41 protein-coding genes and 2 tRNA genes are annotated in these 49,995 nt (G+C 39.1%); 29 read left to right on the forward strand and 14 right to left on the reverse strand.

Features of this window, described 5'->3' with window-relative positions:
* Positions 1–79 precede the first annotated feature (79 nt).
* Both UYI_RS0124065 and UYI_RS0124070 read right to left on the reverse strand, forming a co-directional pair.
* The gene (locus UYI_RS0124065) at positions 80–1,912 is read right to left on the reverse strand and encodes a peptidoglycan D,D-transpeptidase FtsI family protein (RefSeq protein ID WP_026086141.1); all 1,833 of its coding nucleotides are present in this window, start codon (positions 1,910–1,912) and stop codon (positions 80–82) included.
* A 254-nt stretch (positions 1,913–2,166) separates the two neighbouring features.
* Positions 2,167–2,760 carry a hypothetical protein gene (locus UYI_RS0124070; protein WP_026086142.1) on the reverse strand — a complete coding sequence of 198 codons (594 nt, stop codon included), beginning with the start codon at positions 2,758–2,760 and terminating at the stop codon, positions 2,167–2,169.
* A gap of 551 nt (positions 2,761–3,311) precedes the next feature.
* Here UYI_RS0124070 and UYI_RS0124075 point away from each other — a divergent pair.
* The 3 genes from UYI_RS0124075 to UYI_RS37150 all read left to right on the forward strand — a co-directional run bounded on the left by UYI_RS0124075 (position 3,312) and on the right by UYI_RS37150 (position 5,140).
* Positions 3,312–4,544: an RNA-guided endonuclease InsQ/TnpB family protein gene (locus tag UYI_RS0124075; protein WP_016869239.1), complete on the forward strand. Its 1,233-nt coding sequence runs from the start codon at positions 3,312–3,314 to the stop codon at positions 4,542–4,544.
* A 145-nt stretch (positions 4,545–4,689) separates the two neighbouring features.
* Positions 4,690–4,896 carry a hypothetical protein gene (locus UYI_RS0124080; RefSeq protein ID WP_016869240.1) on the forward strand — a complete coding sequence of 69 codons (207 nt, stop codon included), beginning with the start codon at positions 4,690–4,692 and terminating at the stop codon, positions 4,894–4,896.
* 103 nt (positions 4,897–4,999) lie between these two features.
* Positions 5,000–5,140, forward strand: a complete 141-nt coding sequence (locus UYI_RS37150; RefSeq protein ID WP_157226385.1) for a hypothetical protein — start codon at positions 5,000–5,002, stop codon at positions 5,138–5,140.
* Positions 5,141–5,158: 18 nt separating this feature from the next.
* Here the strand turns inward: UYI_RS37150 and UYI_RS0124085 are convergent, their stop codons facing one another.
* A complete protein-coding gene (locus tag UYI_RS0124085; protein WP_016869241.1) occupies positions 5,159–5,503 on the reverse strand; it encodes a hypothetical protein in 345 nt (114 codons plus the stop codon).
* A gap of 557 nt (positions 5,504–6,060) precedes the next feature.
* Positions 6,061–7,377 (reverse strand): serine hydrolase, encoded by a 1,317-nt coding sequence (locus UYI_RS0124090; protein ID WP_016869242.1) that lies wholly within the window; start codon positions 7,375–7,377, stop codon positions 6,061–6,063.
* Positions 7,378–8,017: 640 nt separating this feature from the next.
* On the opposite strand from UYI_RS0124090, the gene UYI_RS0124095 reads away from it, so the two are divergent.
* The 24 genes from UYI_RS0124095 (at position 8,018) to UYI_RS0124210 (ending at position 36,936) form a co-directional block, all read left to right on the forward strand.
* Positions 8,018–8,101, forward strand: a tRNA-Leu gene (locus UYI_RS0124095).
* Between the two features lie 707 nt (positions 8,102–8,808).
* A complete protein-coding gene (locus UYI_RS39255) occupies positions 8,809–9,012 on the forward strand; it encodes a hypothetical protein (RefSeq protein WP_016869243.1) in 204 nt (67 codons plus the stop codon).
* Between the two features lie 520 nt (positions 9,013–9,532).
* The gene (locus UYI_RS0124105) at positions 9,533–10,348 is read left to right on the forward strand and encodes a WecB/TagA/CpsF family glycosyltransferase (protein ID WP_016869244.1); all 816 of its coding nucleotides are present in this window, start codon (positions 9,533–9,535) and stop codon (positions 10,346–10,348) included.
* 567 nt (positions 10,349–10,915) lie between these two features.
* On the forward strand, positions 10,916–11,695 hold the full coding sequence (locus UYI_RS0124110; RefSeq protein WP_016869245.1) for an ABC transporter permease: 780 nt from the start codon (positions 10,916–10,918) through the stop codon (positions 11,693–11,695).
* 2 nt (positions 11,696–11,697) lie between these two features.
* Entirely contained in the window at positions 11,698–13,011 is a 1,314-nt protein-coding gene (locus UYI_RS0124115; RefSeq protein WP_016869246.1) for an ABC transporter ATP-binding protein, read from the forward strand.
* A 79-nt stretch (positions 13,012–13,090) separates the two neighbouring features.
* On the forward strand, positions 13,091–14,530 hold the full coding sequence (locus tag UYI_RS0124120; RefSeq protein WP_016869247.1) for a Coenzyme F420 hydrogenase/dehydrogenase, beta subunit C-terminal domain: 1,440 nt from the start codon (positions 13,091–13,093) through the stop codon (positions 14,528–14,530).
* A 46-nt stretch (positions 14,531–14,576) separates the two neighbouring features.
* Positions 14,577–15,803, forward strand: coding sequence for a polysaccharide pyruvyl transferase family protein (locus UYI_RS0124125; RefSeq protein ID WP_016869248.1), 1,227 nt, complete (start codon positions 14,577–14,579; stop codon positions 15,801–15,803).
* 137 nt (positions 15,804–15,940) lie between these two features.
* Positions 15,941–16,939 carry a glycosyltransferase family 2 protein gene (locus UYI_RS0124130; protein ID WP_016869249.1) on the forward strand — a complete coding sequence of 333 codons (999 nt, stop codon included), beginning with the start codon at positions 15,941–15,943 and terminating at the stop codon, positions 16,937–16,939.
* On the forward strand, positions 16,930–17,937 hold the full coding sequence (locus UYI_RS0124135) for a glycosyltransferase family 2 protein (RefSeq protein ID WP_016869250.1): 1,008 nt from the start codon (positions 16,930–16,932) through the stop codon (positions 17,935–17,937). Before UYI_RS0124130 ends, UYI_RS0124135 begins: the two co-directional genes overlap by 10 nt.
* A gap of 26 nt (positions 17,938–17,963) precedes the next feature.
* On the forward strand, positions 17,964–19,226 hold the full coding sequence (locus UYI_RS0124140) for a glycosyltransferase (protein WP_016869251.1): 1,263 nt from the start codon (positions 17,964–17,966) through the stop codon (positions 19,224–19,226).
* A 65-nt stretch (positions 19,227–19,291) separates the two neighbouring features.
* Entirely contained in the window at positions 19,292–21,325 is a 2,034-nt protein-coding gene (locus UYI_RS0124145) for an HAD family hydrolase (RefSeq protein ID WP_016869252.1), read from the forward strand.
* 69 nt (positions 21,326–21,394) lie between these two features.
* Entirely contained in the window at positions 21,395–21,784 is a 390-nt protein-coding gene (locus tag UYI_RS0124150; RefSeq protein ID WP_016869253.1) for a hypothetical protein, read from the forward strand.
* Positions 21,781–22,908: a UDP-galactopyranose mutase gene (glf, locus tag UYI_RS0124155; RefSeq protein ID WP_016869254.1), complete on the forward strand. Its 1,128-nt coding sequence runs from the start codon at positions 21,781–21,783 to the stop codon at positions 22,906–22,908. Before UYI_RS0124150 ends, glf begins: the two co-directional genes overlap by 4 nt.
* 82 nt (positions 22,909–22,990) lie before the next feature.
* Positions 22,991–24,013 carry a hypothetical protein gene (locus UYI_RS0124160; protein WP_016869255.1) on the forward strand — a complete coding sequence of 341 codons (1,023 nt, stop codon included), beginning with the start codon at positions 22,991–22,993 and terminating at the stop codon, positions 24,011–24,013.
* Between the two features lie 38 nt (positions 24,014–24,051).
* Positions 24,052–25,167, forward strand: coding sequence for a glycosyltransferase family 2 protein (locus UYI_RS0124165; RefSeq protein WP_016869256.1), 1,116 nt, complete (start codon positions 24,052–24,054; stop codon positions 25,165–25,167).
* Between the two features lie 93 nt (positions 25,168–25,260).
* Positions 25,261–26,397 carry a glycosyltransferase family 2 protein gene (locus UYI_RS0124170; RefSeq protein ID WP_016869257.1) on the forward strand — a complete coding sequence of 379 codons (1,137 nt, stop codon included), beginning with the start codon at positions 25,261–25,263 and terminating at the stop codon, positions 26,395–26,397.
* A gap of 161 nt (positions 26,398–26,558) precedes the next feature.
* Entirely contained in the window at positions 26,559–27,830 is a 1,272-nt protein-coding gene (locus UYI_RS0124175) for a glycosyltransferase (protein ID WP_016869258.1), read from the forward strand.
* Positions 27,831–27,858: 28 nt separating this feature from the next.
* On the forward strand, positions 27,859–29,031 hold the full coding sequence (locus UYI_RS0124180) for a glycosyltransferase (RefSeq protein ID WP_016869259.1): 1,173 nt from the start codon (positions 27,859–27,861) through the stop codon (positions 29,029–29,031).
* Positions 29,032–29,092: 61 nt separating this feature from the next.
* Positions 29,093–30,241 carry a glycosyltransferase family 4 protein gene (locus tag UYI_RS0124185; RefSeq protein WP_016869260.1) on the forward strand — a complete coding sequence of 383 codons (1,149 nt, stop codon included), beginning with the start codon at positions 29,093–29,095 and terminating at the stop codon, positions 30,239–30,241.
* A 137-nt stretch (positions 30,242–30,378) separates the two neighbouring features.
* Positions 30,379–31,644 carry a glycosyltransferase family 4 protein gene (locus UYI_RS0124190; protein ID WP_016869261.1) on the forward strand — a complete coding sequence of 422 codons (1,266 nt, stop codon included), beginning with the start codon at positions 30,379–30,381 and terminating at the stop codon, positions 31,642–31,644.
* A 306-nt stretch (positions 31,645–31,950) separates the two neighbouring features.
* A complete protein-coding gene (locus UYI_RS0124195) occupies positions 31,951–33,039 on the forward strand; it encodes an acyltransferase family protein (protein WP_016869262.1) in 1,089 nt (362 codons plus the stop codon).
* 3 nt (positions 33,040–33,042) lie between these two features.
* Positions 33,043–34,233: a glycosyltransferase family 4 protein gene (locus UYI_RS0124200; RefSeq protein ID WP_016869263.1), complete on the forward strand. Its 1,191-nt coding sequence runs from the start codon at positions 33,043–33,045 to the stop codon at positions 34,231–34,233.
* Between the two features lie 28 nt (positions 34,234–34,261).
* Entirely contained in the window at positions 34,262–35,611 is a 1,350-nt protein-coding gene (locus UYI_RS0124205; protein WP_016869264.1) for a hypothetical protein, read from the forward strand.
* A 56-nt stretch (positions 35,612–35,667) separates the two neighbouring features.
* Positions 35,668–36,936 (forward strand): glycosyltransferase family 61 protein, encoded by a 1,269-nt coding sequence (locus UYI_RS0124210; protein WP_016869265.1) that lies wholly within the window; start codon positions 35,668–35,670, stop codon positions 36,934–36,936.
* Positions 36,937–37,128: 192 nt separating this feature from the next.
* Here the strand turns inward: UYI_RS0124210 and UYI_RS0124215 are convergent, their stop codons facing one another.
* The 9 genes from UYI_RS0124215 to UYI_RS40265 form a co-directional block, all read right to left on the reverse strand.
* Positions 37,129–38,259 (reverse strand): nucleotidyltransferase domain-containing protein, encoded by a 1,131-nt coding sequence (locus tag UYI_RS0124215; protein ID WP_016869266.1) that lies wholly within the window; start codon positions 38,257–38,259, stop codon positions 37,129–37,131.
* A gap of 46 nt (positions 38,260–38,305) precedes the next feature.
* Positions 38,306–40,168 carry an ABC transporter ATP-binding protein gene (locus tag UYI_RS0124220; RefSeq protein WP_016869267.1) on the reverse strand — a complete coding sequence of 621 codons (1,863 nt, stop codon included), beginning with the start codon at positions 40,166–40,168 and terminating at the stop codon, positions 38,306–38,308.
* Entirely contained in the window at positions 40,165–41,103 is a 939-nt protein-coding gene (locus UYI_RS0124225) for a hypothetical protein (protein WP_016869268.1), read from the reverse strand. The genes UYI_RS0124220 and UYI_RS0124225 overlap by 4 nt, the downstream gene beginning before the upstream one ends.
* Before the next feature lie 357 nt (positions 41,104–41,460).
* A complete protein-coding gene (locus UYI_RS0124230; protein WP_235148013.1) occupies positions 41,461–41,658 on the reverse strand; it encodes a lasso peptide in 198 nt (65 codons plus the stop codon).
* Positions 41,659–42,004: 346 nt separating this feature from the next.
* Complete coding sequence (locus tag UYI_RS37155) at positions 42,005–42,202, reverse strand: lasso peptide (protein ID WP_026086145.1); 198 nt, start codon at positions 42,200–42,202, stop codon at positions 42,005–42,007.
* A gap of 126 nt (positions 42,203–42,328) precedes the next feature.
* Positions 42,329–44,356, reverse strand: coding sequence for a lasso peptide isopeptide bond-forming cyclase (locus tag UYI_RS0124240; protein WP_016869271.1), 2,028 nt, complete (start codon positions 44,354–44,356; stop codon positions 42,329–42,331).
* Positions 44,353–44,793, reverse strand: a complete 441-nt coding sequence (locus UYI_RS0124245) for a lasso peptide biosynthesis B2 protein (RefSeq protein ID WP_016869272.1) — start codon at positions 44,791–44,793, stop codon at positions 44,353–44,355. Before UYI_RS0124245 ends, UYI_RS0124240 begins: the two co-directional genes overlap by 4 nt.
* Positions 44,777–45,088 carry a PqqD family peptide modification chaperone gene (locus UYI_RS0124250; protein WP_016869273.1) on the reverse strand — a complete coding sequence of 104 codons (312 nt, stop codon included), beginning with the start codon at positions 45,086–45,088 and terminating at the stop codon, positions 44,777–44,779. Before UYI_RS0124250 ends, UYI_RS0124245 begins: the two co-directional genes overlap by 17 nt.
* Before the next feature lie 551 nt (positions 45,089–45,639).
* Positions 45,640–45,966, reverse strand: coding sequence for a hypothetical protein (locus UYI_RS40265; protein WP_016869274.1), 327 nt, complete (start codon positions 45,964–45,966; stop codon positions 45,640–45,642).
* 401 nt (positions 45,967–46,367) lie between these two features.
* Here UYI_RS40265 and UYI_RS0124265 point away from each other — a divergent pair.
* Positions 46,368–46,439: transfer RNA gene (locus UYI_RS0124265), tRNA-Gln, on the forward strand.
* Between the two features lie 549 nt (positions 46,440–46,988).
* Positions 46,989–49,211, forward strand: a complete 2,223-nt coding sequence (locus tag UYI_RS0124275; protein WP_016869276.1) for a GumC family protein — start codon at positions 46,989–46,991, stop codon at positions 49,209–49,211.
* 215 nt (positions 49,212–49,426) lie between these two features.
* Here the strand turns inward: UYI_RS0124275 and UYI_RS0124280 are convergent, their stop codons facing one another.
* Positions 49,427–49,906, reverse strand: a complete 480-nt coding sequence (locus tag UYI_RS0124280) for a hypothetical protein (protein WP_016869277.1) — start codon at positions 49,904–49,906, stop codon at positions 49,427–49,429.
* Positions 49,907–49,995 lie beyond the last annotated feature (89 nt).

Raw genomic sequence — 49,995 nt, forward strand, 5'->3', positions numbered from 1 at the left:
GAGTGTGAGGGGTGTGAGGGGTGTGAGGAGTAGTAACCAACTAACCACTAACCACTAACTACTAACCATCAACCACAAACTATTGCCTAATTGCCTGGCTTGGTGGGAGTTGTTCTATGGTAATTAATGCTTCCATGACTGATTTGACAATTGGTGCGGCGACAGTACTACCATATGCATTTGCACCTTTTGGTTCATCTACTAAGGCTAGTACTACATACCTCGGTGCATCTACTGGCAATATGCCTACAAAGCTAGTGATTCTCGCACCACTAATATAACCACCAGAACTACTAGCTTTTTGGGCTGTACCAGTTTTACCAGCAATGCGATAACCTGGAATTTGTGATGCTTTGCCACTGCCGTCAGCAACAACAGTTTCCATCATTTCTACTACTTGTTGGGCAGTGACAGGTGAAAAAATTTGCCGTGGTGCGGGTCTGGTTGGTGTATAGTGCATCTGATTTTTGCTATCAACCAGACCCTTAATTACATGGGGTGTGACTAATTTACCACCATTGGCTAAAGCTCCGTGCATTTGTACCAGTTGCAACGGTGTTAAGGAAAAGCCTTGACCAAAGGAAGTTGTTGCTGGTTCAATCGGTAAGTTAATAAATTTTTCTTGACTTTTGAGTTGACTGGCTACAACGAAGGGTAAGTCTGTAGACACAGCTTGTCCTAGTCCTAGTTTTTCTAACCAACCGTAGTAGATAGAAGGCTGCAAACGTTGGATAATCTGCACCATGCCGATATTACTGGAATGTTGGAGAATCTGGGCAATATTAATACGTCCGTAACTTTTGTTCTCAGCATTTTTGATCGTGCGATCGCCTACTTGAATATAACCGGGGTCGTTAAAAGTATCATTGGCTGTAATGACACCATTTTCTAGAGCGATCGCTACATTGAGAGGTTTGAAGGTAGAACCAGGTTCATAGAGATCCGCTACAGTCCAGTTTTTAAACAGCGAAATATCTGCTTTGGAATACTCATTGGGATTGTAGGTAGGCAAAGAAGCTAATGCCAGTAAGGAACCATCCCAGGCATCCATAACAATCACTGCCCCACGCTTAGCACTATACTTGTCCATCTGTTGTTTGAGTGCAGCACGAGCAATTCGTTGCAAACGACTATCAATAGTCAATTGTAGTTGCAGGTCATCAGAATGGGGAAAACCATCCGGTGCATAATCTGGCATCAAAGAACCGTTACCAGTCCGACTCAACCGTACTGCTTGGACGGAACGTTCTAATAACTTTTCCTGACTATATTCCACACCAGCCTGACCCCGACGGTCAAGATTAACATACCCCACTACTTCTGCCACTAAATCTTGTTGTGGATAAAATCGAGAGTATTTTTGAATCAACTCTAAACCATTGAGGCGCAATGCGAAAATGCGATTGGCTATTTCTTCAGGCATTGCCGATGCCAGTAAAATACCACTTTTTTTATTGTCAAATTTATTCTTTAATTCAGTAACGTCCTTATCTACGATTGGGGATAGTAATTTTGCAATTTCTTGATTAGATTTGCTAAATAGTTTGGGATGGGCGTAAACAGTATACACGGGTCGGTCAATAGCCAGTACGGCTCGATTGCGATCTATTACTTGACGACGAGGTACAAAAGGTCGCAAATTTACCATTTGTTGGTTTCGTGCTTTTTCCTTTAGCTTTGGCCCTTGGACAATTTGGAGATTATACAAATTCACACCTAGCCCAAATCCAGCAGCAATTAATACTCCCCAAACCATCAAAAGGCGAGATTTAATGTTGGGTGTTTGCGGTTGGCTATCAAAGTTAAACGAGGGTAGAAACCTTTGTCTTTTTCTTTTTCTTTGACCCTCTCGCTTGAGTGATTCTGCCTTCTGAGACTTTCTCAATCTTCTTCTGCTTGGTGATTTTTGCATATTTTTTTGTTAGTAGTTAGTAGTTAGTAGTTAGTAGTTAATGGTTAGTGGTTAGTTGTTTACTACTCCTCACACTCCCGATTGCCCCTAATCCCCATCAGGGACCGGTGAGTTCCCCATTGCCCCCCAACCCCACAAAGTGGGGACCCCTAGCCCCCCACCTCCCCACCTCCACACTGCCCCTAATCCCCACCAGGGGCCGGTGAGTTCCCCACCTCCCCATTACTGACACCCACCAACAATAACTATTGACTTTAATATCCAATTGGTTCAGAGTCTTGCTGCTGTAGTTGAAAATTGGATTCAGAAGTTGTGGTAGATGATAATGAGTTAGAACCCTCTGGTGCTGGAGGCAAAAAAATTGCCGATGCAGGAGATGGTGATACCAATCCTGCTGTTGGTATTTGTGCTTCCTGAGCCATTTTGTTTTTTAATACTTCGATAGTTGTCGTTAACTGTCGCTCATCGCGCTGTAAGGTTTGCAGTTTGCGATACGACTGACTCCAAAGTTGCTGAGAATATACTGTCCAACCATAAATTACCAGTGTTGTTGCTACCAACACAAACGCTATAATTCCTGAATGACGATGTGCGGCATACAAGCGTAACAACCAAACCGGAGTTGTCCCTTGTTGGTTTAAATCTGGGACAGGTGTTGAAGTGGATACTGGTATTGTGGCAGACGAGCGCCTGTATCTTCTAGAGGAAACTGGAGGAGATAAGGTTTTGTCTGCGATCGTTCCCACTGAAATGGACTGCTTGATTGTGGAAGAATTTCTTGTTCTCAGAGAATTTCGCTGGAACCAACTACGCTTTGCAGAAGCATCTGATTTGCGAGTAACAGCCATAATTTTATTTTGGAAATAAATTTTTGGGGCTAGGGACTGGGGATTAGATAGGCAGGGGGAGGGAGACAAGGGGGACAAGGGGGAGAAAATAAACACCCATGCCCAATCCCCAATACCCATTACCCCCAATCCCCAGTAGCCAATATCGCATCTAAAGTATGGCAATGCAAAATAGCAAGAGCAAGAGATTGCCTAAAATTTCTTTTATTGGTAAGATTAGGTGTTTTATCAAAAAAAATGGAATAATTCTAGTGCAGTTATAAAGAAAGCTATGTTGTCTGTTTAACTAACTCGCCGTAAGTCCCCCACTGAACCTGGTACTCCAGGTCAGGGATAAAAGGTTTACAAAAAGGGGCGTTGCTAGGCTTCGCCCCTTTTTGTCGGTTTAGTGCTAAGTCAGTGGTGGGATACAAGGCGGGTGGCGACGATTGCATCTGCGACCAATGCCGTAAGGCAACAGAGGAGATGTATGAGGAGTCACCAAATATTTGCGAAATTAAATTACTGCGATATGTATATAATAGTAATGGTCGATATTTGGAGTAGTTGAGATGAGAAGACAAGCGGTAAAAGTCAGGTTGTACCCCACTGATGAGCAGATTCAAGTGTTAGCCCAACACTTTGGATGTGCGCGTTGGTGGTGGAATTATGGGTTGAATCAGTGTATTGAAACCTATAAAGCAACCGGAAAAGGCTTGTCTCAATCTGGGCTAAATTCTTTATTGCCAGGACTCAAAAAAGCAAAAGAAACTCAATGGTTGGGGGAATGTTATTCGCAGGTTTTGCAATCTGTAAGTCTCAACCTCAGCCGTGCATATCAAAACTTTTTTGAGGGGAGAGCAAAATATCCAAGATTCAAATCGAAACATGATCGCCAATCAATTCAATATCCCCAAAAAGTAAAGCAGGTGGATAATGCTTTGAAGTTTCCCGGTAAATTGGGAAGTGTAAAAGCAAAAATTCATCGATCGCTTGATGGGGTAATTAAAACTGTAACTGTTAGCAAATGTCCATCAGGCAAGTACTATGCTTCGGTTTTGATGGAATATGAAGGTGATTATCCGGCATCGAATGTTGGTGGCAAAGTTGTAGGAATTGATTTGGGTGTCAAGGACTTTGCGATTACCTATGACGGCGAAAAAGTTTCTAAATATCCCAATCCAAGACATTTACCCAAATATGAGAAGAAATTAGCCGTAAAACAACGCATTGCTACACGTAAGAAAAAAGGCAGCAATCGTCGCAAGAAGGCGATGAAGATTGTAGCTAGGGTATACGAACAGGTTAGCAATGTCCGCCAAGACTACCTACATAAACTATCTAGAAAGATAGTTGATAACAACCAGGTTGTAGTAGTCGAAAACCTAAACGTCAAGGGCATGGTTCGTAACCACAAACTGATCTATGCAATCTCTGATACTGGATGGGGAACCTTTGTAAATTTTCTGAGCTACAAATTAGAACGTAGTGGCGGAAAATTGATAGAAATAAACCGATGGTTTCCTAGTTCCAAGCTTTGTTCTAATTGTCATTACCAAATATCTGAGTTACCGCTAGATGTAAGAACTTGGACTTGTCCGAGTTGCAGGACTCATCATGATAGAGATGGTAATGCTGCAATCAATATTAGAGCAGAAGGTATCAGAATGCTGTCCTCCTCTGGGACGGGGGAGGCTAACGCCAATGGAGAGGATGTAAGACCAATTCGCGGACGCAAATCCAAGATGAGGCATTCTTCTGTGAAGTTGGAAGCCCACACTGTACCGTCAGGTCAGTGTGGGTAGTTCACAACAGACTAAACAGACTAAAAAGTAAAAAAATCATCTTTATAAAGATATAATCTAAAAATTATTAAAATTAAGCAACAAATGCGGTATCTTATTCAACAGGCCTAAAATAGTTTTTGCCGCATTTGGTGACAGAGGAGTTATGAAAATAAAAATCTTTGGTTTTGCTCTTTTACTTGGTCTAGCTGCTGCTGTTGGAGCCTGTGAAGGTGGTACTGAGACTCCCAACACTACCACTACTACTCCAGGTGAACCCGCTGATACTGGTGCAACCACTGCACCCGCCGCTACTACACCCGCCACCACTACAACTACACCTGCGACTCCTACTCCTACTACTACTCCCTAGATCCTAGTCTCACATTAGTTCATTAAGGGCGTTTGACTTCGCTCCTCACTACATCACTACACTGATAATTCATTCTCTACTGCCAAGGAAATGAATGATTTAGTTGAGTAATGCAAGCTACAGCTTAGCCTTACTCAAAATTTTTTATTTTAGTTTAAAACGAAGTGAGCATGAACAAACGATCGCCCACCATAGCCAAAAATATAGCCAAAAGATGGAAGCGATCGCTGTTTACAAAAATTGATAGCACTAAACCCCTTTATTATTTAACTGGAATCTGTTGATCTAAAGCAGGTTGAATTTCGCAAACGAGTTCATAATAAGAGGTTGTTGGAGCGTGAGCAAACAAGTGGCTCATCTTTTTTAAGATACTTTGATAAGCTTCGCTGTGGTTTGCCTCCATATCACCGATATTTTCCCAGAAAATGATTGCGATACCTTTGTCAGTTCCTGGTTGCTGCAACAGATATGCTTTTTGGAAGCCTTTAGTATACATTGAGACAGCTTGTTCATAAAGTTGCTTGGCTTCTTCAAACTTACCTGGTTTAAACTCTCCTGTCGCTACATAAACGTATTGATGTCTGAGAAAATCTTGAAAGTCTGTCATTTCTTTCTCCTTGGGAACTATAGTAAGTGGTCAATAGTCAATAGTGAAAATTTTAGACACTAGCTCTTTCAAGGTGAGTAAAAATTCTCGAAAATAAATTCCTCTATTACCTCTTACCTCTGTGTTCTCTGCCCCTGTGCGGTTAAATAAATTACTTTTAAACCGCACCAGGTACAGAGTTAGCAGAGAAAAAAGAGGTTTTATGAGTCACCTTGAAAGGGCTAATTCTAGACACTTAAATATTGACTTTGAATTCCTCTAAGGGTTTTCTCTGCTTGTTGCAGTTTATAGGTTTGGTGTACCTCGACTTTCCTTTTTTAATTTTTTATTTTGAATTGAACATTACCAAACTAACCTGCAAAAGGTAAAGACGCACAAATAATGTGCGCCTCTAAAATAGTTGTCAAGTCTATATAGCAATCCTATTTGAGTTGTAAACAATCACATCGCCCAGATCCCCAATTTTTGAAAAAGTTGGGGATCTTGTTTTTCACAAATAATTTAGGATTGCTATAGTAAACAACAAGTGATAACTGATCACTGATAACTGATCGCTGTTAAAGTTGCTGTGCTGGAGTACTAGATGCATTGATGCTGTTTTTTTCTATGTAGCTATAGACTAGTCGGGAAACTTGATTAATAAAAGACTTTGCTCTTTTATCACCAAAGGGTCTGCGAACCATGATTCCAGCTAGATAGCGCTTACCTGTTGATGTTTGAATAATACCTGCATCTCCAAGAATAATCCCAAGTGTACCTGTTTTGTGAGCTATTACCGCACCTTTACCAAGACCTGCTGGTAATAAACTTCTGTTTTCTACACGACGCATAATATCTAAAGCCTTGGAACGACTTGTGTCACTTAACAATTGATTATTAGTTAGCAAAGCGCTTAGTCTCACTAAGTCTTTTGCACTAGTTGTGTTGGTTCCCTTAAAGTCACCTAATAAGTTACGGATAACTGTATTTTGCAGTCCCCAACTCTGAAACCGCTGATTTAATTTCGCCTTGCCACCCAAACGATCAATAATCATATTGGTTGCAGTATTGTCACTAATGGTAATCATCTTAGTAGCGGTTTCTAAAACACTCAGTTTAGTTCCTGGGCGTTTGTACTGCAATGTTCCTGAACCTCCAGTCATTAAGTCACGTCGCATGACCAAGGTTTCATTCAGTTTGATTCTACCTGCGTCCACTTCCTCAAACAAAGCCACCAAAATAGGAAATTTAATGGTGCTAGCAGCAGGAAATATCTTTTCTCCATTCAAATCTAGATAGTTACCTGTATCTATATCTAGAAAGAACATCCCAGGTTGAAGATAGCTGTAGCGAGCCATTAATGCTTTAACTTGAGTATTTAACTGAGATATATCTTTGCCTAAACGAATTCCTCCTACAAAGGAAGAAGCATCACCAATCTGGATGGGAAATTGTTCTTCGTTAGACTTGTTGTTTGCACCTTGCTCAAATGAATTGTTAGCAGTTACACGTTCAATTGATGAAAAGTTTACAATCCAGTGAGAGGAAGAATCTCCTTTGATCAGTAATTTATCAGGAGAAACTGTATAACCTGGTGCTAATTCAATTACCATTCTGGTAGTTTTAGAGTCAACCTGTCCAATCCGAATTTCTTTGATGGCTGACCCAAATCTTTGGCGAACTGTATCACGATTGAGATTAGTTCCAGGTAAATCTAGTACAAGTCTTGTAGGATTTTTAATTAAAAAAGCTCTTGGTTGAACTCCTAAATCAGTAGTTAAATGTAGTTGATTGCGCGCCTGATCAAAACTCCAAGATTGCAATCGAGCTGCTTTGATTGGAGAAGATAGCAGCACAACACTGACGACGCTAAGTAACAGAAAGCGTAATCTCATCTTGTTATTCATATAATTTGCTTGCACAGATTTTCAGATTTATCTCAGTAGATCCGGAATAAATCTCAGTATTATCCGAAAAATTTCAAAGATTTAGTAGCCCTTTTACGAACTGAGTTAAGACGATTGAATAATGAAATAGTTCCTATATTTTTTAGAAAAAATTTAACACCTGCAAAGAATGTTGTCAGATAGCAAAATTTACTATCTTGGTAAATCTTAAGCTAGATTAATAGGCTCTATTTTGTAATTGTTGATTGCGATCGCACGTTTAATTTTGCATAAAAACTGACGATATGAAAGTTACGTGAAACTGCTTGTGTGTTTTATTAGCATGTAGACATCATATCAGTATTTTTATAATTTTAAAAAAAGCTTAAATTTAGATTTACCCAAAATTTTTAGCAAAAAAATTATCATACCAAACTTTTGATTACAAGCCAATCAATAACAGTCGTGAAAGCCAAAATCCTCGATTTTGGAAAAAGTAGAGGATTTAGGTTTGATTGCGACTATTTCAACAATTAACAACAAGCTGCTTACGTAAGTATTTGTGCTGTTACACCATCTCAACACAAAAAAATTGTTAAACTTGTTGCAAAATCAAAAAATGTAGTATAATGATAAAGTTGCAAATTAAGGGCGGGTGGCGAAACTGGTAGACGCACCACACTCAAAATGTGGCGAGCTTGCGCTCATAGGAGTTCGATTCTCCTCCTGCCCACTGCTGTAGTAGAACATTATAGAAGTTAGCGATCGCACTTAATTTTTGTTTAATATTTTTTCCATAGTCTTAGGCTCTCATACCTTGAAAAATATTACCGCTTTGTAGATGTTATAGCGGCTTTCTATTAAAGATAGCCTCTCGGCTTATCTTAAAGTGGAAACCTATTTTTGCAGCCATAGAGGTCAGCTAATTAATATACCATTCATAAATCTTATCTGAGTTTAGTTCATCATTCAGATAAATCTATGATTTTCTCTTGAATATCTAGCATTTTTCTCCGGGTCATAGCTGCAAAATTCTGAATACTGCTTATGGCAGATAAAAATTATGTCTTCCTGATATAAGAAAAACTTAAAGTATTTTTTTATACTTGCTTTTTAACACCCAGAAATTACTGTGTAATTCTTACTCAAAAAACGAATTGACATAAGTAAATCCCTATAAAGCAACTAAATTCAGGATATACATAACTGATTTGAACTTGTTTATTAGTAATATTTACTACTTTAGATTTCCCAGCAAAGCAGCGTATATTTTAGTCTAAAAATTTTGATGATAATTTAACTCTTCAGATAAAAATGAATTACAATATACTAGAGTAGCGCAATTGCTTAATCCAAGTTATAGGAATATCCTAAGCAAAACTTTTGTTTTGGAATTGAGTATATTTGGATTAGTTAGTTCACTTACAGGAAAATATATTTATGAGGCTAAAAAGATGGGAGTCTCCGCGCCGCCAAGGCAGAAATGATAAAGGTAAAGGCGGCTCAGCAAGAAAACGACAACTAAAGAAACAGCAGCAGATGCTAAGGCAGAGGCTGAAGACAGACAACGAAATCGATAAGAATAGGAATCAGGGAACGGGGGAAGAAAATCTTAGCTTCCCCCTTTTTTTTGGGCTTTTTTAGGATGATAAAAAATAAAACTATTAATTTCATGCTACCAAGTGACAGTTATTTCACTAGCACACTACTGGTAATCAAGTAGTTAAGATTTTGCTTGGCAAGAAAAATTACTTGTTTAAATAAATTGTCTATAACGAATATCCATAAGATAGCTAATGTATCCACCTAAAATATTTTTGTTATTGCATAAGTAATAGTTTTTACATAAAGAATATATTTTTGATTTATAAAATCTTTTTAAGATTGATAAAAAAACATTAAAGCAAATATAAAGAAAGTATGAAGTTTACTAAAAAACTACTGACATGGTACGAATGTGGAGTAAGGTAGGATACAGGTTGCTTGATTTAATTATTACCAGGGAAGCAGTAATTTACTGTAAAGACAAATTGCATCTCCATGTGTTAACTGCCTACCGTTTCCTAAGTGTCTAAAAGCAAAAGTTTAGTCTGAGCTTGAGTTTTGGCGCATTGGCAATGGTTTTGCGGTTCTGTGATTTTATCTGTGACACAAGGAGTGACTTATGGTAGGAAGAACTTTTCTACCTACTCAGAAAGTACTAGAGTTTCCAATTACCGCCTTACGTTTTGATGAACAAATACAGACGATACTGAGGTGGGCGATCGCGCGCGAGAGCAAGACTGTATGTGTAGCCAATGTGCATATGCTCATGGAAGCTCATTGGAATCCAGAGTTTGCTGGCATATTACAGAACGCAGACTTAGTCACTCCTGATGGAATGCCATTGGTTTGGATGATGAGGCTTCAAGGAGCGCGATACCAAAACCGTGTAGCGGGGATGGATATTTTATTAGCATCATGTCAGCTAGCTCAAACACTTGGCGTAAGTGTTTTTTTTGTGGGTTCTCAAACAGAAATTTTGTCTCGTATGAGAACAAGGCTAGAGACTGAATTCCCGAACTTGAAAGTTGCTGCAATGGAACCCTTACCATTTCGTCCTTTAACAACTAAAGAAGACGAAGCCCTTATAGAAAAGATCAACGCCAGTGGTGCTGGTATTGTCTTTGTCTCCTTAGGGTGTCCCAAACAAGAAAAGTGGATGGATCAACACCAAGGTAAAATCCAAGCAGTAATGATTGGGTTAGGTGGGGTATTTCCGGTATACGCAGGGATTCACAAAAGAGCGCCTCGTATGGTGCGGGATCTAGGTTTTGAATGGTTATATAGATGGATTCAAGAACCCCGCCGCCTTTGGAATCGCTATGTTACAACAATCCCACCCTTTTTATTGTTAGCTTTTAAGCAAATATTGATGTCAAGTTCATTTAGTACTCCATTTCATATTCGCGAACGTTACTTTGGATGGAGGGTTGAGTAAGTTAAAGTCTTCTAGTTCTAAACATTGCTCAAACAGATTTAGTTTTGATGGAGGTGATGCAACCAAAAAGCTGAACTAACTTTTGTTGAATTCTTCCCACAAAATTATTAGCCAAACAAAAACCATCCGGAGTGGCTAAGTCTATAACAGTATCTAGATACTGGTTTCTTAACTATTACTATGGCTATCACCACTCACATAGCAGGATTGTAAAAAAAACTAAGATGTCGTAATTGTCATAATTACTAATTGCTGGTAGCCTTTGATCACAAAAATCACAGCTTTAGTAACTAGGATAATTACTAAAAATTAATTAGTCTGCTAGTTTTAGTCTTGTAGAAGAGGTAGCTTAATCTACTGATCAATCAGTATGGCTAGAATAAATTTGAAAAAATTTTGTTCAGCAAGAAAATAAAGTAAACCTTAACACTAATTATGCAACACAGCCAGCATAACTTTAGACGAGATCAAGTCTCAAGCCAGACTCGAAAAGCAATTAGGAATTCGCCTAGAGAAGTGTATCGGCCCGAAAGTCGAATGAGACATCCGCTTCAGTTATTTAGGGCAATGGTATATGACTTGCTGGCATCACGAGAATTAGCTTGGAGGCTATTAGTTCGAGATATTAGCGCGAAATATCGTCAATCTTTTCTAGGAATTTTCTGGGCGATTATTCCTCCAGTCATCATGGCAGCTGGTTTTACCTTTGCTAAAGGTAGCGGCGTTGTCAATCTTGGTAATACAGAATTACCTTATCCTGCTTATGTCATGTTCAGCATGACCTTATGGCAAACTTTTGTCGAAGCATTAAATGGCCCAGTACAAGCAGTAACATCTGCCAAGCCAATGCTGGCAAGAATTAACTTTCCTCGGGAAGCCCTAATTATTGCCAAGTTGGGTGAAGTATTTTTCAACTTTGGCATCAAGCTGATTCTAATTTTTGGTTTATTTCTCTGGTTTAAAATACCAATTACCTGGAGCGTTATATTAGCGCCTGTTGCCTTAATCCATCTGGTGTTACTAGGAACATTTATTGGTTTGTTATTAGCACCGATGGGTGCTTTATATCAGGATTTTTCGATGGGACTGACTTTGATTTCTGGACTTTGGTTGTTTCTCACCCCAGTTGTCTATCCAGTTCCCAACAGTGGAGTATTTGGCACCATTGTAAAGCTAAATCCTGTTACACCTTTATTAGTAACAACACGAGAACTAGCAACAACAGGTGTGATATCTAACCCTCAAGGATTTTGGATTGTAAGTCTGATTGCAATATTAGGATTGCTGCTAGCTTGGATTATCTATCGTTTAGCAATGCCCTTTGTAGTTGAGAGGATTAGTTCGTAATCATGATCAGCATCAATGAACAAGATATGACAGCAAAGCCGCAAGATAGTGAGAGTGATATTGTCCTTTCAGTGAATGGAGTTTCTAAAAAGTTTTGTCGGGATTTGAAACGGTCTTTGTTCTATGGTGTTCAAGATATCACCTCTGAACTATTAGGACTACGAGAAAAGAGCGATAAATTACGCCCCAAAGAATTTTGGGCGCTGAACAATGTAAGTTTTCAATTGCGACGAGGAGAAGCACTAGGTTTAGTTGGAAAAAACGGTAGTGGAAAATCAACCTTACTGCGAATTATCGCAGGTTTAATTAAACCTGATGCTGGATTTGTAGAAGTTTACGGTCGCGTCGCACCATTAATTGCACTAGGAGCAGGATTTAATCCAATCTTGACAGGGCGGGAAAATATTTATGCCAATATGTCAATTTTGGGTTTGTCTAAAAAGGAAATTGATGAGCGATTTGATCAAGTTGTAGAGTTTGCAGAAATTGGAGATGCGATTGATGCACCAGTACAAAGTTACAGTTCTGGAATGGCTGCAAGGTTAGGATTTGCCAGCGCCATTCATACTAATCCAGATATTCTTCTGATTGATGAAGTTCTAGCTGTAGGAGACATAAGGTTTAGGGCTAAGTGCCATCGAAGACTGCAAGAACTGCGTCAGAAGGGAACTTCTTTTATATTAGTTAGCCACCAACCTCAATCAATCTTAAATGTGTGTAATCACGCTATTTATCTATTGCAAGGTCAGTTGATTGAGTCAGGTGATCCAGTTTCTATCATGAATCGATATGAAGAAGATTTATTTGCTCAAGGGAAACTTCAAAAAGGAGGAGCAATATTTTTAAAAGAAAAACCTAAACATGAAAGCTTAGGTGTCGATATTAATGCTATCTTTTTTAGAAATTCCCAAGGAAATATAATTGAAAATCCTATCACTGGCGAACCAGCTAGTTTATCCATAATATATAGAGCATCTCAAGATAGAGAAATTGATAAAGTCTACCTAAGTTTTGCTATCCAGGAAATAGGAAAAGAAGATGTTGTCTTAAGGTTGAGCAGTTTTGATGATGAGCAAACACTAGAAATATTGCCTGGAGAAAATGAATTACAAGTTCATATGCCTTATGTTGGTCTAAGACCAGGCTTATACACCATGCAAATTTATATTAAAAAAGATTCACTTTATACTTTAGATTATTATGAATCTTTTCAATTTTCCGTCAAGACAAAAACAACTATGACTAAATGTTTATTTTATCAGCCACGGGTATGGAAGTCTGTTGAAAAACAAAGCACAGTAAACATAAATAGTTAAACAATAACTTATAAAAAATCCTTGAGATAAACCCAAACTACTACATGTAGCTGAATAATCTTCAAAGTGGTGATCCATAATGGCAGTTCGTAGTGAAAATTCTGAGGTAGCAAAACTCTTCAAAACTGTTGTCGACAACGGCTACTGTATTGGCTGTGGCGCATGTGCTTCGATTAATGGTTCACCAATTCAGATGAGGTTAAATAAATATGGTCAGTTTCAGGCTACTGTAAATTTATCTGCTGAGCAATCAGCTTTAAACACTTCAGTACAAGCTATTTGCCCATTCTCTAATGAGAGCCTAAACGAAGACCAAATTAGTCAGGAATTATTCAGTAATAATTGTGAATACCATCAAAAGATTGGCTATCATCTAGCAACCTATGCAGGTTACGTTAGTGAAGATGATTTCCGCGATCGCGGTAGTTCTGGTGGTATGGGTACCTGGATTGCTAGCAACCTTTTGAAAGAAGGATTAGTTGATGGGGTTCTCCATGTTCACCAACGTCAACCTTCTGAGACAGACCCCAGATTATTCCAATATCAGTTATCTACAACATTAGAACAGGTACGTCATGGCTCTAAGTCTCGCTATTACCCAATTGAAATGTCCGAAATTATACAGATAATTCGTGACAGACCTGGACGTTATGTCTTAGTTGGTATTCCATGTTTTATCAAAGCAGTTCGTCTGCTGATGAAGGAAGATCCTCTACTAGGTGAACGGATTCGGTTCTGTATTGGACTGATCTGCGGACACCTTAAGAGTATACGGTTTGCAGAAATGTTTGCTTGGCAATGCGGTGTTGAACCCGGCAAACTTCTAGCAGTTGACTTTCGTAAGAAGCTACCTGATGCAGATGCTAACAAATATGGCGTAGAAGTAGTTGGACTGGAAAATGGCAAACTTGTTACACGCACTAGTCCAGTTCAAGACATGTACGGTTACGATTGGGGATTAGGGTTTTTCAAATACAAAGCTTGTGACTACTGCGATGACGTAGTTGCTGAAACTGCGGATGTAACTGTCGGTGATGCTTGGTTGCCTCAATATATTAAAGACAGCCAGGGTACGAATGTAATTGTTGTTCGTCACCCAATTATTCATAATATGCTTGAACGAGCGATCGCAGCAGGCAATTTGAAACTTGAGCTAATTGATGCAGAAGAAGTCGTCCGATCACAAAAATCAGGATTCGCACATCGACATGATGGACTAGCATACCGTCTTTACTTAGCAGATACTAAGGGTAAATGGCGTCCTAAAAAGCGAATACAGCCGAGTAAAAGAAATATAGAACGCAACTTTCAAAAGCGATATCTAATGCGGATGTTGCTGGCAAAAGAAAGCCATGACGCCTTCAAAAAAGCAGTTGAAGTTGGTCAGTTTTCAGTTTTCGTTGAAATCATGGAGCCTTTAGTTAGGCAATATCGAGCATTGTCTCAGCCTCCAACATGGAAGCAATTCATGTGGCAATTCAAAGGATTTGTAAAGCATTTATTGAATACATTTCTTTGAAAACATCTCTCAGTAATTTCTCCCTATATAGTGACATTAGGCTTATATGAAAGTAGTCATCACAGGAATATTTGGTTTACGAAATCGAGGGGTTGAAGCATTAGTAGTGCCTACCATCGAACAATTGCATCAGCGTCATCCTCACCTTCCCATTAGCGTTCTTACTAGAACACCAGACTATGATGAGATGCGGCTACAGCATTACGGTGCTAAATTAATTGACCGCACACTTTCCCATAGCACTCCTTTTCGGACTCGCCTTAAAAGACTAGGTGCCAAGCTACCTTTTTATCAGCCCAAAGAAACACCTGCTGTACAAGCACTCCGTGAAGCATCAGTTGTTATTGCTTCTGGTGGTGATATATTTAGTTCCGATTATGGCGGACTTTATCAACATTTAAAGCCATTAGAAATAGCGTTAGATGCAAAAGTACCTATAGTATTTCTAGCTCAATCAATAGGGCCTTTCAAAACAGATCAAGAAGCCCAAGCATGGTTAAAAGTTGCTCGTCACTCAAAACTGATTACAGTTAGGGAGAAAATTTCCTACAGTTATCTAACAGAAAAACTCGGTCTTTCAACAAACTTAGTTAAACATACTGCTGATCCAGCATTTTTGCTGCAACCATCTTCTCCAACGGCTGTAGCTAACATGTTCAGTTCCTACTGCATCAAAAAAGACCAACCAGTAATAGCACTCTCCATCAGTCAAGGGATCACTACATTTTCTGGTTGCGATGCTGATAAACATCTCAAAGCTTGGCATCAGGTCATTAAATTACTCATTGATGAGTTGAATGCACAAGTTCTCCTCATTCCTCATGTCCAAGAGAATTATGTCACAAATGATGATCGGATTGCTGCCACCAAGCTTCTCAGGAGTCTTGATTTTGACCCACGTGTTCGCTTAGCTGGTGCAGACCACTCTGCTTCAGAATTCAAAGGGCTAATAGGTGCCTGCGACATGGTTATTGCTGAGCGTATGCACGCTGCAATAGCAGGACTGTCTAGTGGTGTTTGCACTGTTGCAGTCGGGTATTCAATTAAGGCTGAAGGGATTATGACCAATTTATTAGGAACTGAATCTGCTCATAACGGTTTACTCATCCCAATCCATCAATTTCTCGATACTGATAAAGCTTGTGTAGCTATTCGTAATGCCTGGACAAGACGCCAAGAGGTGGCAAGTCAACTCAAAGAGGTGTTGCCAAAGATAAAGCAGGATTCAGCAAGTAACTTCGATATGATTGCAAAGCTATTAGATAATTTTTGAAAATTGCTGAACCAATGTATCAATTAGCAAATAATAAATGTCTTTTGCCTCGCCTACATCATAACTAGCTAGATTAGTCATCATAAAAATTATGGCAATTATTCAGATTAAGCACAAATATGGAGGACGGGAAACTTATGCAAATATCGGTCATTATTCCTGTATATAATGCGGCTAAGTATGTTCGACAAGCTGTAGAATCTGCCTTATCTCAACCCGAAGTAGGAGAGGTCATTTTAATAGATGATGCTTCTTCTGATAACTCTTTTAATATATGCCAAGAATTAGCTAATGAATCTCCTATAGTTAAATTATTTTGTCATAGTGATAAAAAAAATCATGGTGCAAGTGCAAGTAGAAATGTAGGAATACAAAAAGCTAATTGTGATTATATTGCATTTTTAGATGCTGATGATTTTTACTTACCAGGACGTTTTGAATTAGCAGGTGATCAATTAACCAAATATCCTGAAATAGATGGCGTATATGAAGCAGTTGGAACTTATTTTGAAGATGAAAATAGTAAGAATACATGGACTTCTATTGGTCGTGGCGACAATAAACTAACTACTATTAGTGAAATAATTAATCCCGAATTATTATTTGAAACTTTACTCCTCAATAAGGAAGTTGGTTGGTTCCATGCTAATGGATTACTGGTTCGCAAAACTATTTTTAATTTAACAGGTTATTTCGATGAGAATCTGGAATTTAGCGAAGATATTGTGATGTGGTTCAAAATGGCAGCTGTTGGTAAATTGCTCCCTGGAAGTTTAGACGTACCAGTTGCCATGAGAAGGGTACATGGACATAACCACGTGACAAGATTTCATGAGAAATTAGTCTACTACAGTAATTTGCCTCGGTGGGAAACATTATTCATATGGGGCTATAAGAACGGATTGGAATCAAGAAAGCTAGCTTTACTTTTTAGTCAATATGCTGACAGTCTCACAAATCAATCTTTAGGGGAAAAAACTGATTTAATACACAAAAAGTTTTATAATTTACATAAATTTGTTGTAATGATGTTGTTAATAATTAAATATCCAAAACTAATTAAATTAGCTCGGTATTTTTACAGTTTTACAGAAAGTAATTTAATTAAGAAATCGATGAAGCTATTATGGAATTGATAGAAAATAACCAATATCCAAATACGAATAATTTTTCGGGAGAACCCCTTGTAAGTGTGGTTATACCAACTTACAATCGCGCAAATTTAATTAGGCACACTTTAAATAGTGCTATCAGGCAATCCTACAAAAATTTAGAGATTATTATCATTGATGATGGCTCCGTAGACAACACCGAAGAAGTTGTAAAAGCTATTGGTGATTCTAGGATTAGATATATTCGTCTCCCAAACAATAGTGGAGGCTCGGTTGCCCGCAATACTGGTATTGAAAATGCTAGAGGAGAGTATATTGCATTTTTGGATTCAGATGACCTCTGGATACCTGAAAAAATAGAATTGCAACTGGCTTCAATTCAGAAACATCCTAATCCTCAAAAAGTAGTTTGTCATACTCAAATAGTTTTTAGTTTCACAAGAGTGTCTAGCTATGATCAACTTGCAATTAACACTGAAACTTTACATATAGTTCCAGAAAAAGGTAAGGGTGAAGTAGAAACTATAGCAGACTATCTATTTTGCCATCATGGGGAACTTCACACAAGCTCTTTGATGATGCACCGATCGCTTGCTTTAGCAGCTCGTTTTCGTCCAGGTTTAAAAAGACACCAAGACTGGGATTTCTGCTTCAGACTTGAAGCTCAAGGAGCAATTTTTACCTTCATCAAAAAACCTTTAGTAATTTGGAATGCCGATCCACGCAAAGATCGCATATCGAGAATGCCTGATTATCAAATATCAGTAAACTGGATTCGTGAGTATCAGTCCTCGATATCATCCAGAGCAAGTACAGGTTTTATGCTCACACAAGTACTCCCTTTTTTAATTGAAAGAGGAGAAAAGTTGTATGCACAGAAAATAATATTAAATGCGTTAATTTATAGATTAATATCCCTAAAGGATTTCAAAAAATTAACATTTTCTGCTTGGAGAATTTGGGGTATGCGAAAACGAGTAAGACTGATGCTAAAAAATATATTTTTTGTGCTAGCTAAATAAATTTCAATAGTAATTATTCTGGATATATGAAAGTAGCTATTATTAGCAAATCTGATAGAAAAGGGGGTGGGGCAAGCAGAGTTGCTGAGGATCTCGCTATTTGGTTAAATGATGCAGGGCATCCAACCGATCATTTTATTGCCTTTAATTTCAAAGAACCTCTTTCATTTCAATACAGTCTTTATGGAGAAGGTCTTAAATTTAGATTATGTAAAACTATTCATAGAAAAACGAATAAATATGGTTTTCGAGAGTTACTGCCCGTTGAGTACTGGTTTAATATCAACGCAATTCTCGATGATTACGATATAGTCCATTTTCATGATTTATATACTGCTATATCTCCAGTAACTTTAGCTCTAGCTTCTCGACGCAAACCGACATTTTTCACGGTACATGATTGTTCTGCTTTTACTGGCGGTTGTCTTTATCCAATGGGGTGTGAAAAGTTTGCTAGCTATTGTCACAAATGTCCCCAATTATCTCAAGATGGATGGAAAAATCAGCTACGCGATCGCACACGAGAAGTTCAAGCAATCAAAAGATGGGTTGCGGGAAAATTTAATATTCGCTATGTCTTTCCCAGCCACTGGATGCTTCAGGAGGCTCAAAAAGCTCTCAAATTTAAATCTTTACCTGTGGTTATTCCTAATGGTTTGGATTTAAGTTTTTTCCCGATGGTGAAAAAAGTAGACGCAAAAATTAGTTTAGGTATTCCAGAGAATCGCCGAGTAGTTGCAATTTCTGCCCATGTTCTTGACGATCCTCGTAAAGGTGTAAAGTATGCGATCGCAGCACTTCAAAGTATAGGTGATTTATCTCCATTTGTAATAGTTGTAGGACTTTGCAACGATGAGTTAAAGCACTCACTTAAGGGACTTGAATACAAAGAGATGGGTTATATTTCCGACCCTCATTTATTAGCAAAAGTCTACTCAGCAGCAGACGTTATGCTTTTTTGTACCCTTGCTGATAACCTACCACTTACTGTTCTAGAAGCAATGGCTGCATCTACTCCAGTCGTTGGTTTTTCTACAGGAGGTGTACCAGAGATTATCCAAAATGGACACAACGGTATTTTGGTTGAACCTACTAACCAACAAGCCCTAAATCAAGCCTTGCGCCAAGTATTATCAGCTTCTGATTTGGAAGCAATCGGTCAGCAAGCAAGAAGAGATATTGAAAATAAATTTTCAAGAACCGTTTTTCTAGAAAAGCATCTACAACTCTATCAGAATTCTGAGGATTTATTGTCATTGAGCAATAGTCCGTTGTATCAAAAAGCCTGAAATAAATCCACAAGTCAAGCCTTGTATTTTTTGTTGAATCCTTTAGCAGCATTGGTGAGACTCTGATGAAAAAGATTGTTTACTCCTTTGACGTGTTTGATACATCCATAACCAGAATTTGGGCAAAACCAACAGACCTATTCTGGGAATTAGGTGATCAACTCCGACAAGAAAATTTAATTCAAATTTCACCTGAATCTTGGTCTCACCTAAGAATGGAGGCTGAAAGAATTGTCAGAGAAACAGGGCCTGTTTATGAAGTCAAACTAGACGAAATATATGAACACATCGCTCGTTCCTTAAATTGGTCAACCGCTGAAGTTGAAAGAGCAAAACAAAAAGAAATAGAAATAGAGCTATTGAGTTTGCGTCCAGTACCCGCCATCCAAAAGCGCATTCAGTCGCTCTATCAAGCAAATGAACGAGTAATTTATATTTCCGATATGTATCTGCCGGAAGAAGTTATTCGGAATTTTTTGAAAGAAAACAAAGTGTGGACTCCAGGTAGTACTTTATACGTTTCAGCTGAAACAAGAATCAATAAAGGAAGTGGTGAGTTATTTAAATACTGTTTAGCACAAGAAGCAGTCAAGCCATCGCAGTTGAAACATGTCGGAGATAATCGACAAGCAGATGTAAAAGTTCCAAAAAAACTTGGTATTTCAGTTGAATATTTTACTCAAGCTCACCTTAATCGCTACGAACAACTAATCGCACAAGCAACTCAATTTCCCCTAAAGTTTAGATCCCTACTCGCTGGTGCGAGTAGGTTGACTCGTTTGCAGTCTCAAGAAACAAGTCCTCATAAAAAAGTTATTTGGGAGACGACAGCAAGTGCGATCGCTCCAACGTTGTTCGGTTTTGTGTACTGGTGCTTAGTCGAAGCGCAAAAAAGAGGGATCCAAAGATTATACTTTGTTGCCAGAGATGGGCAGATATTGCATAAGATCGCTCAAGTTATTTGCCGAAATTGGGGATTTGCAATTGACTGCCGTTATTTATATGGTTCGCGGCACGCATGGTACATGCCTGCAATTCAAGAAATTAGTGAAGCAGAACTTGATTGGATTTTGGTTTCTACTGGTTCATTTGATCGCTTTTTATCAATTCGCTCCTTGTGCGATCGCGTTAACATATCACCTGAGCAACTTAAAGATGTGTTGAGTCGTTACGGCTTTGCAGCCGAAAAATGGGATCTCAACCTCAAGCAGCACGAACGCAACTTGATGCGGAATATTTTTACTGAGAAGGAAGTTACCGATCTGATCGTTGCGACTGCTGCTAATTATCGCGAAAAAGCAATTGGTTATTTCCGTCAAGAAGGGATAGGCGATGGAGTTCCCTTTGGTTTTGTCGATATTGGTTGGAGTGGACGCACACAACGCTCTTTGAGTAAATTACTCAACATTGCTGGTATTTATCCTGAATCTGGCATCTATGGTTTTTACTTTGCGCTGCAAGAACGGGTTAAGCCATTTCAGGAAGACCAATCACTTGCTTATTTTTATGATGTAGACCAACCATCTGGCGATCGCTATTTTCTCTGTAAGTACAGATGCTTATTCGAGCTGTTCATGTCGGCAGATCATGGTAGCACTACTAGATATGAACAACGCGATAACAAGTATCTACCCGTCCTTCGTCAGCCGAAAAACGAAGAAGCAATTAATTGGGGGTTATCTGTTTTGCAGAGTGCTGCGGTTGAATTTGCAAAGCAACTAACGACTAATTTGGAGGCACAAGAATGTACAACTGATCTTTTTGATGAGGCTACTGAAATTTTGTCAAGAGAGCTTGTCTTACAACCTTCCTATCAGGAAGCAGAAGTATTTGGCTCCTTTGTTATGGCTGGAGATATAACTGAAAATAGCTTCTATGAATTAGCACCAATTTACAGTTTGATTGACTGGTGTAAGTTGCTGCTTTTTAGTAAGCATCCACATCCAGATGCCTGGTTTACTGCTTCAGTTGTCAGAGCTAATCCAATTATGAAAACCTTGTTTGGAGTCAAAACAGTTAATAAGATCCGTCAAATTAGGAGAAAATTTATCAAGCCGAAGCTCACTAATTCAACTCAACAACTCAGCCAACCTACCTAAAATCAGCTTGGAGTTATCGTTTTCTCTAGAGATCAATCTACCCCACCTTAGTTCTTAAGAGCATACAGCATGTACATCAATACAGAGCTGAAACCACAAGGAAACAATTTGAGGTTAGAAACTATTGCACAGAAAGTTCAGTCAGAAGCAAAAAATTGCCAGGGCAATAGTTTGGCATTACTTGCATTGCTACGGTTGCTAGAGAGTTTACATCGAGAAATTCGAGATAGCCTATTTCTGGAATCTTTGCCAAGCGATCGTCAGGCTCTTTACACCCTTTTAAAAAATATTGAGGAGGAAGGTGGTTGGCCATATATTCATCGTCTGAAATTACAATCTCTACTAGAAAATTTAGCAGAAAACACTTTTACTGAGTTAGAAATTGAAAAAAATACACAAAGTTTAATTGAGTGTGAAAGTTCAAAACCTCTTAGTCTCAAACAAGGAGAAATTCTGTGAAATTTGATTGGTTAATAATAGGGGCTGGATATTCTGCCTGTGTGCTGGCTGAGAGAATTGCCACTCAACTTGCACAGAGAGTCTTAATTGTAGAACGACGAGATCACATTGGTGGGAATGCCTACGATTACTACAATGAACATGGCATCTTAGTACATAAATACGGCCCCCATATTTTTCACACCAAATCTAAAAAAGTTTGGGATTATCTCTCACAATTTACAGAGTGGAGACATTACTATCACCATGTGCTTGGAGTGTTAGAAGGTAAAAAAGTCCCTATCCCTTTTAATTTGAATTCCCTCTATGCTCTTTTCCCACCAAAATATGCAGAAAAGTTAGAAAACTTGCTTCTAGAAAACTTTGGTTTTGGAGTCAAAGTACCCATTTTAAAACTACGTGAAAGTGCTAGTGGAGATCTAACTTTTTTAGCTGATTACATCTATGAAAATGTCTTCCTGCGCTACACAATGAAGCAGTGGGGAGTCAAACCAGAAGAACTTGATCGGGGAGTCACAGGACGTGTTCCAGTCTATATCAGTCGGGATAACCGTTATTTTCAAGACCCCTACCAAGCCATGCCCAAGCTTGGCTATACTGAGATGTTTCGCCGAATGTTAGCTCATCCCAACATCAAGGTACTTCTCAACACAGATTACCGCGAAATTATCAATGACGTTCAATTCAATCGGATCATTTGCACTGGCCCGATTGATACATTCTTTGATTACATGTATGGTGAATTGCCATACCGTAGTATACATTTTGAGTTTCAGACATTAGACCAGGAGTGGTATCAGGAGGTTGGAACAGTCAATTACCCCAACGACTACGATATCACCCGGATCACCGAACAGAAATATTTGTCAGGACAAACCTCACCCAAAACTACCTTGGTGATGGAATACCCTCAAGCTTATGTACCAGGGAAAAATGACCCTTATTATCCCATTCTGAATGAAGAAAATCGTGAGCGTCTTGACCTTTACCTTAAAGAAGTAGAGAAATTAAACGGAACAGTAATTTTTGCAGGAAGGCTTGCAGATTATAAGTACTACGATATGGATCAAGCTGTATTAAGAGCGCTTGGTCTGTTTGAAAGGGAAATAGCAACTATTATTTAGGATTTATTCTAAATCCTAAACTAATTTGATAGAGCATTTGTCTTTTTCATCAATTACACACCAGACGAACTTAGCAATTAAGATGACAAAAACTAAATCAAAACAACTGCCTCAGAACCAATATTCCCGGCTTCCAAAAGTACCTATCACACATGAAGGTAATACTAGCTTGTTAATGAAATGGATAACATGGTTAAACTTTAATGGCGCTTACAAATTCATTGACAGAAGCAAGGGTAGTCAGCGTCTTCTCGTCATACTTGCTGGTTATAAAGATTTTCTTTGGCCTTTAACTTTAAATAGAATAGCCAAGTTTATTCCATCAGATATTGATGTGTGTATAGCTTCTTCTGGCTTGTATGTTGCTCCCTTAGCACAATTAGCAGAAAATTTGGGCTGGTCATATCTTTATACAAAAGACAACAAAGTAGCGCTTGTACAAAACTTAGCAATAGCTAACCATCCACAAGCAAAATGGATTTATAAATTAGACGAAGATATTTTTATATCTGAGGGATTTTTTGATTCTCTACAGGAAGGATATTTGCGTATTAAGAAAGAAGGTTTGTACTATCCTGGAGTTTGCGCTCCCATTTTGAATATCAATGGTTATTCTTACATTAATTTTCTAAAAATTATTGCTGCTGAAAAAGAATATAAAGATAAATTCGGCGAACTTATACATGCTGCTAGTGATATTAAAGCACAATCTGATGGAGAAGCAGCTAAGTGGTTGTGGAAAAAAAGTCTGCCGTTTGATGAAATAGCTAGTTACATCAAAGCACAACCTTTTAGTTACTCACCAGTACCGCATCGATTCAGTATAGGAGCTATTTTATTTGAAAAGGAACTTTGGGAAAGAATTGGTGGCTTACGAACTTCTTTTTCTCAAGGTGGCCTTGGGCTAGATGAGTCACATTTATGTAAGGATTGTATGAACTTGTCTAGACCCATTATTGTCCTCCACAACGTATTTGCTGGACACTTCTCATTTCGACCTCAAGAAGCTGCGATGAGAGAATATTTGCAAGAAATATATCCTCAACTTTCTTTAGAGACAATCCCAGCAGAAGCTAGAGAGGTATTATCAAGTCAAGCAAAATAACAAAAATTTATAGAGTATTAAATTCAAGAGAAAAGCCAATGCAAGAACTGCAAACTGAAAAACTGCAACCCATTCAAATGTCCCCGCTTCCTGACAGTCCACTGGTCTCTGTATTAGTTGCTAACTACAACTATGACAGATACATCAGCGAGACTTTAGAAAGTGTCCTTAGCCAGACATATCAAAACTTTGAAATCATTGTTTGTGATGATGGTTCTACAGATAACTCTTGTGAAGTCATCAAAACTTATGTAGAGAAAGATTCGAGAATAAAGTTAATTCGCCAACAGAACAAGAAAGTGGCTGCTGCCTTAAATACGGCTTATCAAAAAAGTCAGGGGCAGATTATTTGTATCTTGGATGCAGATGATGTTTGGATGCCTAATAAGCTGCAAAAGGTTTTAGAGGCGTTTAAGTCTAACCCAGAGTGCGGTTTTGTAATTCATAATGTGATTCAAATTGATGAGCATGGAAATTTTATAAAATCAACTCCTATGTTGGATGGTTTAGCTTCAGGCTGGATGGCAGAATACGCTCTAGAAAATGGTGGATTTGTAGATAAAATACCACCAGCTTCTGCACTAAGTCTTCGACGTGAAATCACTAGCTTAATTTTTCCTTTAAACGAAGCTATGGTACGCAATACAGACAGTCTTATCTATCGTCTGACACCATTGATCACAGTAATTGGGTCTGTACCAGAAGTGCTAAGTCAGTTTCGTTTGCATAGCATAAATCTGACAAGTAACTCATCGTTGTTGAGCATAGAATCTATAGAAAAGGCACAAGATAGTGCTAGGCTTGTACATCAGGAGCAGAAAAAGTTTCTCAACAAAATTTATGGTGCAGAGATTGCAGAAAGACTAAAGAGTCAGCAGCATAATATAGCGTTTGTCAATGAGTGCTACTTTCTTGCCCGCCTAAAAGGTGTATCTAAAAGCGATCGCAAGCAAATACATCAGCAACTTATTACTCACCCTGAGTTCGATACCACGTTTAGCTGGTTTAAGCCTCATAGATGGGTAGTTCAATGGGATCTGCCAGATCCACTTTTTAACATATTATCCTATCAATTATACGGTCCCAGTAGGCTCAAACGCTTTATTAAATCGATACTTGGGGAAAGACTAACTGTAAATTCTGTGCGAAAGTAAACTAGTTTTCTGCTATTGTCGCAAGCATTTCAAATCATAGAATTACTATAAAAACTCATGAGACTAAAATATTTAAGATATGAGGAGTAGATAATGCAAGAACTGCAAACTGAAAAACTGCAACCCATTCAAATGTCCCGGCTTCTTGACAACCCATTAGTCTCTGTATTAGTTGCTAATTACAACTATGACAGATACATCAGTGAGACTTTAGAAAGTGTCCTTACCCAGACATATCAAAACTTTGAAATCATTGTTTGTGATGACGGTTCCACTGATAACTCCTGTGACGTCATTGCCAACTACGTTCGTAAGGACTCTAGGATTAAACTCATCAGTAAACAAAATGGTGGTGTTGCTAGCGCCTTAAATGCAGCCTACCAGAAGAGTCAAGGTCAAATCATTTGCTTACTAGATGCAGATGATGTCTGGATGGATAGGAAGTTGGAAAAGGTTGTGGAGGCTTTTAAGTCTGACTCTCAATATGGCTTTGTCATTCACAACGTCATGCAAATTGATGGGCAAGGAAACTTTCTCAGACCGACTCCTATGTTTAAGCATTTATCTTCGGGTTGGGTTGCACTTCATGCCTTAGAAAATGGTGGTTTTCCGCAAGATGTACCTCCAGCATCTGCATTAAGTGTGCGGCGAGAAGTCGCTGAATTTATTTTTCCTCTCAATGAAACGTTTCGGCGTAATGCAGATAGTTTAGTCTCCTTTTTAGCACCATTTATTACCGTGATTGCATCTATTCCAGAAGCATTAAGTCAATTTCGCTTTCATGGAGGAAATACAACCAGTCAGGTAAATTTGACAGTAGATACTCTAGAAAGGGGGCAAAGTGTTGGTGAAGCAATTCACAAAGAACAAAAACAGTTTTTAAGACGTGTTTATGGTGAGGCAGTTGCTCAAAGACTAACAAATTTGAACTGCAACTTACTATGCTGCCACGATCGCTACTTGATTGCCCGTCTCAAAGGTCTACCAAAGGCACAGACAAAAGAACTTCATCGTCAGCTGGTGAATCATCCACAATTTTATACCTGTAATAGCACTCCCCATCAAAAGTGGTTTTTGCAGTGGGGTGAGTATATACCAGATCCTCTGTTTCCCCCTATATTCAAATTCGTTTACGGTTCTGGTAGACTAAAACGTTGGGCAAGGAACCTGCTGGCGCGAAGACTCACAACACAATACACACAAGGGCAGTTGTTGATGCAAACAAAATAACAAACTCTAGCTAGCATTTACTTTGTGTAATGCAAAAATGAAACGTTGACAGCTTGAAACAAGAAAGTAAATACCAACCAACCTTTTTATATATTTAGTTAGCTAAATGCGATGGCCACAAGCGCAATTTAGCTCAAAGCAGTCGCTCAAGAGGATAAAAGATGACAACATCTTATAAGCTAACAGAGCCACAGTTGCAGCACAAAGCACTCAATAGCCGTCGGCTCATGCTGTTTGATATGTCTTGTGGTGGTCATCATGGTGCTTTCATCCAACATTTGATTCGCTACTGGGGTGAACATGACTTACCAGGATACATGGATATTGTAGTTATGCCCCAGTTTATAAAGCAACATCAAGACGTAGTGGATTTAGCTGCAAGTTATAGAAGCGATCGCCTGCGTTTTGTCCCAATTACTACCGAAGAAAAGGCTGAACTTGGTCCCTGGTCTACCTTTGCGCGACGCAAAATGCGTGCTTTGCGTGAGTGGAGTTTAATGAGTCGGTATGCCAAAAACCTAGGTACTACAGAATGCTTGTTAATGTATTTTGATACCTTTCAGTTATCAGTCGTGTTACGTCGCAAGCTGCCTTGTGCTTTTTCTGGTATCTACTTCCGACCAAGATTTCACTATGGAGATTTTCAAGCTATTACTCTTTCGCAAAAAGATCGCATCCGCCATTTGCAAGAACGTGTTCACATTTCCTTAGCTCTGGGCCATCCCCAGCTTAAAACCCTATTTAGCCTAGATCAGTTTTCAGTCAAGCACCTTAACAAATCTAGCAGCAATACCCAAGTAGTCTACTTACCCGACCCAGTACAAACTTATCCCGATAGCAAATTTCAGGCTAATTCTCTCAAAGCGAATTTAGGAATTGAACCAGGTCGCCTGGTATTTCTGATGTTTGGCATTATAGATGAGCGCAAAGGCATTCATCAAATTCTAGATGCAATTGCTATGCTACCGCCACATCTGTGCCAGAAACTTTGTTTGCTGCTAGTTGGTTGTATCAGTAGCGCCGACAAACCAAAGGTAAAAGCTCAAATCATTAAACTCTCTCAGCTTCAATCAGTACAAGTCATCACTCGCGATCGGTTTGTGATGGAGAGGGAAATTCAGTCCTATTTCCATATATCAGATGTGGTATTGACTATCCATCAACGTCATGTAGGGACAAGCAATACTCTGATTCGGGCTGCTGCTGCTCAAAAACCTGTTTTATGTAGTGATTACGGACTGATGGGTGAGTGGACACGCCACTACAAATTAGGTCTAAGTGTAAATTCGGCAGTGGTAAGTGAAATCGCCCAAGGTTTAACTCGGTTTTTGCAGGAGTCGCCAGAAAAATTTTTCGATTCGATTAGTGCTAGAAAGTTTGCCCGACAACACTCTGCTGAAAAGTATGCCGAAACAATTTTCAGCTATATGTAGCCGTAGTATTGTATAAAACAACAAATTCATGGCGAACTCACACCTACGCGTACTTTTTATCAGTCACACCTATGTAGTAGGTGTGAATCAGGGAAAGTTGAATGCGATCGCAGAAACTGGCAAAGTAGAAGTAGGCTTGCTAACTCCCAGTAATTGGAAAGCTCTGGAGTGGAATCGCCTGTTTGCAGTAGAAACACCCTACCCCACAATTAAAGTTTATACAGCACCCGTGTTGTTTACAGGTAGAGGTGGCGCTTACATCTATGCACCTTGGAAAATCTGGCAAGTAGTGAATGACTTTAAACCTGATTTGGTACAAGTTGAGGAAGAAGTATTCTCTATTTGTGCCTTAGAACTTGCAGTTTGGAGTCGACTTACAGGTAAGCCACTAGTGGTATTTGGTTGGGAGAACATGAATAGAAGCTTACCAATGCTACGTCGTTGGGTGCGTCAATTTGTCTTGAATACAGCCCAACTCATGCTTCCTGGCAATCAAGACGGAGCTGATTTACTCCAGCGCTGGGGTTACACCGGATTGATGGAAGTCATGCCACAAATGGGAGTAGATACTCATTTATTCAGTCCGCGATTATCCCAGGAACGCAAAAATGAAGAGTTTCGCATCGGTTTTCTAGGAAGATTAGTACCAGAAAAAGGTATTGACACCATCTTGGCAGCTGCTCACTTACTCCGAGAACGTGGACTTAACTTTCAGGTTATTCTTTGTGGTTCAGGTTCCCACGAAGAAGCGCTACAACAAGAGGCTCACCAGCAGCAAATAGCTGATTTAGTAATCTGGCGGGGGTCAGTGCGCCACAACCAAGCGCCTGAAGAAATTAGCAACTTTGACGTATTGGTTCTGCCCTCACGCACCACAGATACTTGGAAAGAGCAATTTGGACATGTACTTATAGAAGCAATGGCTATGGGAGTTCCGGTAGTCGGCTCTAACAGTGGAGAAATTCCTAACGTGATTGGGCGTACTGATTTAGTTTTTCCAGAAGGAGATGCACCAGCTTTAGCAGCTATCCTAGAACGAATGATCACTGAACCAAGCTGGAGGCAAGAGCTAGGATGCTACTGCATGACCAGAGTAGCTCAAAATTATACCCACGAACGAATTGCCGAACGCTTAATTAAGCTTTGGAACATAGTTCTGAATCAGAAAACACAAGAGTATGCCTTGAGCGCAGATAGCTAATTATGATCAACCCTTCAGTTCAACTTTTAGTAAAGTTCTGTAATGCACAAATGAGGTAACAATGCGTGTAGCGATTGTGCGTTCAATGCCCAATTTTAGTATGGATGTTTATGCCGATGGTGTCATTTCAGGACTAAAGAAAGTTCGACCCGATTGGGAAATAGTTGAACTAGCACCTCATCCCATAGATAGAAATAACCCCTCTTTATTTCTCAGAGCTAGAAAATACTATGAGCGTTTCTGGCGCTTCCCTAATTTTGTCAAATCTCAAACAGCAGACATATTTCATATCATTGACCATAGCGAAGGTCATATTGTTAATTGGTTAAAAAATCAGAACAAACCTATAGTAGTTACTTGTCACGATTTAATTAACTATTTCTATCAAGATAATCTCCATGGTGCAGTGCAAGTACCTATCGTTAGTAGTAACCTTTGGCTGCGCTCCGTGCAAGCTATGCAGCACGCCGACCACATTATTACTGTTTCCTCTGTAACAGCCAAAGATACAAATAAAATACTAAATATTGAGCCAAAACGTATTAGTGTAATTCCTAACGCTGTTGAGCCTATATTTCAGCCGTTACCAGAAAATCAGTATGATTGCTTTCGTCAAAAACATGGGGTTTCATCAGAAACATTTTGTCTGCTTAATGTCGGGAATGACCATCCACGTAAAAATATTTCTACTATTCTTAAAGTCATAAAAATATTAAAAGAAAAAGGGCTACCTATACATTTTTGGAAAGCAGGTTCGCCACTTACAGATGATAATCAAAAATTTATCCAAACTCACGGACTTGAAGAATATGTTACCTATCTCGGAAAACCAGATAAACAAACTTTAGTCAAAATTTATAATGCTGCTGATATGTTAATAGCGCCCTCATTCCATGAGGGATTTGGAATCACAATCCTAGAAGCAATGGCGTGTAAAACACCAGTGATTACCTCAAATGTGTCAGCTATGCCCGAAGTAGTAGGAGATGCAGGAGTTCTGGTTGACCCAAACAATGCTGAGGAAATAGCACAAGCAGTGTGTCATCTCTACAGTGACCCTATATCTTATCAAAAATTAGCTGAAAAAGGTTTAGCGAGAGTAAAATCATTTACCTGGGAAAAAACCGCAGAGCAAATTGCTCAAAAATATGAGGAATTACTACAAAGAACAGCAGAGGGCAGAAGGCAGAAGATCATTATGTATGAATAAAAACTTTCAACTAAAAGAAATCAAAAAATGGCTGAAATTTAGTTAGAGAAATTATTTGGAACAAATAATTATATTAAGTATATTTATCTCTAAATTTAGTGTTATTTATCTAACCATGTCCAAGAGGTATTTAGACTATGAAAATTCTGATATCAGCCTACTCCTGTGAACCAGGCAGGGGTTCTGAACCTGGTGTGGGCTGGAACGTAGCGCGAGAAGTTGCTAAGTACCATGAGGTCTGGGTATTAACTAGACCTGATGAAAGTGGTGACATTATTGAAGCAGAATTAGCTCGCAATCCAGTCCCTAACTTGCACTTTGTGTATTTCAATTTACCCATCTTGGGTAGCCTCTGGCGTTGGAACCAATCAGGGGCGATGCAAATTCACTACTATCTTTGGCAAATTCAAGCATATTTTGTTGCCCGTCGCCTGCATGGTCAGATTGGCTTTGATGCGATTCACCATGTTACTTTTGTGAAATATTCCAATCCTAGTTTCCTTTCGTTGTTACCTGTTCCTTTTATTTGGGGTCCGGTTGGTGGCGGAGAATCTGCACCAAAAGCCTTTTGGCAAGATTTTTGTTGGCGTGCCAAAGCTTACGAAACTGCACGCAGCTTGGTTCGTTGGCTAGGTGAACTTGATCCATTTGTCCACATGACTGCCAAAAAAAGTGCCATAGTTAGAGCTACAACAGAGGATACAGCTAAGCGCATTCGCAAAATGGGTGTCAATCAGGTAGAGGTGATTTGCGAATCAGGTTTACCCAAGGAAGAAATTCTTAGTCTTGCTCAATGTTCAATGCCCACCGACTCTACCGTTAGGTTTATTAGTATGGGTAGGCTACTACATTGGAAAGGTTTTCACCTGGGAATACGTGCCTTTGCTAAAGCTAATCTGCCAAATTCCGAGTACTGGATTTTAGGCGATGGACCTGAACGCCAAAGGCTGCAAAATCTGGCTGAAGAACTAGGAGTTGCAGAAAAGGTGAAATTTTGGGGTAGGCTACCAAGAGAGCAAAGCTTAGAAAAATTAAGTAAGTGTATCGCACTGGTTCATCCCAGCCTCCATGACTCTGGTGGTTGGGTTTGTCTGGAAGCTATGGCAGCAGGCCGTCCGGTACTGTGCCTTGATTTAGGAGGACCCGCAGTCCAGGTTACATCTGAAACTGGTTTTAAAGTTTCTGCCCATACACCCCAACAAGCAGTAGAGGATTTAGCTCTAGCAATGACCCGCTTAGCAGAAGACTCAGAACTGAGAATCCACATGGGCACAGCAGCACAAACCAGAGTCAGAGAAGTATTTGACCGAGAAGTAATGGGTTTAGCTTTGGCTCAACTTTATGAGGAAATTGCAGCACCAAATAATAATCAGCCTAAGCCGATTTTGCTTCACTCAAACTAATCTTCTTGTATGACTCTGGAGAAATAAAAATACTAACCCTACTCAAAACCTCAGAAAATATCTTGATTGTAATTTGTACAATTCTCCCAAAGGGAAGAACTTTGCTAACACATTTCTACTTTATTATTTAAACTTCGTTAGTTGCGAAAGTTAAGTGCAAACAAAATTTCAAGATTATTTTCTATAGAGAGAGATAATAGAGGTATAATAACGTATTGCTAAGTGAAAAGCTAAGTAAGACTGCGAGAACAGTTTACTTTGATGAAGTTTATCAATACATTGACAGTATTTTTATAAACAGAGAATATGCAAAAAACAAGATTGGTGGGTGTAGACCTATGTCGAGGAATTGCAGCGTATGCTGTTGTTTTATTACATTCTGGTGATCAAAGTTGGGGTTATATCAGTCCTTTAGCATCAGAATTTAGAAGCTTCTTTTATTTTGCAGTTCCCTTTTTCCTAGCTACATCTTTTTATTTCTCAATGGGCAAAGTATATACAGGATTGACTGTTGATTTCTGGAAGCAGAGATTCCAGCGTATTATCATGCCATACATTATCTGGACTATATTTTATTTCTTTTCTAAAATACTGATGTTTAACATTAGCAAACAACCAGATAAAATTAAAGACTTATTTTTAGACCCAGTTTCAATTATTTTTTTTGGAGGAGCATCGCTGCAATTATACTACTTACCTATTTTGATAGTAGGTACTTGTTCATTGTTAATTGCAGAGTATTTAGTTAAGCGGCATACTCGAGTTATTGTATTAGCTTTTTTGAGTATTGTCAGTATGTTTATCTACAATTTATTTTTAGTGTCTGGAAATGATTTTCAGTTGGGTCCTAACGTCGCTTTTCAAAATATAGTTAAATTAATAGCACCTAATGCGAATGAAATTCCTCCCTGGAGAATCATATTTGTTCAAATAGCATTTCTCATCAGATGTCTTCCATACCTTTTTATTGCAATGGTTCTTCAGCCATTAATTTCCAGAAAAGAATATACTAAGCATGTTAACTTTATAACTCTCTCTTTTTTTGTTTTTTTTATTGTTGTTTGTAGTTATGGTAAACTATTTTTACCTATTGCCGTACAGGAATTATTCTTAGGCTATTCACTACTAATTTTGGGTATTTATTTATCACAGTATTTAAAAAATAATAATCTAATTAATAGTTTAGGATTTTGTTCCTTTGGTATTTACTTAATCCATACAATATTTATAAATATATTTCAAATAATAATAGAAAAATACCTGCCAATTTTGCTGACAAAAATAACGATATTTTCCCTGCTAAGGATTTCTATTTGCAGCTTTTTATTAAGCTGGCTCACTGTATATCTCATGCTCAAAAATAAATTTATTGCTAAATATATGTTTGGTACTTAGATAATGCATATCTTAACTATTCATAACTACTATCAGATTCGAGGAGGGGAGGATGAGTGTCATGAAGCTGAAGTAAGACTCTTACGCGAGAGAGGACATCATGTTGAAGTACATGAGGAAAACAATGATCGGATGGCGGCATTGAGTAACTTCAGCAAGGTTACGAAAACAATTTGGTCTCGGGAAACTTATCAAACAGTCAAGCATCTATTAAAAGAACAACCTTATGATGTGGTGCATGTACAGAACTTTTTTCCCCTAATTTCTCCGTCAGTATACTATGCAGCAAAAGCAGAAGGAGTACCTGTAGTCCAGACCTTACACAATTACCGTCTTTTGTGTCCTAACGCTTTATTTTTCCGTAATGGAAATATTTGTGAAGACTGCTTGGGGCAATTTATTCCCTATCCGGGAGTGTTGCATGGTTGTTACCGCAATAGTCAAATTGCCAGTGGAGGTGTAGCAACGATGCTGGCGGTGCATCGGGCAATAAATACCTGGACAAAAATGGTAGATTTATACATTGCCCTGACTGAGTTTGCCCGACAGAAATTTATTGCTGGTGGTCTGCCAGCAGAGAAAATTGTGGTCAAACCAAACTTTGTTAGTCCCGAACCTGCTGTTGGCAACGGCAGTGGTGGCTACGCCCTTTATGTAGGTAGACTTTCTGTAGAAAAGGGTATAGATACCCTCTTAAAAGCTTGGGAACATCTCGGTCCACAAATTCCTCTCTTCATTGTAGGTGATGGCCCTTTAGCTGACCAAGTAGTAGAAGCTGCAAAACGGCATTCTAGTGTGGAATGGCTGGGACGCAAACCAATGTCACAAGTGCATGATCTAATGGGAGAAGCGAGGTTTTTGGTTTTTCCCTCAAAGTGGTATGAAACTTTTGGTCGCGTTGCAGTTGAGGCCTTTGCGAAAGGAACTCCAGTCATTGCTGCCAATATCGGTGCGATCGCAGAGTTAGTAGATTCCGGTCGAACTGGCCTGCATTTCCGTCCAGGTGATCCAGATGACTTAATAGCTAAAGTAGAGTGGATGTTAGCAAACCCAGTAAAGCTTGCTTACATGCGCCAAGAAGCACGGGCAGAGTTTGAAGCTAAATACACCGCAGAGCAAAATTATCAAAAACTAATGGAAATTTATACTAAGATGCAAAAACTTGTTCCGAATAATAAATTACGACATCATTGAATCATCAAATCAAAACTTAGGGGGATAGATGAACGCCGGGATAGGAATTTATAGAAAAAAAGCAGCGTACATTAAAAATTCTTTACTCATACCATTTGCATTTGCTACCGCTTTTTTCCCCCGGATTCTCTATTCTTTAGGTTTTCCCTCATTTATCAATTTTTTTCACTTTTTCATAGTTCCACTGGCTTGCGGCATTATCATAATAAAAACAAAAATTAAAGATAAAAAGCAAATTTCTCTTTCTCAAACTCTCATAGTTGCTCTTTTCATCTTACTAGCAGTCATGACTGCTAGTGCCCTTCTTAATCGGGCTGGAGTGATTAACGTTTTTCTCTCATTGATGTTGCTTGGTGAGCCTTTTTTACTGCTACTGGCAATAACTTGTATTACTAATTCTCCTGAAACTCTCAAACGAATTAGAACCTGGATATTAAGGTTTGCCTTTGTACACCTATTTTTGGCTTTTCTTCAGTATTTTCTTCTCAGTATTGGCAGACCTTTACCTGCACGTATCGTTATAGCAGGACCAGACAGTATCCAAGGAGTGTTTTTTGTCTCAGGTTCTGGTCATGTTGTGGGTGTTTCTGTGTCTATGGCATTTGGTCTATATTATTTCGTCAGTGCCAAGACTGCTCCTATGTGGCTGCGAATTTCTGTTTTCTTTGCTGCTTTTTATCACCTTTTAATTGCGGATGCCAAACAGGTACTGCTCGTATGGCTTATGGCCTGGGTACTATTGATATTTATTAAATTAAACGATATTAAAGCAACCATACAGTATTTAATAGCCGCAATCTTAATTGGTTATGCTCTGAATTGGTGCTTACAAAATCTAGAAATCTTTAGTGCTTTCAAAGTTTGGATGAGACCAGAACTTTACGGCCCTGACGGTTTAGCTACTCAACTGAAGACAGAACCATTGAAAATTATTCCCTCATTTTATAAATCACCCTTAAATTGGTTATTCGGTCTTGGACCGGGTCATACTATTGGACGATTAGGAGGGTGGATGTTAAAAGACTATTCAGCTTTATTAAGTCCATTGGGTGCTACCATTCATCCCGCCAGTCAGGCTGTTTGGGATGCTTGGAGTGAACTGTCTTGGTTAGACTCTAGCTTTTTTGCTCCATTTTGGGGTTGGGCAGGGATTTGGGGAGATTTGGGATTTCTAGGTTTGGGAGCTTATATATATCTTGCTTCTATTGTATGGCGTCGGCTTTGTTTGGATGACTATTCTAAATTCCAGATGCTGACTGTGATGATTTTTGGTTTTATTTTCACTCAGATGGAAGAACCTGGATATATGCTTTGTGTGGCTTGTTTGATTGGTCTGCGATGGCATGAGGTGCAGATTGCCAAGCGATCTTTAGTTTGACAAATGACCAATGACCACCCTAACGAGTTTGTGCCGACTTACTTAAATATTTTTCTATGCAAATTCTCGATCAAATCACACCTCAACTCTATGCAATCATCAAACGCGATCACAGGCTAAAAAATTTGGTGATGCCAATTTGGCAATTCCTATCAAAGTTTGCTGTCTGGATACGTAGTTTATCTAATCGTTCCAAATTTTTACCTCCACCAAGCGGAATTTGCCAGTCAGTTCAAGATTGGGTAAATACCTACCCTAGTGCCACAAACCAAAAGCCAGCTAACTATCAAGTCATCTACCCTAGTCACACAGTTACTAGAGCGTTACCAAAAACCATTGATGCAAACATACATTGGAAATTTCGGATTAACCAACAACGGCAACTGCCAGATGCATTTGTTGCTACCATCCCTAATGGCAGAGTTTGGGGTGATGGTAATGTCATTACACCCGACAATCAACTTCTAGCAGAAGTTTCAAAAGTCATAGGCAAAGGAGAATACATTCTCGATTCAGCCAAGCATCCCATTTTCTTCCAGGAAAAACTGCCGCCTGTCCAAAAAATATCGGGAAGTGTAGCAGTTCTCTCATCTGCTGGGGGAACAGGCTACTATCACTGGCTCTTTGATATCTTGCCACGCTTAGCATTATTACAAAAAGCAGAGATTGCATTTGAAGAGATTGATAAGTTTTTAGTTAATAGATATATCTCACGATTTCAGATTGAAACATTAAATACTTTAGGTATCCCCCGTAGCAAAATAATTGAAAATCATTGGAATCCACACATTGAAGCTGAACAACTTGTAGTTCCTGCTTTAGTTGGAGAAACTAGTCATATGCCTAAGTGGGCTTGCGATTTTTTGAGGGAAAATTTTCTCGGTGACAAAACAAAACAAAATAAACAGACACTTCGTCTCTACTTAAATCGCACACAGGTCGTTCACCGCAAAGTAGAGAATGAATCAGAAGTTATTGACTTTTTAAGTGGTATGGGATTTCGCAATCTTTCCTTAGAAACCCTGTCAGTTGCAGAACAAATTGAATTGATGGCGGCGGCTGAAGTAGTAATTGCACCTCATGGGGCCGGGTTAACTAACATTGTCTTTTGCCAACCAGGTACAAAAGTCATTGAATTGCTGTCACCTAAGGCAGTTAATTTCATGTATTGGTCTTTAAGTAATCAGGTAGGACTGGACTATTACTATCTTCTCGGTGAAGGAGAAGTACCACCTGAGCCGATTGATCCCTATGCCAATAATGATAATATTTTGATTAATTTAAACTCGCTTTTTCGGGTGCTTGAATTAGCCGAAATTCGGTAAGTAAAGAAATAAGAATCGCATGTAGCGGTACATTCTTGTTAGGGTTCTCATGAGAATAAACCTTGTGCAAAAGTTTATTTCCTAAAAATTCAACTGCATATAAAAACATATGTACACAGATTTGCATTTACGTTTGTATCTGTACATCTGGTAAGCACAATCATTTAAAATCTAATTTTCCCAAAAATTCTATTATTCATCTAGTAAAACATTTTTATCTCTCATTAACCAACGCAGAAATAATTCAAAATACAGAAGTTTGTTCTGCAAGCCTTCTCTCACCCTAATTTGGTAAAAAGTATTTTGCATAAATCTATGAGAATCAGTATTTCTAGTTAATAGTTGCTGACATATACTTGAAGAGAGGGAAACAACTTCTGGGTCAGCTTCTATGGCTTGTAAAACCTCATTTGGTAGAGTAATGCCTATAATGTTATAAGTTAAGAAAAGACCAATAAAAACCATTCGCCTACAATCAAACTCGCTAGCTTGTTGAATTAACATTTGCCAATTAATTTCTGGATTCCGTCCGATTAATTCTGCAATATCAGCCAACCAACTCAGTTTTTCCCAACGATGTCGAGATGCGTGTGTACTCAGTAATAGTAACCAATTTTCTGGTGAGAAACTATAGATTTCCATGCCACCAAAGCTAGATGATAGAAGATGTTTCCAAATATACTTGACTTCTATTGAAGATGTGTATCGGGGTGTAATTCGCCAATGAACCTCCAGCATTATTCGCTTGCTATCATGAATAAAGTTATAAGTATGCTTACTTTTGTCTTTTAGGTAAGCGGCTTCTTCTGTTTTTGTTAATTCAATTTTTGGTCTATATCCTTGAGAAATTAGTAAATCTTTAAATTTTAAAACATCTTGTGGTTGTACTAATATATCTAAATCGCAGAACTGGCGCAGTGCGATATTTCCATATAATAAGTTTGCTAAAACAGGACCTTTATAAGGAACAGCCAAAATTCCATTTTCTTGCAATAGGCGTAGGAGTTGTACAAGTTCCCCGGTCAATTGTAAACTGCGTTGAGCATTTGTGTAGAAAAGCTTGCGAAGTTGCTCGAGAACATCTTGAGGAACAGTATCTGATGCGATCGCATTTATATTAGTATACAAAAGTGGTATCAAACCATGTTTCCATGCACTACTGGTGATCTCTTGCCAGTCTAAATCTGTTCGTTGAACCAAACTTTTTATTTGTTCGGTTTTGGCAGCATCTATTTTAGTAGAAGCACAACAAAGAAGTAGCTGCATTTCAGGACGAACATTGACATTTAAAATCTTGGTATTTAACTTTGCTAGAGTTTGCATTTGTTTTCTTCACTTTTTAGAAGTCTATGATTTATCGCCCTTCTGCCTAAGCAATCCCATTTTTAACTTTCTGACTTGGAGTGGACTCCATTTGTGCTTTCCAAGACTCAGCATAAAGTCCACCCAAAGCTAATAATTCGCCATGATTTCCTGACTCTACAATCCGACCAGCACGCATTACGTGAATTATGTCTGCTTGCATAGCAAGAGTGAAACGGTGAGTAATCACAACAGCAGTACGACCTTCTGCTAGGGTACGGAAACGTTCTAACCAATCGTATTCAGCCCAGGGATCCATAGCACTTGTTGGTTCATCTAAAATAATGATTTGAGCGCGTCTAAAAAATGCTCGTGCTAGCGCTAAACGCTGCCACTGACCCCCACTTAAATCGGTTCCATCAGGAAACAATTTACCCAGCATCGTGTTGTAACCCAAAGGTAAGCGCATAATTTTATCGTGAATACCAGATGCTTTAGCTGCCGATTCAATCTCTGCCTGGTTTGATTGTGCTGTGATATCTCCCAAAGCAATATTGTCACCTGCTGTGGTGTAGTAGGGAATTGGAGATTGGAACAAAACAGTAATTAATCTACGGAATTCTTTGACAGCAAAGTCACGCAAGTCTATGCCATCTAATTCAATCCTTCCCGAATCTGGATCATAAAAGCGACACAAAAGCTTAATTAGCGTACTTTTGCCTGCGCCATTGTCACCAACGATCGCTACAACTTTACCAGCTGGAATCGTCAAGTTAAAATTCTCTAATACAGCTTCTGTAGCACCAGGGTAGCGGAAAGTAACCTGTCGAAATCGAATTTCTTTCTGAGGTTTTATAGGTACAGTAACTGGATTTTCTGGGTCTACTATTTTGGGCTGGATTTGTAAAAACTCAAATAAGTTACCAACAAATAAGCTATTACGATAAATTTTTCCAATATTACTTAATGATTCTTTAACAATACTTTGCCCCTGATTAAATACCTGAAAAAATAGAGCTAAATCTCCTAATGTTAGAATACCTAATAATACTTGCCGCCCCATCCAAGCTAGGGCCCCGCCAGTAATTGTCAGTGCAATGATGGCAGCAACAAAGCGACCTAAAGTTTGCAGTTTTAATAAATGGAATTGTTCTTTCATAAGTCGCCGGCGCAGAATCTGATAAGAAGACTGGAAATGATTAGCAAAGTCAAATAATCGTACTTCTGCGGCTGTGGAACTGTTTGTTAGCAGATAGTCATAATACATCAGCCAGCGACGGTCAGTTGTTGTCCGCTGTGACCATTGATATTGAATTTTGCTGAGATACATTAATACGTAGAACGCAGGAAAAGCACTGATAATTAAAATTGTCGGTAGCCAAAGACCATAAGGAATTAAGATTGTTGCCATCGCAAACAATGTGACACTGTTTTGCAGCAAACTACCAATGCTTTCTAATAATGCTAGCGATCGCCCACTTGCTCCTTCTCGGGCGCGATTAAGTTTGTCATTATATTCTGAATATTCATAAAAACCATAATCTACTGCCACTGACTGGTTATGAATCAAAGCTGTGATATGGTCATTTACTAATTCTGATTGAGCAGTGCGAATCCATTCACCAGAACTATTTAAAAACTCTCCCAACAGCATGATACCCGCCATCAATGCTACTGGAATCAAAATCTTCTGAACGCTTGCCGCAGAGATACCATGTCCGGCAACTACTACTAAATTATCAACTACCTGACGAGTGAAAGTAATGGAAATAGCTGGAAGTAATCCTTGCACTAATAACATTACCATCCAAGCTAAAGTCCAGTAGTGAGAGGCCGCCCAGACAAGACTTAGAGTTTTACGTAAATGACCTAGTATAGTGTTTGCACTACGAAATTTGCTCTTCAAGATATCAATACCCTGTGAATTCAAGATTTGGTAGCTAACGAATAATCAGAGGAAGTTTTAAGACTATTAGTATTACTACTATCATGTTGTGCTGTCAGCAGGGCAATATCATCCTCAACTAACTTCACTAAATTTGGTAAATCTTCCAAGGAAGGTTTGCGAGTAAAACGACAGAAACTCACACTTTTAATTAACTCGCTACAAAGACGTAAATGGCTAGCAATGAATTCTTTTTCTGTTAGTAAATTAATAGCACGAGTATGACGTACCAATTCTACAAATGCTGCTTGGGGTAACATTTTGGTAATCAAATGTTCACTTCCTTTATCTAAAACGTAAATCCGTTGTAGCGGGAGCGGAGTTTGCTGAAAACCATGAGCAAATTTGTAGGATAGTTTTGATGCATTTTGGTAAATTGGCGATAAATTTTTGGTCTCGTGTCCTAAAGAAATTAAAGCTTCTGGAAACACTTTAAATTGAGGATAAGCAGGTAATACCAACACTTGCCCTGCTGTAATTTCGATGGGCATAACATCATCAGTTAAAACATTGTAGCCTTTTTGATGAAAAGCGGCTGCCAAAGTAGACTTGCCCCATCCAGAACCACCCATAAATGCCACACATTTGTGATTGATGCGAATACAACTAGCATGTAGAACTAACAAGCCCCTTTGTCGCAGAAGTACACACAACATGGGGCCTAAAAGTACAGTGCGAAGCAAAGCTTCATCCACGTTCGGTAAAGGATTGATAACGATTTCCCGTCCGTCTTGAATAAAACACTTACCTACTTCTGGTATTTCTCCAACGAAATTTTTACCGCCATCATGTTGTATTGCAGTTACATCATCTATTTTGCCAAACCGCACAATTACATCTGGCTCACCTTCAGTTTCAATCAGTTCGGGAAGTGTAAATTCAGAAGCAATGCACAAGTTATAGACTTTGAAAAATTTCATTGGTTTTATCGAATGCAATCATAAAAGAGATTTAATACAAACTTACCAAGCATATGTATCTGAGCAATTACACTCCTAGATAATAAAGATGTAGTAGGTTGAAGTTAACGGTATTCAAACCCAATCAAAAATGGTTGGGTTTTGCAACCTCAACCAACCTACAAAATTGTGCTTTTTCCTAAAAAGGAAAAAATTTGCTCTCAGTGAGCTATCTATTAACTGCAACAGCAAAAATTATGTTTTTCTACATTAGTTCAGCTTAATTGCTTAACAAGAAAAACCAAATTTGATGTTATTTGCGCCTGCATTTGCTCAAATAGTTTTTACTGCTTGATTTCCAAGATTTTGCTGGTAAAACTACTTGACTTTGCAATTTAATCGATTGCCATTGCTAGTGCAGTTTATATCTCGCGAACCGATATCATCACCGCCAGATATAGAATTGCCATTGAAAAAGAGAAAATCTATCCTGCTGGAACTACCAAGAATTTGTGTAATTTCAGCAACATCACCGTAAACGGTTAGTTTAGGAACGCTGTACGCTTTCTTCATCATGTGTCTCCTAATTTGTGAGTGTAGATAGTTTTTGCTACAAGTAAAAGGTAGTGCCCCAGACTTGGACTTACGGTGTAGCTTAGTGGTCATAGAACTGTCGTATCTATAACCACAACCTGCCAAGAGGTTGGATTTACGGTATTGTCGAGAGCGATATGTACCATAATCCCTAAGCTACAACCTGCCAAGAAGTAGAACTTAATATGATCACCTGCTTCTACAAGAAGTAAAACTTAGAGCATCACCTGCTTGTAGAAGTAATCAGCTTTTTGTTAGCTGTGCCTGTCTTAATTCAGGCGGTGATAATCAAGATTTGAATGAATCAGTGGCCTAGTTAGCTCAAACTCTACTTCTGTACAGGATGAATGATCCCGTCTATAGATCCTTGAGCAGGTGTACCACCGTCATCTGTTCCATCTGTATCTGGAATGTTTGAACCGTTAAAAAACAGAAAATCAGTCAATTGTTTGTTACCAAATGCCTGTGTGATATCTTCGACACTACCGTGTGCAATCAGCATTGGCGTACTATACGTTTTCTTCATCGCTGTAACTCCTTTGATTTTTAGCTAATTTTCTTCAAACTTGTGGTGATACACCCAACTAATTGGATTTACAGTGGCTATAATGTTAAAAGTGCTTGTAAATCCAAGTTTGCTAAGTTTTGAAAATTACGGTGTCAATCCTTTAAAGTCCAGCCATGATGCTAAGATGACTGCCTGCCAAACTGCCATCCAATCATCGTTGCTAGCTTGGTTTTCTGCGGAAAGTATGCGTTGATAGGCTGTTTGCAAGAAATCTAAGTTAATGTATTTCTCCAGGTTTTTCATTTTTTGGGACATCACCTGATCGAGAATTTGGCGATCGCGGTTGAGCAACCCATTGTTAAAGTTTGGTGACAAGTCTGCTTTTCCACCACGCCACTGAATGCTTTCTGGAAGGATACCCTCTAAAGCACGACGCATGATCATCCGTCCCCATCCTTGATATAGTTTTTGTTCAGAAGGCAATGCTAAACAGAATTCTACGAGTCGCTTATCCATGAAAGGATGACGAACTTCCAAAGAAAACATTGCTGCATATTGATCCATCTGTTCTAGGGTGTAGGCTAGTATTCCTTGAGTTAAACTACGCCAATGCTCCTGTCTTAAAGTCAGGGGCGCTTCCTGTGGAGGGTCTAACGTTTGTATCCGTTCATCCAGACGAATACGTTTTGCAAAGTTACGATTAACTAAAGGAGTCTTAGGCAAAGACGAAGCCGGAGATATTTTTTGTCTGTGTTGTCCCCTCCAAAATAGTCGTATTTGTTCCCACAAAGGTTTAATTCCGTGGTAGATAATTAACAACTTCCGGGAAACACCAAAATGTTTATGAATCAACTGTACGGCTTTAACGAACTCTATCCATTGCCACTTCTTGACCAAATCCTGGAGATATGGTAATCCATGACTTCTAAAAACTACGTATGGTGAAACATTGTGATGTGCCGCAATGGCTTTAGCTTCCTGGATGAGAGTTTTCCACTTACCTTGACGTCCTAATTCAGTGAGTCTAGCTATCCCGTGGCTAACCGTGGTATCGCCATCAAAGCCATCTAGGGAAATCCGCATTCCCAGTTCTTTGGCAGCGCGATAAATCATCCAAGGATAGAAATGACTTGGACCCAATAAAGCCTCATCTTCATACTGAAAAATACTATCTAGATTAGACAAAGGGCCAAACTCATCACCATGAATGTAGTGGGGAATGAATCCTCCCTGTTCTAGTACAGCATTGATAAAAGGGCGCTCATCACATTCAGTAACTTTATCAAAAATACTTGAGATGGTGTGCAATGGAGTTTGTCCTGCTTCCGCAAGCAGATTCCGTGCTACACAAGTCACAGCAGAAGAATCCAAGCCACCACTCAGTTGGCTGATCATGGGAAAGGCGGTACGCAAGCGACACTTTACAGCTTCTGTGAAGATCTGCCGAAATTCTTGAGCATAAGCTTCATTATCAGCTAAATGAATTTCATGCTCAGGGTCAAGTGACCAGTAAGACCATAGTTGTATTCCTGATTGACTGACCACCATACTATGAGCCGGAGGAAGTCGCAGAATATTTTTATAGGTGGTGATCTTTTGATCTTCCATCATCAATGCCAAGTAGTCGCCAATCCTAACTTCATTGAGGCGACGTGGCACGTGTGGTAAACACAGAAGTGCTTTAATTTCTGAAGCAAATATGAATTCTTGATTTGGTTGATGGTAGTAGTAAAAAGGCTTAACTCCAAAATGGTCTCTAGCACAGAAGAGTGTTTCCTTTTTTCTATCCCAAATGGCAAAGGCAAAATCACCAAGTAGATGCTCTGAACATAGCTCTCCCCATTTTTGATAAGCAGCTAATATTAGTTGAGTGTCCGTTATTTTTTCGACTGGACAATCATTTATTTGTAATATAGATAATAATTCTTCTCGATTATCGATCCGAGCGTCGGATGTAATGACTAAATCACCTGTTTGATTAACTAGAGGTAACTTTTCTAGTAGAGATTCGGGGGTAGTCCACAGCATTCTATGGCCAAAACCCAGATTTCCATCATGCCAGATATCTGCACCATCAGGGCCACGGTGAGCTAGAGTATTTACCATCTTTTCTAAGTCTTGCTTGTCTACAGAACGTCCGTCAAGATAGTAAATTCCCATCATCCCACTCATAACTTGACTCCTTCTAGCGTTGGCAGGGGAATGAAGCGAGAAAGGTCTGTGAGATTCCCAATCACAATCTTTCCCTGATGTTCTATCCAAGCATGAGCCTCTAGGATTCCTTTGTTGTCTTTAGCGACACCGATACGGAGTTGACAAGGGTGACAATGCCGATTCATCAGGACTTGCGTAGTCAAGGCACGGGCTAAGCACTTGACACCAGGCATATAACGACTAGCTACCTCTACGGCCCAGACAATCTTGTGGATGGATACTTGGTTTGTAGTTTGTGTGCTGACTGGTTGACTGATTTTTGCTAACAGTTTTAAAAGAGTGCGAAACGGCAGTAACCACAACCCCAGGCGCATAGCTGCCAGTAAAATCAAGGTCATGATTAATAAGTGGCGATCGCCTGGATTAAAACTCAAAAATTTAAACAGTAGCGTCATTTTGAATATTTATTAGTTCCGCAGCTAGAAGGTCTTCAAGTAATTTGAGCAAATCGCGATCGCACTGTTCGGCTTCGACCTCGTACTCTGCCAAGATAGCTGCTTTTATATCCTTGACAGTTTTGGGTGTTTGAATCAAATTCCAGATCAATGTTCCTACTTCATTCAAACCATGATATGTACCAGATTTAAGATTGAGAATTACTGCTTCACCTCCCAAATCAGAGGAAATTTGCTCAACAGACGCCACAACAATTGTATTTTCTGAGATTTTAACTTCTACTGCTTTTGACATGTTTACTCAATTTCCTTAGGCTATTCTATTTTGGCTATGCAATGGCTCCTGTTAACATCTAACTAGCTTTCTCAGTGCTTATCCGGATATTCAGGTAAAAAAAAGCGAAGAACTTCCCAAACTTTGCACCCAACAACTAATAGATTCACTTCTTTTTTATTCTTTGCACCCAGGAAATACCCGCGCCTTACCTTGGGAAAATAAGGTATGGCTACAATGCTAATGTTTTTGAAATGTAAGTATATTTTCTTACGATCATATAACTAAGAAGCTTTAGTTTTGCTAACACCCATGGTATAAATTTGTGAAATTTTTACCGTAAAACTGCGTTTTTAATTGTTGCAGAGGTAGATTTTTGACGAATTAACAACCCTGAATGCGGAAGATGCTTACGTAGCTTTTCTAAGCTATTAGTATACATACATAACACTCACGATGTACGTAAAGTTCATCAAAAAAACATAATTAGGTTAATCTTGGGTAAAGTTTGCTCTGAGGAGTTTATGGAAATGGGGGTGTAGGGGTCTAAACCTGTAATTTTGAACTAATTTTTAAGTTTCTTCCACTATTGCTTGATTAAGCAAAGCTATCCACATGTCTGATGGTTCTGAGTAGTAATCAATCTGCTCAACTTGATATCTATAAGAGCGACTATCATCTTCTAAAATAATCCAGTCACCACGCTTGACACCTTTACACTGCGCGGTCATATAACCTTTTTTTAAACCTTCTATAGGCTCAAATATATAGTCGCGCCCATAAATCAATCCCCGAAAGTCGTGTATTTTATGTTTTTGGAACGTTGGTATAGTAAAAATGAATTGCGCGACTAACTCATAAATAACACTAATGCTAATCCCTGACCTACTAAAAGGCATAATTATTTGCTTATCAATAAAATTTGTCTCAAATTAATGCTGTTCACAGAGTAATCATTCAACCGACAACTAGTCTCAAGCTGCAAACAATCAAGGACTTTTGATTTTGACTTGATGTTTCTAGTTCTCCCCTTGCAGATAACACTTGAACTAGCCAAAATTGCTGGATGCACACATTTAGATTGCAGCCAGATGAAAATAATGTCAACTGTAATCCTACTGGCACAAGTCAAGGCTTTGGTTTGATATCCTTTGTTGGTGGTTGGTGGTTGTTAGTGGTTGTTTAATACTTACTCCTCACACTCCCCAGTGCATCCACTAATACACTCAAAATTTCTGGGTTAAAGTACTTGACACAACCATAGTCAAAACTGCTATATTGTTAAACAGCGAAAACGCAATGGGGCGTAGCCAAGCGGTAAGGCAGCGGGTTTTGGTCCCGCCATCCCTAGGTTCGAATCCTAGCGCCCCAGTTAATTCAAAGAGTAAAACTAAAGTAGCCAGCCAAACATTATTGTTGGCTGCTGTCAAATTTATTTAACTGTAATTTTACCAAACTTGTGGTAGCGATCGCAATTTCGCAAAATCGCAAAATATAATGTGCGGTAGTTGGTAATAGGCAACAGCGCCCATTACTCATCACCGTCAAGTGCTATCACACGCTTGATGGGAGTACCCGGAGGTATAGATGGCAGGATGCACGTATAAAAAATCTATATACAGCTTGATTAACTGTCTAAATTAAGCTACCAATCTACCTTACGTAATGTTACTGTATGTATAGTGCATCGCTCCAAATTAACGGGCATTTTCAAGACTTAATACAGGGTGACAATGAATTGAAATGAGGAATTCAGTATTTAGAATTACCCCACAATTAAAGCTGGGAACCCCAGACAAAGAAAATAATTTTTTTGATCTATACATGATCAAACTGCGGGCTTCTGCTTTTGACTTTATTAATTCTGAATTCTGAATATCCGATTATTTCGGTCAGTAATGTAGTTAAATTTACTAAGGCTATGCTGAAATCAGAAAAATATCATCACCCGTTGTTAACAGCCAACTCTGCTCAATTAAACGATGCTGATGAAGGCGGATTAAATTTAGGTCAAGTGGGAGCAGCCCTTCGTCGACGAGCGCTATTAATAGCTGGTTTAACCGGCGTAGTAGCAACCGCAGGGGCATTAAAAGCAGAAACAGATCCACCAGTATACCAAGGCAGCTTTGAAATTTTAACCAAACCTGTGACTGGTGAGGGTAAAGTTATAGCTAATGTTCCTCAAACTATAGGAGATGGCAAAGACGCGATCGCAGCTCCAGAAACCACCGAAGAAATCAAGACAACAATAAAAGTTTTACAAAGTCGTAGAATACTAGAGCCAGTCATCAAAAAGCTTCAGACTAAGTACCCAGAAATAGAATACGACTATGTAATTGAGAACTTAGAGATTGAGTCAAAACAGCGACACATTTTACAAGTTCAATATATCGATGCAGATCAGCAGCTAGTTACAGATTTGCTAAATAGTATTAAAGATGCTTATTTGCAATATAGTTTGGCAGAACGCCGTAACGACGTAGAGCAGGCAATTGAATTTGTAGAAAAACAAAGAAAACCATTAGAACAACGAGTCAAAGACTGGCAAGAACGACTGCGAACAATCAGACAGAAGAATAATTTAGTCGAACCAGCCCAGAAAGCACAGGAAGTATCCAGTCATGTTGCTACATTGACACAGCAGCAACTAGAAAATCGTGTGATGCTAGAACAAATGCGAGCCAAATATCAGGAGTTGCAAAAAGAGTTCTTGCAACAACCGGGTGCATTAGCTAGTAATTCACTACTCAGTGAGAACCCCCGCTACCAAAAAATTCTTGATCAACTTCAGCAAACAAATGCGGAAATTGCTCAAAGAGGATCTATATTCACTGAGGAAGAAGAAGGCATGGTACGCCTTTCTCAACAAAGAGACAGCATGATTTCGATGTTGGAGGAAGAAAGAGCGCGGGTGAACAGAGATTTTCAAAGCCGCATCCGGGAATTGGAAGCACGTGATCTGGCTATTAGTGAAAAAATAGATAATCTCAATGGTTATTTGCGAGCTTTAGCAGCAGTGAGTCGTGATTACGATAACATTCAGCGAGAATTAAAAATTGCCACCGAAGGCTTAAGCCAATTTTCAGCCAAGCAACAAGCATTACAAATCGAGTATGCTCAAAGATTACAACCTTGGAGATTACTAGATCCTCAATTGACAAAAGTGAGTGAACCTGACGCCATCTCAGATAGCGCTAAGAGAAATTTAATATTGGGAGGAATGTTAGGTTTGTTAATGGGAGTAGGAGCAGCTCTAGTTGTTGATAAACTCAGCAATGTCTTCTATACTTCCAAAGAACTTAAGGAAACTATTGGATTGCCATTATTAGGAGTAGTTCCTTTAAGAAAAGAAATTGCCCTCTCCACAAATGCAGGTAACACTTCTAGTGGTTTGCAGCAAGCAGCTCGCGCTTCATTTTTTGAAGTATTTCGCTCTCTTTACACCAATATTCTGCTTTTAGGTTCTGATGCACCAATTCGTTCACTTGTGATCAGTTCCGCAGGACAAGGAGATGGAAAATCAACAGTTGCTGTACATTTAGCCTTGGCAGCAGCTGCAATGGGACACCGAGTTTTGCTTGTAGATGCAAATTTACGTTCTCCCAGCCTACACCAACGCGTAGGGTTAATGAATATTCAGGGATTGACGGATGTTATTTCTTCTGACTTAGACTGGAGCAACGTGATTGAGCGATCGCCTCTAGAAGACAATCTCTATGTCCTCTCTGCTGGCCCTGTTCCCCCAGACTCAATTAGGTTGCTCGCGTCTCAGAAAATGCAGGACTTGATGCAGGACTTACATAGTAGTTTTGACTTAGTAATTTATGACACACCACCTTTAGTTGGATTTGCTGATGCAACTTTATTGGCAGCTAACACCAATGGTATGGTACTAGTTGCTGGTTTAGGTAAGTTAAAGCGTACCGTCTTCCAACAAGCATTAGAAGAGCTACAAATATCCGGCACACCTATCTTGGGATTGGTAGCTAATAAGTCCAGAGATGCCGTACCTGGTTCCTATACCTACTATCAGCAGTATTACAGGCAGAACATGAGCGTAGAACGTGTTGGTGATGATGATGACACAGACATCAGAAATAACTCTGTGCCCACATCTTCTTCTGTGAGGAAAATTAAGGGATAGTTGTTTGTTGTTTGTTGGTGAGACCAGCCCCCCAAAAAGGCGGTCTCCGTCACGTAGACGCGTAGACGCGAAGCGGCTTCCGCAGGTAGCGGCTTAAGGTAAGGGTAGGGGGACTGGCGAACCCGTAGACACGAAGTGGCTTAAGGTAAGGGTAGGGTTGTTGTTTGGTGTTTGGAACCAGCAACTAGCAACCATCACCAACCAACTACCAACTATTACTTATCCGCCGATTTCAAAGCGCGATCTAGTATTTGCCTAGCCTGTTCTGCTTTCGCTTTTGCTTCCTGATAACGTAAATTTGCTTGAGCAAAAGTTTTGAGAACCTTAAAACCTTCCTTAAGCCGAGTAATTTCCTCTTCTGTTACAGAATCGTCTGAGAAGAGGATATCAACCTGTTTGCGAACTTCCAATGCTTCGGCGCGTGAGTCTTGGACTTTCAGTTTTAGTGTAGCTAGGTTACTGAGAATTTGAACAGCTTGAGTAATTTCGTCCTCACCGTTAGTAGTATCCATTGATACTTCTTTGACCTCGATTAATTGTTTGGCACTAAATCCGTCTTCGAGTTCCGTAGGTAACTTACCCTCATCCATGAGTTGCATCAGCTGATCCATCGCTTTCTCGCGGGCTTTGGCTGAATCTTTACCAGGTACAGTGAGGATGATATCTGGGCTTTGAGCGAGAGTGTACTGAACCATATTTTTGCAAGAAACTTGCTACTGCTTTGAAAGCCGATTAATTTTAACATGAAGGAACCCCTATTTTGGGGATAGTGGGGGAGGTGGGG

Source organism: Fischerella muscicola PCC 7414 (assembly GCF_000317205.1).
GTDB lineage: Bacteria > Cyanobacteriota > Cyanobacteriia > Cyanobacteriales > Nostocaceae > Fischerella > Fischerella muscicola.

Excerpts from the sequence above, each read along its gene's own strand:
- UYI_RS0124215 (WP_016869266.1), bottom strand. The coding sequence starts at position 38,259 with ATGCAAACTCTAGCAAAGTTAAATACCAAGATTTTAAATGTCAATGTT.
- UYI_RS0124180 (WP_016869259.1), top strand. The coding sequence starts at position 27,859 with ATGGCGAACTCACACCTACGCGTACTTTTTATCAGTCACACCTATGTA.
- UYI_RS0124245 (WP_016869272.1), bottom strand. The coding sequence starts at position 44,793 with ATGACGCTACTGTTTAAATTTTTGAGTTTTAATCCAGGCGATCGCCAC.
- UYI_RS0124135 (WP_016869250.1), top strand. The coding sequence starts at position 16,930 with ATGGAATTGATAGAAAATAACCAATATCCAAATACGAATAATTTTTCG.
- UYI_RS0124080 (WP_016869240.1), top strand. The coding sequence starts at position 4,690 with ATGAAAATAAAAATCTTTGGTTTTGCTCTTTTACTTGGTCTAGCTGCT.
- UYI_RS0124225 (WP_016869268.1), bottom strand. The coding sequence starts at position 41,103 with ATGAAATTTTTCAAAGTCTATAACTTGTGCATTGCTTCTGAATTTACA.
- UYI_RS0124205 (WP_016869264.1), top strand. The coding sequence starts at position 34,262 with ATGAACGCCGGGATAGGAATTTATAGAAAAAAAGCAGCGTACATTAAA.
- UYI_RS0124195 (WP_016869262.1), top strand. The coding sequence starts at position 31,951 with ATGCAAAAAACAAGATTGGTGGGTGTAGACCTATGTCGAGGAATTGCA.
- UYI_RS0124105 (WP_016869244.1), top strand. The coding sequence starts at position 9,533 with ATGGTAGGAAGAACTTTTCTACCTACTCAGAAAGTACTAGAGTTTCCA.
- UYI_RS40265 (WP_016869274.1), bottom strand. The coding sequence starts at position 45,966 with ATGCCTTTTAGTAGGTCAGGGATTAGCATTAGTGTTATTTATGAGTTA.
- UYI_RS0124085 (WP_016869241.1), bottom strand. The coding sequence starts at position 5,503 with ATGACAGACTTTCAAGATTTTCTCAGACATCAATACGTTTATGTAGCG.
- UYI_RS0124170 (WP_016869257.1), top strand. The coding sequence starts at position 25,261 with ATGCAAGAACTGCAAACTGAAAAACTGCAACCCATTCAAATGTCCCGG.
- UYI_RS0124145 (WP_016869252.1), top strand. The coding sequence starts at position 19,292 with ATGAAAAAGATTGTTTACTCCTTTGACGTGTTTGATACATCCATAACC.
- UYI_RS0124110 (WP_016869245.1), top strand. The coding sequence starts at position 10,916 with ATGGTATATGACTTGCTGGCATCACGAGAATTAGCTTGGAGGCTATTA.
- UYI_RS0124165 (WP_016869256.1), top strand. The coding sequence starts at position 24,052 with ATGCAAGAACTGCAAACTGAAAAACTGCAACCCATTCAAATGTCCCCG.
- UYI_RS0124190 (WP_016869261.1), top strand. The coding sequence starts at position 30,379 with ATGAAAATTCTGATATCAGCCTACTCCTGTGAACCAGGCAGGGGTTCT.
- UYI_RS0124240 (WP_016869271.1), bottom strand. The coding sequence starts at position 44,356 with ATGAGTGGGATGATGGGAATTTACTATCTTGACGGACGTTCTGTAGAC.
- UYI_RS0124230 (WP_235148013.1), bottom strand. The coding sequence starts at position 41,658 with ATGATGAAGAAAGCGTACAGCGTTCCTAAACTAACCGTTTACGGTGAT.
- UYI_RS0124130 (WP_016869249.1), top strand. The coding sequence starts at position 15,941 with ATGCAAATATCGGTCATTATTCCTGTATATAATGCGGCTAAGTATGTT.
- UYI_RS0124150 (WP_016869253.1), top strand. The coding sequence starts at position 21,395 with ATGTACATCAATACAGAGCTGAAACCACAAGGAAACAATTTGAGGTTA.
- UYI_RS0124275 (WP_016869276.1), top strand. The coding sequence starts at position 46,989 with ATGCTGAAATCAGAAAAATATCATCACCCGTTGTTAACAGCCAACTCT.
- UYI_RS0124070 (WP_026086142.1), bottom strand. The coding sequence starts at position 2,760 with ATGGCTGTTACTCGCAAATCAGATGCTTCTGCAAAGCGTAGTTGGTTC.
- UYI_RS0124250 (WP_016869273.1), bottom strand. The coding sequence starts at position 45,088 with ATGTCAAAAGCAGTAGAAGTTAAAATCTCAGAAAATACAATTGTTGTG.
- UYI_RS0124185 (WP_016869260.1), top strand. The coding sequence starts at position 29,093 with ATGCGTGTAGCGATTGTGCGTTCAATGCCCAATTTTAGTATGGATGTT.
- UYI_RS0124140 (WP_016869251.1), top strand. The coding sequence starts at position 17,964 with ATGAAAGTAGCTATTATTAGCAAATCTGATAGAAAAGGGGGTGGGGCA.
- UYI_RS0124280 (WP_016869277.1), bottom strand. The coding sequence starts at position 49,906 with ATGGTTCAGTACACTCTCGCTCAAAGCCCAGATATCATCCTCACTGTA.
- UYI_RS0124210 (WP_016869265.1), top strand. The coding sequence starts at position 35,668 with ATGCAAATTCTCGATCAAATCACACCTCAACTCTATGCAATCATCAAA.
- UYI_RS37155 (WP_026086145.1), bottom strand. The coding sequence starts at position 42,202 with ATGAAGAAAACGTATAGTACGCCAATGCTGATTGCACACGGTAGTGTC.
- UYI_RS0124125 (WP_016869248.1), top strand. The coding sequence starts at position 14,577 with ATGAAAGTAGTCATCACAGGAATATTTGGTTTACGAAATCGAGGGGTT.
- UYI_RS39255 (WP_016869243.1), top strand. The coding sequence starts at position 8,809 with ATGAGGCTAAAAAGATGGGAGTCTCCGCGCCGCCAAGGCAGAAATGAT.
- UYI_RS0124120 (WP_016869247.1), top strand. The coding sequence starts at position 13,091 with ATGGCAGTTCGTAGTGAAAATTCTGAGGTAGCAAAACTCTTCAAAACT.
- UYI_RS0124075 (WP_016869239.1), top strand. The coding sequence starts at position 3,312 with ATGAGAAGACAAGCGGTAAAAGTCAGGTTGTACCCCACTGATGAGCAG.
- UYI_RS0124160 (WP_016869255.1), top strand. The coding sequence starts at position 22,991 with ATGACAAAAACTAAATCAAAACAACTGCCTCAGAACCAATATTCCCGG.
- UYI_RS0124200 (WP_016869263.1), top strand. The coding sequence starts at position 33,043 with ATGCATATCTTAACTATTCATAACTACTATCAGATTCGAGGAGGGGAG.
- UYI_RS0124175 (WP_016869258.1), top strand. The coding sequence starts at position 26,559 with ATGACAACATCTTATAAGCTAACAGAGCCACAGTTGCAGCACAAAGCA.
- UYI_RS0124090 (WP_016869242.1), bottom strand. The coding sequence starts at position 7,377 with ATGAGATTACGCTTTCTGTTACTTAGCGTCGTCAGTGTTGTGCTGCTA.
- UYI_RS0124115 (WP_016869246.1), top strand. The coding sequence starts at position 11,698 with ATGATCAGCATCAATGAACAAGATATGACAGCAAAGCCGCAAGATAGT.
- UYI_RS0124065 (WP_026086141.1), bottom strand. The coding sequence starts at position 1,912 with ATGCAAAAATCACCAAGCAGAAGAAGATTGAGAAAGTCTCAGAAGGCA.